This is a genomic window from Rufibacter latericius (genome assembly GCF_003721515.1).
In the GTDB taxonomy this organism is placed as follows: Bacteria; Bacteroidota; Bacteroidia; order Cytophagales; family Hymenobacteraceae; genus Nibribacter; species Nibribacter latericius.
In genome coordinates this window covers 346030-399867 of sequence record NZ_RJJD01000005.1, presented here as the reverse complement: position 1 = coordinate 399867, position 53838 = coordinate 346030, and the positions used below count along the sequence as shown (strand labels likewise).

Sequence of the window (53838 nt, the reverse complement as noted above, 5' to 3'; positions counted from 1 at the left end):
CTTATTGTATAATGAATCTTGTTCCTTCCTTTCTTCTCTTTTATACAAGTTAATTAGTTTTTGCAAACATAGGACTGTATAAAAGTCATCCTTCGGCCGACGGCCTCGCACGTCTTTTATACTAACCGTTATGGGTAATTAGAATTAAAGATAAAAACTATGGGATTTGAGAGTAAAATTTATTTCAGTGGTAATGCTCAAATCCAAAAAGAGATTCAGCAAATTTTAATAAATCAAAAGAGCTTCTATAAAAGAGAAATCCTCGATGGCCACTTAAATTTAGAATTTCGAGAAAATAAAGTTCCTGAAGGAATGCCATATATAATTGCCATCATTGAAGAAGATGGACTTTACATTTGTCAATATGTGAGTTCGAAAACGTGGAATGGAACCAATGAAATTATCTCTTTCTTAAAAAAGAATAAAATTGATTTCAGAACTGAAGAAATATAAAAACCATAACACACCTATACGGCAGCTTCGCCATCGCATAGCCTAATCGTTAGCAGTAAGGAATAAATAATGGACTTCACTACAATAGAATATTTAAAGACTGGGACTCCAAAGCAACAGGAAGCATATAAAGTGCTCACTAGTTATTCAATAATGGAGTATTTGCAACCGTATTCCCCCATATTGGCAGGGACAATTCCGATAGATATTGACGTTGAGAACAGTGATTTAGACATTATTTGTTACTGGCAACATGCCGACGATTTCAAGGGTAACTTAGTAGAATGTTTCAGCGGTTATAAAGACTTTCAGATAGTTGATAAAATGGTTCGTGAGCAACGTACCGTAATTGCTAATTTTATGGTTGAAAACTTTGAGATTGAAGTATTCGGACAGAATAAGCCGTCGCAAGAGCAGTATGCTTACAGACACATGGTAATAGAAAACTATCTTCTACTTTCCAAGGGAAACCAGTTCAAGCAAACCATTAGGGAACTTAAAGTTCAGGGGTTTAAAACGGAGCCAGCTTTTGCCCATGCTCTAGGATTGCAGGGAGACCCATACCTTGAACTTCTAAAAGAAGAAGAAAAATTAAATCCCTATCTGCCAACAAAAGCTACAAAGCATTAAAACGCCTCTTATCCGCAGCCTGTTACTTACAAACATAACCATAAACAAAAAAGCAACATGAAATTAGGTGCATTTTCGGTTAGCCTCAATGTTAGAAATCTTGAAGTATCAAAGCAGTTTTATGAGCACTTAGGATTCAACGTCTTTGCCGGCAGTATGGATCAAAACTATCTCATAATGAAAAATGAAAATGCCCTTGTCGGGCTATTTCAGAGCATGTTTGAAGGCAATATCTTGACTTTTAATCCAGGCTGGGATGAAAATGCCAATACTATTGATAGGTTCGATGATGTTAGAGAAATTCAGCGGAATCTGAAAAACAAAGGGATTGAATTGATTAGTGCGGCCGATGAGGAAACCTCTGGGCCTGCAAGCCTTATGCTGAGGGACCCAGACGGAAATACTATTTTAATTGACCAACATCGTTAAACAAACCCGTATCAGCCATTATTCCGCTAAACCAGAAATTTTTATGCAACCGCCTGCCTCTGCCAACGCTTTTTGCCGCGGCTTACATGAGGCTGTAAGTACTTTTAACACAAGACAGAACTTTACTTAATTCACACGAAGCTTTCTGTAACACCATTACAAATAACAAATAACTCTTTACTTATATATTTGGAAAAGCCTTTGAACCGTTAGGTTAGGAAAAACCTAATCTTATATGAAAAAGGCAACCTTCCTTACAATCTTATTAATCTGTAGTATTCAGATTATTTACGCCCAAACCACGCTAGGCATCAAATCTGGAGTAAACATCACGAATGTTGATTATCAAAATTCGAGCGACATTTATAAAAATAAGATACGCTTTTATGCAGGAGGTCTGCTTCAAAAAGAAATAAACGGAAAGGTATTTGGCAGAGCAGAAGCCATCTACTCCTTGAAAGGCAACACCATATCAATTGACAACGGAAATTTTAAAGTAAAGGGAATAGATGAATTCCATTATTTAAACATTCCGCTCTTAGTAGGCTTCAGGCCAATTGAACAACTATCTATTCTTATTGGGCCTGAATTAGGTTACTTAGTATACGCCAGAGAGAACTTTGGCAACAATCCTAAGAGTATAACCGATGCCTGCAATAAACTAGACGTTGGGGCAAGTTTAGGGGTGAGTTATAAGATCAATTCCTTTTTAGAAGCAGAAGCCAGGTACAGCTACGGCTTTACCAATATCTTTTCTTACACCAATCATGATTCAGAGGGAAATGTTGTGGCAGAAGTAAACGATGGCAAGAATAGAGTGTTTCAAACAGGTTTGGTATATTACTTTAGAAAGTAACCAGAGACTTCGCGTTTCACACCTTCCACAACTTAGACTTTACAAAAATGCACGACACCGTTTTATTGTTCATGGGGAGCATTGGTATCCCTGAACTGATAATTCTGTTGCTTTTAACAGGTGTTCCGGTCGTTTTATGGCTCTGGTCTCTGGTAGATTACTCACCGGTAAATTCGCGAACTCCATAGAGAAATTAATCTGGTTAATGGCAATCGTCTTTGTTCCGGTTCTAGGGGCTATCCTTTATTTGATCATCGGGAGAAAACAGAAAATAAGGCAAATTAGGGCTTAGTTAAAGGCGCTTTTGCACCATCTTTCTTAAAACGAGAAAGGGTACTATTCCGCAGAATGGTACCCTTTCTCGTTTTAGGCTTTATTTCAGGAAAATGGCCAGAAAACCTATTCCTGGGCAGCCTGGTCTTTGTTTTTCTTCCCGATGGAAATCAACTGGGGTAGTATTTCTTTGAAGTTCTCTACCCCAACCACTTGCCAGTAACCCTCTTTCTGGAGCATGCGCAGTTCCACAACCAAAGATTCCTCGCTGTTCACTGGTCTAACCTTCAGGCCCACCAAGGAAATAGAATCTTGGCGATTTACGTGTTCTACGCCCTCAAACTCCAGTTTTGGCAGTAGGTTGGTGTTGATCAGTTTGCCAACGGGAAGGAGTTTCACCACATCGGCTACTTCAGGCACCTTCTGCCCCGATACCGTTTCTATGCTTTGGATCAATTGGCTACGCACGGCAGAGGTCAACTGTTTCTTCGCTTTTAAGCCTCTTCTGAGCAAATTGGCGGCTCCCTGCAGTTCCTGGGGCAAGAGATCAACGGCCATATTCTGGCTCTGTTCTACCAGGCTGTTGGAGGTGCGCTTGAAGTCTACATACTTCTGCAGCTTTGCCATGTCTTTGGTGTCCAGCGCAGACCTGATTTCCAGCAGAGAGGCTTCGGGGCCCGTCTTTGTTCTGTTGTAAAACCAATAACCACCGCCCACAAGGGCCACTACCACTAAGAGGAGAAGTACTTTTTTCATATGAAGATGTATGGATTCAATCTTGATCTTTCTTTCCTAAACTGCCTTTATCCAGATATAGAAGGCTAGTAATATTACTAAAAAGATTTCACATGCTGCACATCCTCTAGAAACGGCCAGAGCCCGGGAAAGGAGTTTCCGTTTTCAGGCTTCTTTTCAGTAAAGGGCCCAAAAACAAATCGCCCACCGGTACCAGGTACGGGTGGGCGAGGAAAGTCTTGGGTGAAGGCGAGCGCTTAGGCCTTTATCTTAGAGTACGGGAATTTCTTGGACGCCTTGCGCATGATGGTGGTAATGATGGTACCGGTGTCGCTGCCCAATCCTCTGGAGAGGCTTTTCTCGTATTTCCAGAGCAGTTCGCCAGAGTTGCCGTCGTAGATGTTGATGGCGGTTTTACCGGAGTTGGTAGCGCCATAGAAACCTACGGCTAAGCCAAGCGCCAGGGAAGCCCCGTCAGACATCGGTTTGTCGGTGGTGAAGGTACCCGTGATGATGCCGTCTACGCCTAAAACCTTGGACAACTCAGCGGGAGTGAAGCTTTTGATGTTCTCTGCGGTGATATTATTTTTGAGCAGCATGGCGTTAGTGGTGGCGGCATCCTGGAAAGAAACGGTATAGTCATCTTTGCTGCTCACTTTCAGGAAGTAGGTTTGCAGGGCGCTTTGCACAGCCAGGCCTTCGTTTTGCTCCATCTCCTTGATGCGCTCCGGGGTCATGCTCTTCATTTGGTTGGGCCGCAAACCTACTCGGGCCTCAAAAGGCAGAATGGCAATGGTCTTGTGCTGCTTGGCCAGCGTCTCGAACGCAGGGTTGGTGTAGATTTCTTTTGTTTGGGCCGAAGCTCCCAAGCTCAAAAACAGAGCTACTAGAACAAGCAAAACTGATGTTGATTTCATACTGACGAATTTTAAAGGTTGAATGAAGGGTGGAAAATCGATGTATTTTGAAAAATTAATATAGGAACTTTAACATATATGATCCAAATAGTTAAAGGCAAATTCCAATAATCAAGCATCCAAGGAAAATAACCCTACCTTTTTGCATAAGGGATCTGTCTGGTCGCTTTCCGGGTGATGGCCCTGATGATGTTGTGGGTGTCGCTACCGATACCTCTGGAAAGCATTTTGTCATAGCTCCACAGCAGGTTACCAGACGCGCCATCATAGATTCTCATGGTGGTGTTCCCGGTGTTGGTGGGGCCGGGGCCGCTTACGTAGGGCGTATAGAGAAACGTGTACACGGCAATGGCAGCAGCCACCGCGGTAGAAACCGGTTTCTCAGTGGTGAGGGAACCCACCAGTACGGCATCCACGCCTAGCATCTGCGCCAGTTCTGCAGGCGGAATAGCCTGAAGTTCCTCTGGCTGAATGTCCTGCTCTTTGAGGATGGAATTGGTCACGTTCACGTCCTGCACGGCAATCTTTTCGGAGTCTCCATTGATCTTATTCAGGAAATGGATCTGAAAGGCACTCTGAACTGCCCGGCCGTGCTGCAGTTCTAGGGCGTAAAGTTGCTCAGGGGTAAAGCGGCGCATCTGGTTTGGTCTCAAACCTACTTGTACATCAAAAGGCAGAATGGCAATGGTTTTATGGTGCTTGGCCGCCGCCTCAAAAGCCGGACTCGTATAGATGTTCCGGGAATGGTTACAGCTACTAACTCCTAGGCCTACCAACATCACCATGACCAAAAGCGCACTTCTCATCTTCATTTACTGGATTGTTCTTACTTTGCTTTTTTCCTTCCCGGGCCAAGAGCAGACAACTTTTGCCGCCATATTGGGTTACCAAGGTGCACCTTAACTGCCGCTATGAAACTACATCTTCAAGTACCTGTGGCCCAATCTCACCGGGCTGTTTTGGAAGGTTTTACAGTAGACCTGTTTAGGGCCCTTTCACCCCCATTCCCCAGATTAAAAATTTTGCGTTTCGATGGAAGTTTCCCCGGTGACAGGGTAGAGGTGGAGCTACAGGCCGGCCCTCTGAAGCGCCGATGGACCAGCCTCATCACCGAACGGCAGGAAAACGAGCAAGAAGCCTGGTTTGTAGACGAAGGCCAGGAACTGCCAGCCCCCTTGAAATACTGGCGGCACAAACACCTGATTACCCGGCAGGGCAGCCATAGCATCATCCATGAACAGATTGAATTCCGAACCGGCTCCCGCATCCTGGACCTCCTGATTTATCCCGTCCTTTATGCCCAGTTCGCGGCCCGAGGACCGGTTTACCGCCGGATCTTCGGGAAAGTGGGCTAGCGTTTAGAGGCTTGTTTTACTAAAATGGCCCTGAAACGATATCGGTAGGGAGAAAGGAGTTTCCAAACTTTTACCCGTGGAACAGGTTATGTCCAGAAAAAAGCGGGAAACTGCGTAGATTGGCAACATGGCAAAAGCAGTAGTCATAGGTTCAGGTATAGGCGGCATTGCGGCGGCCATTCGGTTGGCGGTGAAAGGATACTCGGTGACGGTACTGGAGGCTAATGCTTCCTTCGGCGGCAAGATGACTCAGTTCACTTTGCCGGGCGGCTACCGTTTCGATGCAGGCCCGTCTCTGTTCACCTTGCCGCAGTTGGTAGATGATTTGTTTACCCTCGCCGGCCGAAACCCGAAAGACTACTTCCGGTATCAGCGTCTGCCCATCGTGACCCAGTATTTCTGGCCAGACGGCACCCGTCTCACGGCCCATTCCTCGGCACAAGCCTTCGCCCAAGAAGTAGAAACCAAACTTGGCATTCCGCAGGAGCAGTTGCACCGGCACCTGGAGAAAGTAGCCCGGCTGTATCACGCCACCGCCCATACGTTCCTGCACAAATCGCTGCACAAGCTGGACACCTACCTCAGCCCCGATGTGCTGAAGACACTTCCGGCTCTGCCAGAGTTGGGCTTGACCACCACCATGCACGCCGCCAACGCCCGTGCCTTCTCAGACCCGCGCCTGGTGCAATTACTGGATCGTTACGCTACCTACAACGGATCAGATCCTTATCAAGCCCCGGGCACCCTTAACCTGATTCCGCACCTGGAGTTCAACATCGGGGCCTTTTATCCCGAGGGAGGCATTTTCGCCATCGCCCAAAGCCTGGTGAGGCTAGGAGAGGAGCTAGGGGTGGAGTTCAGGTACAATGAGCTGGTGCAGGAAATCATAACGGAAGGAAGTCGGGCTACCGGCGTGCGCACCCCACAGGGCACGTTTGCAGCCGAGGTGGTGGTCAGCAACATGGATGTGGTGCCTACTTACCGGAAACTGTTGCCCCATCAGTCGGCCCCGGAGAGGACCTTGAAACAACCCCGCAGCAGTTCGGCGTTGATTTATTACTGGGGCATTTCGCGTACGTTTCCTGAATTGGACCTGCACAACATCTTCTTCAGCCAGAACTACCAGCAGGAATTTGAGCACATTTTCCAGAAAGAAACCGTAGCGCAGGATCCAACCGTCTACGTGAACATCACCTCTAAATACACGCCCTCTGATGCGCCTGCTGGCCACGAGAACTGGTTTGTGATGGTGAACGTGCCGCACAACGCCGGCCAGGACTGGGACGAACTCATCACACAAACCCGGCAAGCGGTGATCACAAAGGTAAGCAAGGCGCTGGGCGTAGACCTTGCCCAACTCATTACTACTGAGAAGGTCTGGGACCCGCGCGGCATTGAGGCTGACACTTCATCTTTTGCGGGCGCTTTGTACGGAAGTTCGTCTAATAACCGGATGGCGGCATTTCTGCGGCACCCTAACTTTACCAGCAAACTCAAAGGCCTGTATTTTGTGGGCGGCAGCGTGCACCCTGGAGGCGGAATCCCGCTTTGCCTGCTTTCCGCGAAGATCGCCTCTGACTTGGTGCCGCAGGTTTCCGCAGCCGTCAGGATTTAAGTTTAAGATCATCGGGTTAACTTCTGTTTAGGGCCTCTTTTCTGAAAACAGGCCCTAAACCAAGGCTATGACTTCCCCAATTTTCGGGATCAGGAGCTCTTCTTTCTGCCGTCCTGAAAGGTCTCGCTAGCAAGTAGGCAATGCGTTTCCTGGGAATCTGTTTTAGTTCGCCTGCCAGATTCTTCCATAATGCTAAAGAGAAAGAATCATACCTTTTTTCCTTTACTTAGCAGCGGATCTTTGCCCAACAGAAAACCCTGAGAATGCCCCTCGCTGCTTCCCTTCGTACTGCCTTACCTGTCGTTCTGCCGTTTATGGGGTTGATGGTGGGGCTTACGTGGTATGTGCAGGACACCGGTTTCTTCTGGGACAGCATTCTACTCGCCTCCAAATACGGGCAATGGTATTACCAGACCCGGTTCTCCACTTTGTTTGTGCCTGATCAGATAGGGGGATATCCGCCGCTCTTCGGGATGTACGTGGCCGCCGGGTGGCACTTGTTTGGGAAGACGGTGCCGGTGAGCCATTTCCTGATGCTGCCTTTTCTGCTGGGGATTGTCTGGCAGGTGTATTTGCTGGCGCGGCAGTTCCTACCCAAAAGCTGGTATTTCCTGGGCATGCTCCTCATCTTCCTGGACCCTACGTTGCTGGCCCAGAGCGCCCAGGTGGCCCCAGACATAGCGCTGCTTTTCCTCTACCTGACTTGCTTGAATGCCCTGTTACAGCACCGTCCGGTTTTGCTGGCAGTAGCGCTGGCTTTTTTGGCGGTGCACACGCCCCGAAGCCAGATTATGTTGGCAGCGGTTTTTCTCACGCATCTTCTCCTGGTCAGGCAGCAGGGCTCACTCAACTTACCGAAATTTCTGAGACTCCTTCTGCCATATGTGCCTGCGGGGCTGCTGCTGGTGTCTTGGCTGGTACTGCATTATCAACACTTCGGATGGATTGGGTACGCCCCGTCTTCAGATTGGAGCGCTTACTCATCCGTGGTTTCTGTTAAAGGTTTCGCCCAGAACTTAGCGTTCATTGCCTGGCGACTGCTTGATTTTGGCCGAGTGGCCCTGTGGCTGACGGTAGCTATTCTGTTATGGTGTTTCAGGCACGGTTTCAGAAAAGAGACCTTAAAACTGATGGTTCTGCTGGTGGTACCATTAGTAATATTAAGCCTGGTGCTGGTCTGGTATACCAATCCCATCGGGCACCGGTATTGGCTGGTGGTCTATGTTCTCCTGGGGCTTCTCACCGCCCATTTGCTGGCGCTGGTACAGGTAAAACGGGTACAGCAAACCGTCTATGTAGTTCTGGTTCTAAGCCTGCTGAGCGGCCACTTCTGGGTATATCCTCAACGGATTGCCAAAGGCTGGGATGCGTCTCTGGCTTATCTGCCGTACTTCAACCTCCGGAAGCAGATGATGACGTACCTGGATGAGCACCAGATTCCGTGGCAGCAAGTAGGCAGTGATTTCCCTAACCTGGCTTCTCCCGCAGTCACCGATCTAAGCCTAGACCAACGACAGTTTGCGCCAAAAGACCTGAACAACCAAAGCTATATTCTCTACTCCAACGTGTTCAACGGTTTCACCGATCAGGAACTAGCCCAACTCCAAAACCACTGGGTTCCTGTGCATGTCCTCAGAAAAGGGCAGGTTTACTTCTGCCTGTACCGCAAACCAAGTACGGCCTTGCCTTCCGTCAGGTAAATTCCTTTATTTCTGAAACTAACTTTCCCGTTTTAGGCCTTGTTTCACGAAATCAGCCCGGAATTAATCTTTCTCCGAAATCTTTTACCTTACAGAAAAGGCCTTCTGGCTAAAGATGATGTAGGGAAGCAGCCTGAAACGTCAAGATCATATCCTCCCAAGCGCATAAATAAAAGCCATGAAAGCAGTTTTGGTTTCCGGATCAAAAATTAGGTTTCGGGCTTGAAACTGCTATATTTGTTTAGAGGCAGCACCTGCCCAAAAGAACAGAAAAATGACGAAGGATGAGCTCTTACGCACTGCCATGCGCTCCTTCTCTGCCAATGGGGTAAAAGAGGTAACAGAGCGGCGCCTCATGCAGGAATTTGGGTTATCTGTGGAAGAGTTTAACCAGTCTTTTACAGATAAAGAAGACTTCCTGCGCCAGGCCGTGGAGCTTTACCTGGCTGAGCAGAAAGAGCTTCAGAACGCTTTCCTCAACGAGGCTGATAACCCTCTGCAGAAGCTGATGCAAGTCATCAGGCAGCACGTAAACCAGCTTCAGCAGTTCAACCCATCCTTCTTTATCCAGATCCAATACCTCTACCCCCGCATCTGGACCCTTTACCTGCGCCATGCCCAGATGCATTCTTATTACCTGTTCCATGACCTGCTGAACCAGGGAATAAGACAGCAGCTTTTTCGGCCTGATCTGAACATTGAAGTGGTGACCAAGGTGCTTTTGGAGCTGATCAACATCCTGATGAACCATGCCCTTTTCCCGCCGCACCGCTACAATCTGTCCGAGGTTTTCCGGGGTATTTTCCTTTATTACCTGCAGGGCATTTCCACCGAAAAAGGCAACAAGGTGCTGGAAAACTTTTTCTCTACTTTTTCACTATCGGCGTAGCCCTGTTTTCATCTTCTGCGGAAAGTACTTACTTTATACTCTTCAAAAAACCATATCTTTGTAGGCTTACATCGATAGAGATGCGTACCGCCATCTCTTTTCATCCTGAATTCTCTCGTATAAATGACATTTAAGCAGACCGTTCTCCAAGAATTACTCCAATTAATCAGGCAAGAAGGCTTGTCGCATTTGAATGAGCAGGAAATCATTAACCGGGTGGATATTTCTTCGGCCACGTTCAGGGAGTTTTTCAAGGGCATGGATGACCTCATAACCCAAGTGGTACAGTTTGACCTTGAAGCCCGTCAGCAAGAGCATGAGCGACTATTTGAGAAGGAGAGCAGTCCTTTGATCCGGTTGCTGCTGGTGGTGCAGGTAGGCCTCCAGGCTTTGCGGGAATCTCAACCCACAGTACTCCAGGAACTCCAGGAAAAGTATCCAGCGGCGTGGGCCCTGTACTGGAGCCATTCCACAGATTATACCGCGCATCTACTCTACGAACTCCTGAATGAGGGCGTCCTGAAGAAAGAACTCCGCCAAGACCTCAACATCCAGTTGGTGACCAAGATCATGCTGGAGCAGTTATCCATGATTGTGAACCCGGTGACTTTCCCGCCAGACCGTTTTAACATAGCAGAGGTGTTCCGAAGCGTTTTCCTGTACTACATCACCGGCATCTGCACCGAGGAAGGCGCTAAGAAAGCAGAGCAGTTTTTCGCCTCGTTAAAGTAAAACAGGTCTAAAACACCAAAAAATAGAAAGCCTGCTAATTCTGAGTTAGCAGGCTTTCTATTTTGTAACCAAACGTTTCCTTCTTAGCTGATGGAAATGCGCACCTTCTGGGTGAACTCGCGCAGGGCGGTTTTGAAATCTGTGTTGTGGTCGCCCATGTGGTTCAGGATCCAGATGGCCCCGAACACGTGGGTCAGTTTCTCGCCTTCATCGGCGCCTTCAATCTCAAAGGCGGGCGTTTCTTCGTTGATCAGTTGCTCCTCGGCTTCGCGCAGGCTGTCAATGGTCTGCGTTTCTACCAGTTTCTTGATGGCAGGTATTTTCATGGGGCTTAGGCTAGTTTACGAACCATTTCTAGGACATAGTCTTCTTTGCTGGTGGCAGCGCCCTCTACCAACTCGCCGTTCTTGAACACCGCGAAATAAGGCAAATTGGTTACTCCGGCCAGTTTGCGCGCTTCGGGGCTGGTTTCGGCGTTTACGTCCAGAAACGTCACGTTCCCGAACTCCTCGTTACCGGCCATGCGCTTGAACTTAGGGGAGAACAAACGGCAGTTGCCGCACCAATCAGCGAAGTACTTCACCACCACGCGTTCGTTGCTTTTCAGCACCTCCTGGAAATCTGTATCTGTTGCTTGAATGATAGCCATGGTATTTGTATGTAGGTACACTAAATAAATAATTACGCAAATTTAACGCTTTTGGCTCAGTTTAAAGAACCAGAGCCAAAAACAGACGAACTACGGCTTTTGTTCCGATTTAGTTGAATCTGGCTTGCTGCCGAAGAGCCCGCCCCGTCCGCGCCGGGAGGGCTTCGTCTTGAGGGTAATCTGCTCAATGACTTTCTGCCTCGGGAAAGAGATCACCCAGACTCCCCGCACCTGGCCTTCCTCGGCTCCGTCGGGCCGGCCTTGTGCCGAGAACACGCGCAGTTGCTCCAGTGAGGTAGAGGTGTAGTCCAGAAGGCTGGGTTCATCGCAGCTGGCGCAGTTACGCCGCCTGATCTCGATAGGACGTTGGTACTGGAAAAGGCCCTCACGCACCTGAAGTTCCACGTGGGGCATCGGTTTCCCATCGGTAGAAAGGAGCTGGTTCTGCGTTAAGAACTGCTTGGCTTCCGTCTCAGAGGCGAACGTTTTCCGCTGCAAGGTAGCCTTGTAGCGCTGCAGAATGCTGTTCACGGTAGGTAGTTTATCAGGTTGGGCTACAAAAAGGGCTTGTTCTTTGGGTTGGCTCTCGGCTAACTGCAGGAAAGCGCCTTCCACCAACCGAATGATGGTATCACCGGCCAACAGGGCTTGCTTCTCCATGTCTTCCTGGGTGATTCGCTTTACCTTATGCCGCTCGGCCTCTACCGCCATCTCTTTGCCCCGCTCCAGTTTCTCTGGTTCACAGGAGGCGAAGAAAAACAAGCTGAGCCCCAGCCAAAGAAAGGATAAGTTATGTTTGGTCATTCGTTCTGGTTTAAACATCGGCCAAGTTTTCGCTTGGGTTCTGCAAAGATGGGGCTTGCGGGATTGATTCACAATGTATTAGAATAAGTCAAATGAAGTACGTTGGTTTAGTAGAGGAAAGTTGGGATCAATTAGCTTTTGTCTTAGATATTAGTTTGTTTGCTTTTGAAGGAAGTAGGGGGATGACTTTTTCTGCTGATTTTTCTTCTCTTGGTTTAATATTTACCATGGTTCAAGTCTGTGACTTGGACCTACCTTGATCTGAAGTTTGCAAATCAGTGAGGCGACAGTCTCAAACCTCTTTATGGGTTTTGACTTCCTACTTCCTTCCAACCGAGCCTCAGGGCTGCAGTCGCGGTCTGCCCGCGTTTGTCACTTTTCTCCTTGATGAGAAAAGTAACCAAAAGAATCAAGAAGAAAAGAAACTCGCTGACGCTCAGACAGTCTTTTCTTCACCTCTTCGTACCACCCCGCTGCCGTCCTCTGTTGCATCGCCCACGTAGGCCGTTGCTGCTTAAACCGCTCCTGCGTGCGGCAGGGTGTACCTCGGCCTCACGTAGGCCGTCGTCCCGACCTGCCGCAGGTGGCTGCTTCTGGTTTGAACCGTGGCAATGCCTTTATTCGCTTCGCGGAGGTGTGATTGCCCACTTGTAGGATAGGAGCAGTTTCATGTTTTCAGGGTGCTTTTTCTAAAACAGCTCTGAAACTCCCTATTAAAAAACAAAAGCCCGCTGCAAGGCAACGGGCTTTTGAATAGAAAATGTTTTTACTAATCCTTATTGGTTTTTCAGCACTACTGGCTCTCCTAAGCCTAAGTCTTTTAGACCGGCTAATTGGGTTTTGGCATCACCTACTACCACATACACCATTTTGTTGGGATCAATGTAGTTGTTGATAAGGCTTTTTGCCTGATTGTAGCTCAGGTTCTGGATAGCCGCTTCGTTCTGCTTCAGGTAATCTAAAGGCAGGTTGTAGGTGTTGATGTTCTCCAGTAATCCTACCAAGCTTCCCAAGGTTTCATAGCCCAGAGCCGTCTCGCGGATCAACGCACCTTTGGTGGTGGCCAGGTCCTGCTCGGTAAAGGTGTTGCCGTAGGTTTTCAGGATCTCGTCAATCGTTTGCAGCGACTCCTTTGTTACGTTAGTCCGAACGCTAGAGGAAGCTGCAAACATGCCCGGTGCCGTTGGCCTGCGGGAGAACCCGGAGCCTGCTCCGTAGGTATAGCCTTTTTGCAGACGCAGCACATTGAATAGGGTAGAGGCTGAGCCAGATCCCAGTTTATGGTTAATGGCTTGCAACGCAGCATAGTCTGGTGACCCTACCGGCACGGCTAGGTACCCTGTATAGATCACCGATTGTTTGGCGTCTGGCTGGTCAATGAAGTACAGACGGGCGGCAGGCTTGTTCGTGGCGGTTACCGGGGCAGGCAAGGTCACGTTTTTAGGCGTCCACTTCTGCTCCAGGCTAGCCAGCGCTTTTGCCACATCGGCTTGTTTCACGTTACCCGCTACCTGGAAACTTGCCACGCTAGGCGAGAAGTTCTTCTGGTAGTAGTCTTTCAGGTCCTGGATGGTGATGCCTTGTACCGTTTCCATGGTGCCGGCCGTAGGATAGGCAAAACGGCTGTTTTCGCCGTACAGCACTTTGTTGAACGCAAGCGAGGCTACTGCCGATGGATTGGCTTGGGTTTGTTTGATCTGGTTCAGGGCGGCTTGTTTCACCTTGGCGAACTCGGCCTCGTCCCAACGTGGCTCCAGCAGAATCTCTTCTACCAGTTTCATCACCTGCGGGAAGTTACGGGCCAAGGTATTGCCGGAGATGGTGATGTTCTCAGAAGAAGAACTTACGCTTACAAACGCACCCAATTGCCCGATGGCTTCTTCCAGTTGCTGCGGGGTTTTGTTTTTGGTGCCTTCCATAAGCATGGCATCCACCAAAGAAGCCGTTCCAATCTTGGTAGGGGCATCTAACTGCATGCCGCCTTTCAATTGGATGCTGAACTGTACCAACGGTAATTCATTCTGCTCAATGCCGTACACTTTCATGCCGTTCTTGAGCTGCGAAGTCCAGATGGCAGGGGCTTTGAACGCGAAGTTGTTGCTCAGTTCAGGCATCTTGCTGCGGTCAACCTTAGACGGCGTCTTGGCGAAGGTGGTCGGTTCTTTTCCGGTGTTGGCTCCTTCGGCCCCGGCTACTACTTTCTCTTCTACCACTTCGGCTTTCACCGCACCTTTCACGGCTAGTTCTTCCTGGCCCTTCGGCACGAAGCTGGTCATCACATAGGGTTTACCTTTGATGTACTTGCGGTACACATTCATGATGTCCTGCGCCGTTACGGTCTGGGTCATGGCAATGTCTTTTTTCGCGAAGCCTGGGTCACCGGCAAACTCGTTGTACTGGGCTAATTGGAAAGCCTTGTTCAACAGGCTGGAGATGCCGTTGTACAAGGCCGTTTCCTGCCGGATTTTCAGACGCTCCAGTTCTTTTTCGTTTACGCCTTCTTTCTCAAACTTGTCAAAGGCAGCGAACACGGCCGCCTGCACATCATCCAAGTCCTTCTTGTCGAAAGCGCGTACCCGCACTCTGAAGGTGCCGGCAATCTCAGCGGAGGATTGACTCGCAGAGGCTCCCGGAGCTAGTTTCTTCTCCTCTACAATGATGCGCTCAAATGGAGAATTCTTACCGTCTGAGAGTAAACTACCCAGCATGCTTAGCGCATATGAGTCTTTGTGGTACTGCTCAACGGTTGGGTATACCATGGTCAACTCCGGCAGGTTAGCGAAGTTATCCACGTGGAAAAGAGACTTGGTTGCTGCCAACTTCACCGGCATAGCAGGCAAGGGCTTCACTGCCGGACGTGGCTTCAGCTCACCAAAATACTTCTCTACCAGCTTCTTGGCATCGGCAGATTCAAAATCACCAGTCAGCACTAATGTGGCGTTATTCACACCATACCATTGTTCATAAAATTCCTTTACATCGCCTAAGGTGGCGTTCTGAAGGTCTTCAAGGGAGCCGATTACCTCCCAATTGTAGGGATGGCTGGCAGGATACAGGTTCTTCAGGATCACGTAGTTGGTGTGTCCATAAGGCTGGTTATCCACACGCTGGCGCTTTTCGTTTTTCACCACTTGCTTCTCGTTCTCCAGGCCCCATTCGCTCACGGTGTTGATGAAGAATCCCATCCGGTCAGACTCCATCCAAAGGATTCTCTCCAGCGCATCTTTCGGAACTACCTCGTAATACACCGTACCGTCAGTGAAGGTACCCCCGTTGAACGTGCCGCCAATTTGGTTCACGTTCTTGATGAAGTTGCCTTTACCCACGTTCTCAGAGTTCTGGAACAGCATGTGCTCGAAGAAGTGCGCGAACCCAGTACGGCCTGGCTTCTCACGGTTAGAGCCTACGTGGTACATAATGGCCACCGCTACTTTTGGGTCTGATTTGTCCTGGTGCAACACCACTTCCAGGCCATTGGCTAGTTTGTACTTCTCGAAAGGAAGGTTGAACTGCGAAGAGGACGAAGCAGAGGTCTTAACGGCTGTTTTCTTCGGGGCTTGGGCCCATACGCTTTGCGCAGGGTTTACCGCCATACTGCCCATCAGTAGGGACAAGCAGGCTATTTTCAATCTTTTGTTCATGGTAAGGGAAAAGGGTTTGTTCGCTTAAAAGCACGTTCCGCCTGAAAGGTCGTACTTTATTAGTAGGGAAAATCAGGAATTTATTACAGGCTTGAACATGGGTTCTTCCTTGATTAAAGCCTTGTTTTCAGAAATCGGTGCTAAAACAAAGGGCCTCCTTTGCTTAAAGCATTCCGCAAAGATACTGCAAGGACTACTTCTCTGCAGAATCTATTATATTAGCTTCCGTCTATATTGTTTTTACCTAACGGTTGCTTTGGGCTTTCTTTGACAAAAAGAGGCTTAAAATGAGTTTTTTCAGGTAAATAGTTGTTGAGGCAATGAAAATGAAAAACTGTCCTGAGCAACGCACTGCTCTAGCTCTTACGAACCACCTTCATGAAAAATAGAAAGCTTATCTTATTCCTTTTCTGCCTGGGTACTTTGCTTGCCTGGACTGCCCTTTGCCTCACCTATTTCACCACCGGCCGCATTGAATGGCTTCGGCTCCTCACATTCCTAGCCTCCGGAATCCTGGCGTACATCGTGTATCAGCGCAAATGAAAAAACAACTGTTCCTACTTCTCTTTTGGGTACTTTCCATAGCTTCTGTCCAGGCGCAGGCTTCGGCTACCCTATCCATTCCTAAAAACCGATACGGCTTGCCAGTGGTGAACACCAAGGCCTTGTACCAGGACCTAGTGGCGCAGGACCCTAAGCAGGAACTGGTGGAACTGCAATCCTACATTCCCGGTCTGGTGCTCGACATCAAATATGCCACGGCAGACAACTTGGTGAAGGAGCCGGTTTATAACATTGCTACTGCCTACGCTCGCAAACCCGTGGCCGATGCCCTAAAGAAAATTCAGGAAGAACTGAAGCCGCTGGGCCTAGGCCTGAAGATCTATGATGGTTACCGCCCTTACCACGTCACAGAGCTATTTTTCAAAAAGGTAAAAAGGAAAGCTTACGTGGCCAATCCCAAAAACGGATCGCGCCATAACCGGGGCTGCGCCATTGACCTGACCCTGATCAACCTTAAAGACGGGAAGGAACTGGAGATGCCCACGCCCTATGATGCCACGGTAGTGCAGTCCCACCCAGATTATCCACACGTATCTGAGCAGGTGAAGAAAAACCGGGCCTTACTTATCAACACCATGCAACGCCACGGCTTTACTGTTTTCCACAATGAATGGTGGCATTTTGACTTCAATGATTGGCCTAAATATCCGCTTATGGATATAAGGTTTAAGGACCTGAAAACGATGAAGCAGTAGGTTATCTATAACGAAGGTATTTTAAGGCCATTTTCCAGGAAAAAGACCAAAAACGGGAGGCGTGATCGTCGCCCGTTTTTTATGAATAATTGCGTAGTTTTGAGCTATCTAAAGTATTAACCATTTTCTAACAGACATGAGCGTACGCATAGAGAAAGACACCATGGGCCCGGTTGAGGTGCCCGCCGATAAATACTGGGGTGCCCAGACCCAACGATCAAAAGAAAACTTCACTATTGGGGGGCAGTTGATGCCGCGCGAGGTCATTGAGGCCTTCGCCATCCTGAAAAAAGCCGCTGCTTACACCAACACCGAGCTGGGCGTTCTGCCTCAGGACAAAGCCGAGATCATCGGGCGCGTATGCGACGAGATCCTGGCCGGTGAGTTAGCCGATCAGTTTCCGCTGGTGGTATGGCAGACGGGTTCCGGTACCCAAAGCAACATGAACGTGAACGAAGTGGTAGCCAACCGCGCGCACGTTTTGCTAGGTGGAGATCTGATGGACGAAAAGAAGAAAATCCACCCGAACGATGACGTCAACAAATCGCAGTCATCGAACGACACCTTCCCGACGGCTATGCACATTGCCGGCTACAAAGTGGTGGCTGAGCATACCCTGCCGATGGTGCAGAAACTGCGCGATACGCTGCACGCCAAGTCTCAGGAGTACATGAACGTGGTGAAGATCGGCCGTACGCACTTAATGGATGCCACTCCTTTGACCTTAGGCCAGGAGCTGTCTGGCTACGTGTCTCAGCTGGACCACGGCATGCGCGCCCTACGGAATACCTTAGATCACCTGAGCGAGCTTGCCCTTGGAGGTTCTGCCGTAGGAACCGGTCTTAACACGCCACAAGGCTACGCCGAGCTAGTGGCCCAGAAAATCGCTGAATTCTCTGGCCTTCCTTTAAGAACCGCTGAGAACAAGTTTGAGTCCCTAGCAGCGCATGATGCCATCGTGGAGACTTCCGGTGCGTTAAAGCAACTGGCGGTTAGCCTGATGAAGATTGCCAACGATATCCGTTTGCTGGCTTCAGGTCCGCGTTCCGGAATCGGGGAGATTATCATCCCGGAGAACGAGCCGGGTTCTTCCATCATGCCAGGCAAAGTGAACCCAACCCAGGCCGAGGCCATGACCATGGTGTGCGCCCAGGTCATCGGGAACGATGTAGCGATATCGGTAGGAGGGATGAACGGCCACTTCGAGCTGAACGTGTTCAAGCCGGTGATGATCTTCAACCTGCTCATGAGCGCCCGCCTGCTCGCTGATGCCTGTGATTCTTTTGACAAGCACTGCGCCGTAGGCATCGAGCCGAACTACGAGGTGATCAAACGCCAACTGGAAAACTCCTTGATGCTGGTGACTGCCCTAAACCCGCACGTAGGTTATGACAACGCGGCCAAGATCGCGAAGAAGGCACACAAAGAAGGCACTACTTTGCGTCAGGCCGCCCTTGACTTAGGCCTCCTCACCGATGAGCAATTCACCGAGTGGGTACGCCCCGAGGATATGATCGGCAGCTTGAAAAAGTAATCCAAGGTTTTAAGCCCCTTTTGGCGAAAACAGCCCTAAAACAGAAAGGCCCTTCCGCAGTAGCAGAAGGGCCTTTCTGTTTTAGATCAGATCAAAAAAGAAGGGCTACTCATGCGAGCAGCCCTTCTTTAGTATTCTTATTGTTGCAGGTACTTATACTCTAATGTAGCTGTGGTCTGGTTATCAGCGCCGCCTCTGTTGATGGCCGTCACTTTGAAGATAACGTAGTTGTTAGTGTCCACCAGTTTGGCGATGTACACGTCTCCGACCACCAGATCAGCAATGGTGGTTACCACTTGGCTCGGCGTGGCCGAGGACCCTGTGTAATACGCCTGACGCACGCTGTTAACGGTAGCGTTGTTATATACAGCAGTTGTGGATTTCACAAAAGCAGTTTTGTTCTCGGCCTTGACCGCAAACTTGTTGCTTCCTACACTGGTCACGGTGATATCCTTGTTCGTAGTAGCATTCTCGGTTCCTACATTGGCTCTTCCTACAAAGTTGAAAGAAGTAGCCGCCGCATCACCGTTGATCCCTATGGTGGCGGTGGCAGTTTCCGTGAAAGGAGTAGCGGCTACAATGCTCACCGGAGCGGAAGTAACAGAAGCGGAGGTTTTAGGAGAAACCGCTTTCGCCTCGAAACGGAAGGTCACATCCTGACCAACAGCATTGGCTGGAACTTTCACATCTACGTTTCTAGTAAGCGCTGCCCCAGATTTGGATAAACTAATTTTATCAATTCTGGTTTCAGGGTTTGCGCCCACCGTTGCGTACACGTTTAGACTGTCCAGGTCTTTGAACAGAATGGCCGATGCAGCGGTAGTAGCGGTAGCGGTGGTAACCCCGTTTTCATTCAGCACCAACTCATACCGAATCACATCATCGGCAGTATTAGCCCCGGCGGTCACCGCAGAACGATGCGCAACGCTCTTGATCTTGATGGTAGGGGTGGCTTCGGCTACTCTGAACGAAGCACTTCTGGTTTTGGAAGAATTGTTCATCCCAATGGCTTTGGCATCTAACCGCACGGTGGCCTTATTGGCAAGTCCGGCGGGCACCACGTATTCCACTACTAGGGTATCAGCTCTCTTGATTTTAGAGAAAGCGCCTTGAGCCGGAACGGTTTTTACCACAGAGGAGTCTTGGTTGTCAATCTTTTGTAAAAGCACAATCTCTTTCACATCAGATTTGTTGTACACTAGCTCCATTTTCACCGTTTCACCTACCGCGTATTTAGCAGCTACCGGCAGTGTACCGGTAGCCTGGAAAATCTGGAAAGAGTCTTCGGTGATGCTGTAAGGTGGCTCGTAATCTTCTTCGCATGATGTCAAAGACAAACATGCCAAAGCAACTACTGGCAGGGCCAGGTATTTATTAAAAATGCTTTTCATATCTTCTTTTAGCTTAATTCCTGTACACTACCTTATTGTTGATCCCACCATACGGGCAGGGTCACATAATCCTGAGCACCCCAGCCCATTCTAGCCACTTCGGCCGGGTTGAACTGAGTCTCTGTTTGAGCAGGAGGCATACGGCGCACAAATTTCCCGTTCAGAAGCGCGTTTACGCCGGTAGGCTCTTGGTAACCTGGGTAGATCGTCTCATCGAAATCAAATCTGCGCATGTCTGACCATGATTCTGGGTTCAGGAACATGGCAATGTATTTCTGTTCCATAATGTTCTTCAGGGTCAAGGTAGTCTCGCTCTGGGCAACGGCAGCGCTGGTCATGTAAGTAGTTTGGGCAGCAGCGGCCACTCCTAGCTTAGTCATGTGCGCCGTGATACCGGCTTTGTAGGCATTGAAGGCCCGAACTTTGTCACCCTTCCGGAAAGCGGCTTCTGCTTCAATGAAACGCATCTCAGCATTGGTCACGATTGGGAAAGGGCTGTTATCGGTGGTATAGAAGCCTCCGTGGAAATCTGTAGCGGCAAGGGCTGGAGAAGAACCTGCACCCGGCACGGCTCCATTACTCAAAGTAGGGGAGATGATAGGGAAACGAGGATCATCAGCGGCAGTAGCATCACCCAGCAAAGTAGTTCCGTTCAGAAGGTTCACGAACATCTTCCCGAAGGTGTAGCTGGCAAAGTTAGCTCTGGTTGGTCCAAAGATGCTGGTTGTAGCAGATTCTACACTGGTAGGTTGTCTGTACCCCAAAACCGCATCGTCAGCATTCGATTTAATGCCTTTGTCAATGGCGGCCAAAACCGCGTCTGGGTTGTAGGAAGCCTTTTTGGTCAGGTGGTTCAATTGACGAGCCTTCAGAGAGTTCACCAACTTAATCCATTTGCTTACATCTCCTTGATAAAGGATGTCGCCGCTTACTGGGTTATTGGTATAGAAGGGACGCTTATTTTCTGTGGCTGGCTTGGAGAATTCTACTTCGGCCTCGTCCAATAAGGTAAAGATGGTCGCGTAAATCTGCTCCTGCGGATCATACTTAGGCGCAATGTTGGTGTATCCTTGCCAAGCCTCGGTATAAGGCACGTCACCCAGCATATCAGTCAGGTGGGCCATAATGATGGCCTTCATGGCTTTACCGGCACCTACGTAGTAAGGAGAACCTTCTGCCTCAGCAGACGCGATCATAGGACCGATGTTGCTGCCCACCAGATAATAGGTGTTGTTGAAGGTAGAGGTAGAGTTACCTGGCGTGAAGAAGTACTGGTCAGTGGCAATGTTGGCCGTTCTGCCGGCTACATTCTGCGTGATCTGGCCCACTCTCAGCTCGGTTAACAGCTGCACCTGCAAGCCGTTGCCAATGATGCTGGGTAACAAGTAATTTGGAGTAGTAGAAACGGGGTTATTTGGATCTTCATTGACATCCAAAAAGTTGTCGCAGGAGGTAAGCCCTAAGCCTACCACTGCGCAAAAACCTATGATAAATTTTTTCATGATGTGAGTCTCAATAATCTAGAAGGATAATTTCACGCCGAAGTCAACACCTTTGGTACCTGGTACACTTCCGTAATCGAAGCCACCTGAACCACCACCACGTACACCTGCTCCGGCCGAAGCTGTTTCTGGGTCAGATCCTGAATATTTGGTCAAAAGAAGGAGGTTACGGCCAGTTAAGTTGAATTCCACGTTTTTGAATGGAATGCGTCCGAAAGCTGCTTTCGGTAAACGGTAGGCCAAGGTCACGTAACGCAGACGAACCCACGAAGCGTCTTCAATGAAGTCATCACCTACCACAGACATGATGTTACGGTAGTAGCTTTCAGTTAACTCTACTTCTCTGGTGTTAGGCACGTAGCTCACTTTCCCATCGGCGCCGGTTACGGCTACTACTCCTGGGAAGATCGCTTTCTTGTAACGGTCTAAGGTACGGGTGCTCAAACCGGTGCTCACCAACGTAGCCTCATTTCCGTTCACTACCACTCCGCCTTTGCGGATATCGGTTAAGAAAGAAAGTGACAGGTTGTTGTAGTTGAAGGTGTTGGTGATTTGCAGGGTATAGTTTGGCGCACGGTCACCGGCATACGTGAATTTCTGATCCACGAAGGTTGGGTAACCAGTGGCGCTGATGATCATCTGGCCGTCTGGAGCACGCTCATACTGCATGGCACTCAAGCCGCTCAAAGAACCACCCTGGAACACACCACCTCTGGCAAAACCTACAATCCAGGCATCGGACTGGTAAATCTCGGTCAATGGGTAAGGGATGCTTACTACCTTGCTTCTGTTACGGGAGAAGTTAGCTACTACATCCCAGTTGAAGCCGCCATTCTGGATAGCGGTACCAGACAAGATAGCTTCAACTCCTTTGTTTTCTACGGTTCCGCCGTTCACATACTGCAGGATGAAACCAGAAGCCTGGCTTAGACGGGGAGCGATGATCTGGTCAACGGTTCTGTCATTATAATAAGTAACGTTGAAACGCAGGTTGTTTTTAGAGAAGTTGAAGTCTAAACCGGTCTCGAAGGAGTTCTTGGTTTCTGGCTTCAACTCTGGGTTACCCCCAAAGAAGTTATTCCGGAAACCACCACCCAGGAAGGTGTTGTTGGTCAAGGGAGATGACACGCGGTATGGAGGTGAATCTTTACCTACCTGGGCATACGAAACATTGAGCTTACCAAACTTCAGGAAAGAGCCTGAACTAAGCGGCAAGTGCTCAGTGAATACATAGCCTAAGCTGGCAGATCCGTAGGCAAACGAGCGGTTTTTCACCGGCAGGGTAGAAGACCAGTCGTTACGGCCCTGCAACTCTAAGAACAGGAAGTTGTCGTAGTCAAAGCTTACCCGTCCAAACGCGCCAATCAAACGACGCAGAGAGTTCCGCTGGATCACGCTGCGGTTGGTAGTGTTGTTCAGACCCACAAACTCCGGGTTCTGGAAAATCAAACCTAAATAGTCAACACCTTTGGTTTCGGTTTGCTCTACGGTGTTACCTACTACCACACCTACCCCGAATTTCTCGGTGATATTCTTGTTAGCGGTTACCACAAAGTTAGAGGTGTACTGCTGAAACTGGTTTACCGAGATGGCTAGACCACCAGACTGGTTGTTAGGCAAAGAAGTACCGGGAGCACGAACACTTTGGGTACGCTCTGTGTACACGTCGGTACCAATACGGTAGTTGATCTTCAACCAATTGGTTGGGTCAAGGGTGATGCCTACGTTCCCGATGATACGGTCGGTACGGTCTGTCTGTGGGTTTTTATTAACCGTGAAGTAAGGGTTGTCAATGTCACCGGTTACGCTTTCCAATAGTCTACGACGTGACCCGTCTGGGTTCTGCCAGTCAGACATGTTATCGTTTAATGGCCAGTTGAAGATACTCACCAGGAAACCACCGGTTCCACCAAACAGTCCCGGACCTTGCAATGCTCTTTGCCCGCTTGTCTGCAAGTAGTTCGCAGATCCGTCAAAAGAAAGCTTGTCGTTGAATTTGGCAGTACCTGATACACGCACCGAGTTCTTCTGGTATTCTGTCTCAGGCACCACCCCACCTTGGTCTAAGTGGTTGGCAGAAATGTAGAAGCTGGTTTTCTCTGATCCACCTGAGATGCTCAGGTTGTGGTTCATCTTGAAGCCGGTCTGGAAGAAATCCTCGATGTTGTTGTAAACAGGTTGTCCTTCCTGGAATCTTGGTCCCCATGATCTGCGGGTAGTGGCATCGTACACGCCGTTGGTTCCCTGCTGATACACCTGCTGCACTTCTGGCAGTCTGTTTACCTCGTCAAAAGAGAAAAGGCCGTTGTAAGTAATAGAGGTCTGCCCGGCAACACCTTTTTTGGTGGTGATGATCACAGCACCGTTACCGGCACGCAGACCATACAAAGCAGCAGCCGCTGGTCCTTTCAGAACGGTGATAGAAGCGATATCATCTGGGTTGATGTCACCCGCCCGGTTAGAGGCACCCACTGAGCGACCCAGCATCCCGTTGAAACCGCTACCGGCACCTGGCGCGGTAGACTCCTGGAACGAAGAGTTGTCTACCGGAATACCGTCAATTACAAACAAAGGCTGGTTGTCACCGTCAATGGAAGAACCCCCTCTGATCACGATGCTGGAGCCTTCGCCCGCACCCCCACCAGAACTGGTGATGTTTACCCCGGCTACTTTCCCCTGCAGGGCGTTCACCACGTTCTGCTGACGTGACTCTTCCAGCGCCTGACCGCTTACCTCTTGCACGGCGTAGTTGATACTCTTCCGTTCCTGGGCAATGTTGAAACCTGTTACTACTACTTCCTCCAATGCCTTGGAGTCAGATACCAGCGCGATATTGATGGAATTGTCTACGCCTATGGTACGCTCCTGTGGAAGCATGCCAATGAAGCTGAATACCAGCACGCTACCCGGGGCTGCCTGGATAGAATAACGACCTTCGGCATCAGTGGAGACGCCGTTGGAACTGCCTTTCACAACTACACTCACGCCGGGCATGGCAGAGTTGTCTTCGGAGGAGGTGACCCTTCCGGTGATGGTCTTGCTTTGGGCAAAACCTGCCTGAGCAATACACAAGCTCAAGGCTACTAACAATAGCCGTAACATTATTCTCATAAAAAAGGATTAAGGGGTATGGATTGTTTTTGGGTTGATCTGCAGAAATAATGGAAGTAAAAAGTAGATCAATTCATAGAGTAAGCGAAAGCGTAAGGAAACCAAAACATTCAGAAAAAAATCAGTAAAGGCAGTGCGAAATTATTGATTTGCTAAAAGCATCTTCTTTATCAAGCCTTAATTATTTTTTTAGCCAAAAACTCCTTTGATTTAGATGATTTTCTAATTCAGCCTGCAAAATAGGCCAGCCTCAAAAAAGCTGCTTTTAAATATAATTTTGACTATATAAAAAATGACTGGAAAATTATAGAAAAGTGGGCAAAGCAGCACTAGAAATAATAAGTATTTTTAGCTTACTTCTAGTTGTCCCTAATTTTTATTTAAAAATTTATATACTTTTTTAAAAAAATTTAATAACGAAAGTCCTTAATCTACTTCAGAGAAAGAGAGGATGCTTTTACCCGTAGAAAGGCAGGGCAGGCCGGCTACATTGATTGCGGTTGAACATCCTAGATTCTGTTAACTTAGCCCCTGAAAGCTAAGCCATTTGTACTGCCTCGTCCGCTATCCACCTAAATCAAAACTATTGTGAACCCTATCTCTACCACTGTTCCTGCTTCAGAAGAAATCATTCCTCCCATAGAGGCTGTTGCTACCTCCAGGCCACGGCTTAAGTCCTTGGATGTGTTCCGGGGAATCACAGTGCTGGCCATGATCTTGGTGAACAATCCAGGAAACTGGGGGAAGATCTACGCCCCACTCAAGCATGCTACCTGGCACGGCTGCACGCCCACCGATCTGGTATTTCCCTTCTTCCTCTTTATAGTAGGTGTTTCCATTGCCTATGCGCTGTCGGGGGCCAAACAGCTTCCTGAGAAGCACAGAGGTACTATCTTCCGGATCATACGGCGTGGGCTGACGCTTTTTGCCCTAGGTCTGTTTTTGGCCTTGTTTCCCAAATTCAACTTCGAAACGGTCCGGATTCCGGGGGTGCTGCAACGCATTGGCGTGGTCTTCATCTTTGCCGCCATTATCTTCCTGAAAACCGAGCGCCGCACCCAGATTCTGATCGCGGCCTTTCTGTTAGTAGGCTATTGGGCTTTGATGATGTTTGCTCCGGTTCCGGGCGTGGGAGTTTCTAATTTGCAACCCACCACCAACCTGGCCGCCTGGCTGGATAACTCGCTTCTACCTGGTCACCTTTGGAGCTCCACCAAGATCTGGGATCCGGAGGGAATCTTGAGCACGTTCCCCGCGGTGGCTACAGCCCTTTGCGGAGTATTAGCAGGGCAGTGGTTGAAGAAGAAAGACGATGCCGGAAACAAGATTGCCTGGTTGATGGTGTGGGGCGTGATTTGCACGTGCCTCGGCTTGATCTGGGACTTGCATTTCCCCATAAACAAAAGCCTCTGGACGAGCTCCTTCGTATTATACACCGCTGGACTTGCCATGTTGGGCCTGGGTCTCTGCTACTGGCTCATTGACGTGAAAGGCTATCAGAGATTCACTACGCCGTTTTTGGTCTATGGCGTAAATGCCATCACCGTGTTCTTCCTCTCGGGGCTTATCCCCAGGATCATGTCTATGATTAAAGTAGACACGGCAGCCGGCGAGGTTGACAGCAAGACCTTTCTTTACGAATCGTTCTACACGCCGCACCTAAGTCCGCACAATGCCTCATTGGCTTGGGCTCTCACCTGGATTCTCTGCTGGATGGCCATTCTGTGGGTGATGTACAAAAAGAACATCATCATCAAAGTGTGATGTAGTGCCTGCTTCTCTCAGATTGGAAATCTATTTTTAGGCCGTTTTCAGGAAATCACCTAAAAAGCGTGTTGAGAAAAACAGGCAAGATGCCTCATGTAACAGAACCACCTACTGCGCTTGCCTTGCGTAAGAACCCCAAATGGAAAGACAACAACCCACTTTTATCCGGAGGCGCTTAAACAGTTTCGGGTATGCCCTGAAGGGAATCACAGCCGCTTTCCGCTCCGAGATCAACCTGCGGTGGCATGTGTTGTCGGCGGGGATAGTGGTGGCAGCGGGGTTTTACCTGGGCCTGAGTTCCATGGAGTGGGTGGTCATTTGTTTTGCCATCGGCCTAGTCTGGATGGCCGAGCTCTTCAATACAGCCCTGGAGGTGGTGGTGAACCTGGTTTCGCCGGAACGCCATCCGCTGGCGGGCAAAGCCAAGGACATAGCCGCCGGAGCGGTGCTGGTGGCTTCCCTTACCTCGGCTATTGCCGGGTTGCTGGTGTTTCTGCCGTACTTATGGGCCTGAATGGAATAAGTATACCTAAACATTCTTTCTGAACGCCACGTTTACTACTTTTGCCCGATTCTGAAAGGCAAAAGCCTGTTCTGTGACCCAATTTACCTGAACTATGACTACAAACGACGTTCTTAGAAACCTCACTGAATATAATGTATGGGCCAACTGGCGCGTGCTAAAAAGCCTTGACCGCATTGAAGGAGACCTGCCCGACTATGCCCAGCTGATGTTCAGCCACGTGCTTAATGCCCAAGCCATCTGGATTGCGCGTATCACGGGCACCAAGAGCCCGGTAACGGTTCTGCAGAGACACAGCCTGCAGGAATTGCACCAACTGCACGAGCAAACGTCCCAGACACTGGCCGACCTGTATGCCAACGCTGATGATGCCGAACTGAACCGCACCATTGAGTACACCAACACCCAAGGAAAGGCTTACTCTACCAAAGTGCAGGACATCCTTACCCACGCCATTAACCACGCCACCTACCACCGCGGGCAGGTAGCGCGTGAACTGCGTTTGGCGGGCCATGAGCCCATCAACTCAGACTACGTTACCTATGTGCGCATCCGGTACGGCCAGGACCTGGAAATCTGATCTTACGAATTCGTTTTAGGGCCTTTTCCCAATAAAAAGCCTTAAAACAACACTTGTCTATAAAAGAAAAGGGGAGGCCTCTGCAGGCTTCCCCCTTTTCTTTTATAGACAAGTACGTTAGTTCAGGTCTACTGCCGGAACTTCGGTGATTCTATCGTTGGTGACCACAATGTTGGTGAGTTCCTTATCCTTATAAGGCTCAGCGGTGCTGAACTGCACTTTGTAAGTTCCGGCCGGAACTCCTTTGATCAGGTAATGACCGGCATCATCGGCAAATCCTCCAATAGTATCGTTGGCCGCGGAAATTACCAGGATGCCAGGTTTAGCAGCGGCAGGGGTCACGGTTCCTTTGATTCCCCCGGCTACCGCCTTGGTCAAGGTCCTGATTACGGGCTTAAGGTTGAACTGTCCGCTATTACCACGTGGAACAATTGACTTAGCGGCGTCAAAGTCTAGCAGCAGTACATAGGTGACATCCGCTTCCAGGTCTGCGTTGATCTGCAGTTTCAGTCCGGAGGTCTGGCCGCTAGGCGTAGTCAACGGACGGGGAGTGGTTTCTCCTTTTAACCGAAGGGAATTGTTATTGCCCAAGACTAATCTTATCTGCGAAATGCGTCCGGGAGGCAGGGTAGCGCTGGCGAGCAACGTATCACGGCCGTTGGAGAAATCAAGCAGGTTGTACACCCCAGGTTTGATGGTTTCCAGGGTTTCCCAGCCTGCTTCCTCGTCGCTGCCATCGCGGTGGATCTGCACCGAGCGGATGTCTACGTTTACTTCTTCATAATCGCCGGGAGCATCGGTGAGCCGAACTTCCATGTGCGCTGACCCAGCCGGGTCTTTCTCATCAGAATCTGAACAGGCAAACCCGAGGGCGGCCGTCCACAGCATGGCAAAAAAGAATCTTTTTTTCATAGTAAAAAGGTGAGTTGACTATGACCACCCTTTTCGGCGGCCGCCACCTTATACGCAAGGTTGGCGGAAATCTGCTATACAAAAACAGAGCCGTTTTTAGCCTATTTGAAGAAAAAGGGCTAAAAACGGCTCTGTTTATATGGTTATTCTTACTACTTCTTAGTGGTATCAGCTGGTTGTGAGGTGGTTGGCTTTCTTGGGGCAAGAAGTTTATTCAGCCTTGATTTTGCTTCGGACTTAAGTTTTTGCTCGGCCTCTTGTCTTTTCGCTTCCAGTTCCTGGCGCGCTTTGAGTTCTATTTCCTGCTGCTTTTTAGCCAATTCTAGTTTCAAGCTGTCTTTGTTGGTGGGTACGTTCACGTTCAGCTTTTCTTTTACGCCTTCCAGTTTATTGGTTACTACCTGTTTCACCAACGAGGAAGCCTCGGCTTTGAGGCTGCTGCCTTTCAGGGCAACGGCAGGGTCATTGTAGTTTCCGGTGACGCCTAACTGGAGCGTTACCCGTTCCAATCCATTGAGGTTTTGCACACCCGTTAAGCTGGTGATCTTGCCGGCAAGGGCGTTTCCAACTTTTCCGGAGGGCACATCCATGGCTACCACGTAGTCTACTTTTCCACTAACGTTGTTGGTGCCTCCCACCGTCATCTTGATATCGCCCACGGCAAAATCAAATGGTTTTACTACCAGGTTCCCGCCCACGATCTCAGCCGCGAAGCCTCGGTTCTTTAGGGTGAAATTCTGCACTTCCTTCAGGTTGGTCAACTGGCTGATTTTGCTCAGGGCTTTGATGTTCGTTACCACGGCTTCCACAACCTCTATCATGCCTTTTCCGGAAAGTGAGCTTAAAACAGGCATCATGTCACTGCCCAGTTCCCCGCTGAAGTTAAACTTAGAAGAGAACTCACCTTTCAATAGTTTGGCAATTGGTGCGATTTGCTGAATGGTGTTGAAGGAGTTAAAGGACTGTTGAAAATCAAGATTCTTGATGTCCAACCCGAAAGAGAAAGTGGGGTGGATAAGGTCTCTTGAATCATATGTTCCCGTGGTGGAGAACTGCCCGCCTAGGGTGTTGAAAGTAACATCTTCCAGTCTGGCTATCTGATCTTTAAGGCTCACTTTCCCTTTCAGATTCTGCAGTTTGAGGTTGTCATAGATTACCATTCCTGCCTGGGTTGTCAACACCATATCTAGGTTCGTGGGGATCTGTACCACGCCTTGGGCCTCATGGGTGGATGAAGGGACCGTTTGGCCGGTGTGTTCATCTACCATCCACTCGTTCACGTTGAAGTTGTTGGAACGCAAACTGAAGTTTCCGCGCAGCGGCTGGTTCTCAGAGAACAGGTAGCCCATGTAATTGGAGACTGTGCCATCCATCTGCACATCGCTCTTGCCCAGGAACCCGTTCAATTGCTGAAGCGCCACCTGCTCGTTGTTGAAAGTAGCTTTGGCTGAGTTAATGCGCATGCCCTGGGGAAGATCGGTGCTCTTGTAGTTCAGGTTGGCAATCTGCACGGTTCCGCTCGCCTGCACGTTGCCGTAACGGCCCGCGTCTACATCGGTCATTTTTCCTTTGGCCAGAATGTTTCCGTTCAAACGTCCGCTGAGGGTGGTGCCTTCAATGGGGAAGATCTTGGTCAGTTTAGTCAAGTCTAACACGCCTTTCACATCAGCATCGAACTGGGGCTGAGCCAGGTTCTTGATCGCGACACGGCCTTCCAGGGGTTCTTTGTCCAAAAGCATCCTAAAGCGGGAAACCTGGATATCGGTATCAGCAGCGTTGCCGGTGCGGTTCACTACGGTAGAAGCCACAGTTACTTGTTCCAACGGAGCGGGGAAGGAGGAAGATTTCACGTAGCCATTGGTCAAATTCAGTTTGGCGGTCACCACGGGCATATGGTTCTCAAAGTACACGCCTTTGGCATTAGCGTCTATGTCCAGCAAGCCACGAAGGGTGGTGCCTTCCAGCGGGAACACTTTCGTAACTTCGGCTAAGTCTAGTTTGGCTTTCAGGTTTCCGTCTACTTTCATCGGTTCTAAGCCATCAATGACTACGCGACCATCCACGGGGTTCTTGCCAAGGTCAAGGTGCAGTTTGCGGACATCGATCAGCGTGTGGTCAATGTTACCGTCAGCGTTCTTCACGCTCATGTCAATGTTAATGTTTTTGGCGGCCTGCGGAAGGTCTGGGTACTGGAAGGTTCCGTTGTTCACTTTCAGGTCTACCCCGAAGCCGGGCAGGGTGGTCTCGTTGAAGACGCCTTTCACATATCCATTGAACGCTACCTTGCCATCGGTCTTCACGTCTTTAAAGTTCTCAGTGAACACGCCGGGCACCAGCGAGAAAATGTTTTTGAAATCGGTCTCCAGCGCCTTAAAAGTTAAATCCAGATTGATGTCATCGGTGGGCATGGCAATGGAACCTGCCATCCCCAGGGCAAAATCATTGATCCGGAAGTTGTTGTCTTTAAAGGTGTATTTTGAATTGGCCAGGTCCATGGCCATGGTCACATCGGCGTCCAGTTTCTTGTTCTCAATGTAGTTCACGCCACCGTACGTCATGGTGAAGCGCTCGGCCTGGGTTTTGGTTTCCATGTCAAAAACGTCTTTGGCCAGGTCACCGCTGCCGGTGTGCTGCACGTTGTAGGCGTTCACGGCAAAGGGAATGCTCAGGTCTTGGTACACGATCTGGCCGTTGTTGACCTTCCATTCCTCAATGCCCATCTTGAAATCGGTGGTGTCCTGGGCTTCTGGGGTAGCGGCGGTGTCCGGGATAAAGATGTCCCAGTTAGCTTTGCCGCTTTTAAGCACCAGCAGTTTAATGCGCGGCTCATCCATCTGCACAGAGTTGATCTCAATCTGATCGCCGGAGATCACACTCATCAGGTCAAGACCCAGGTTGAAATTCGGTAAATAGGCAAGGGTATCGCGCTGGAACGAGTCTTTTCCTATAATGGTGAGCTCTTTCACCCCCAGGCCCAGGTCTGGGAATGTGCGAAATAGCGACAGACTTACGTTATTTGTTTCGTATAAGACGCGGGCATTGATACTTTTGGCAATCTCTTTATCCAAGCGCTCTTTTATTTTATCTTTGAAGAAGACAGGAATAAGGGCGGCTGCAGCTAGCAATACTACAATAAAAACTGCCAGACCTATAAATACTTTCCTCATGTTAGTAATGATGTGTTTTCAGCTTGTAAGTTTAGGTATTTTCAGATGAATATACGCTTACAGGAGTTCCTGCAATTTGTGTGCCGTGGAATCATCGGGAAGAAGACCGGTTGGAGAAGCTTGTGGGTAGCAGGTTGTTTTTCTCTCTTGTCGCCCTTTGGTGCGATGGCGCAGGAAACCGTCAGTACATTACCCTATGCCCACCGTCTCTTTTTAAACCCCGCATTCACCGGATTATTGTCTGACTACAGCATAACTGCCGGATACCGTTCCCAATGGACGGGCGTGAACAACGGGTTTAGCACCCAATGGGCCAGCGGAGAGTACCGGTTTCAGGAAAACAAGAATGCCCTAGGTGCCACGTTTCTAGCCGATAAAGCCCCAACCGGCGGGTACCAGAAAATACAGGCAGGCCTGTTATATGCCTATCATACCAAACTACGCGAGAAACTGGACTTAAGCGCCGGAATGCAGGTGGGCTACGGTTCGCAGAAACCCTCCACGAACGGGCTTGTTTTTGAAGATCAGTTAAATTCAAATGGGACCATTAGCGGCCCTACGGCAGAGACCTTTGGATTGGATAAAACCTCTTACCTGACTTTGTCTGGAGGGCTGCTGCTTTTCACGCCACAGTTCTGGCTTGGGGTTTCGGGGCATCATGTCAACAACCCTCAGGTGGGCGAAATGGCGGCTAGTACGGTAGGGCCAACTTTCCAAATGCAGACGGGTTACAGGTTCTATGTGCGCAGCCATTTTGACCGAGATCATTTTGAGGAAATCAGCTTTATTCCTACGCTTTCGTATACCCACCAGCGCAGCTTTAACCGCTTAGATGCCAGCGTTTATGCGAACATAACTCCGGTAACGGTAGGATTAGGGTTAGCTTTTTTACCCGGCGCAAAAAATACTTCATTTACAAGCACTTTTCAGGGGTTAGTTGGCGTTACACATACAGAATTTAAAATAGGATACGGGTACCGGCATCCGCTGGCGGCAAGCCCTATTTCACTGGGCCCAACGCATGAGCTGGTTCTCTCTTTTGAGAAAGTGGATTACTTGAAGATTTTCAAAAGATCCGGTTCCGACAAGAAATACAATCGGATTGCTTGCCCGGCATTCTAATTTTCTATATTATTGCGTGTTAAAAGCCACATTTGATCTAAAGAATACAATTTTACCTGGTATTTACCATTTTTATGAAACTTTCTAAACATTTAATGTACGTTCTGGCGGCGGGGGCTGTAGTTTTCTCCTCGTGCTCCAAAAACAACCGTCCTACTAGCCAGGATCCCGGGAAGAACAGTACTGCCACCGGTATCTCTTACGATGATGAAGAAGGTGGTTTTGCTGTAGCGGACTATAGCGACGTACCTGAAGGACCCGGTTTGGTATTTATTGAAGGTGGTAGAACTACCCTTGGTTCTTCAGAGGAAGATGTGGCCATGACCCGTGACAACATTGAGCGTACCGTTACCGTGGCTTCTTTCTACATGGACGAGGCGGAGGTAGCCAACATTCACTGGTTGGAGTACCTGCATTACATCAGAAAAGACTCTTCTGAAGAAATCTACGCCAAGGCTTTGCCCGATACCACTGTTTGGGAGCGTGAGCTTTCTTTCAATGACCCTTACGTAAACTATTACCTGCGTTACCCAGGTTTCCGCTACTACCCGGTAGTAGGGGTGAGCTGGTTACAAGCCCAGGATTACTGTACCTGGCGTACTGCTATGGTAAACAAAAACCTGGCGAAAGACTATGATGGTGAATTAGCCGAAGGCGCAACCCCTCCTGTTGAGTCAGGCGCCGTTCTTCCGAACTACCGTCTCCCAACAGAAGCTGAGTGGGAATATGCTGCTCAGGCTTTGATTGGAACCCAGTTGAGCGAAGAAGAAAACCAAACCAACAAGCGTATCTATCCTTGGGATGGACACCAAGTGCGTAACCCATACGGAAAAGGCCAAGGTCAGTTCCTGGCTAACTTCAAACGCGGCCGTGGTGACTACGCCGGTATTGCTGGTTCTTTGAATGATGGTGCCATGATCACCGAGTACGTGTACGCTTACCCACCAAACGACTTCGGTCTGTACAACATGGCTGGTAACGTGAACGAGTGGGTACAAGACGTGTACCGTCCGCTTTCTTTCCAGGATGTAGAAGATTTGAACCCAGTTCGCCGTAACGGGGTACAGGATGACTCTTCTCTGTATGACGTAGCCGGCTTCCAGTCTCTGATCACCAACACCGTGCGCGTGTTCAAAGGTGGCTCATGGAAAGACGTGGCGTACTGGTTATCTCCAGGAACCCGTCGTTACATGGAGCAGGATTCTGCTACTTCAACTATCGGTTTCCGTTGCGCCATGATCAACACTGGCTCAAACAAATAAGAAATCACATTATCTCAATAAAACAAGAAAGGCCGGTATATCCGGCCTTTCTTGTTTTATAAGGGTTTGGTTTGGGTTTACCCAAATATTTTAGGGCAGCATTATAGAGTGTAAGCAATAGAAGCTACACTGACGGCACTTGCTCCGTTCTTCAGCAGGATATCGGCACAGGCTTCAATGGTGGCACCTGTGGTAATGACATCATCTATCAACAGCACATGCTTTCCTTGTACTGCCTCGGGCTTGTGGATAGTATATAATTGACGCATTGCTTCCCACCTAGCTTGTCGGTTCTTTGTGGTTTGAGTCCCGCTCACCAAATTCTTCTTTAAAGCGTCTGCCACTAACGGAACTTCCAGGTTCTCGGCAATAGCTTGGGCAAATCCCTCTACCTGGTTGTAGCCACGCTGCTTAAGTTTACTCTTATGTAAGGGCACCGGCACTACCACATCCACAGGCTGGAATTCCTCCTGCTCTCGTAACTGGGCTCCAAACCATCTTCCTAAGAGCTCACCTACTTCTTCCTGTCCTTTATATTTCAACTGGTGGAGTAACCGCTGTACGCGTCCTTTCTCCTGGAACTTAAGGTAAGCCACGGCCAACTGAATAGGCACTCTTCCCCAGAAAACTTGATGCAAGGGGTTCTGGGTAGGGGAGAGGTGAAAATCAGAATAAGGAAGTTTGATGCGACAGTGACTACAGATGACTTCTTCGCCCATAGCCAGTTCTCCACCGCAAGCCCGGCAATCCTCTGGGAAAAGTAAGGCCAGAAAATCATGGTAAAGCGACCTGAGGACCATCTGCGGCTGTGGCATAAACTATACTTAAAAATTTTTTGATGTAACTTTACAGTAGCGGCGCAGAATGCCGCCTTTAATGACGCATAAAATGAGCTTAGTAACAGAATTTAACGACTACCGCACCCGCATGAACGAGAAGATCATGGAGGCGGACAATAAAGTGATCAAACGCTTTTTCAACTTGGATACGAATGCTTACGCCGAAGGGGCCGTAGATGTTAAAACCAAGGAGATGCTGGGTCTTGCCTGCTCCATGGTTCTTCGCTGCGACGACTGTATCAAGTACCACTTGGGTAAATGCTTTGAGTGCGGCCTCTCAGATGAGGAAGTATACGAGGTCTTCGCCATCGCGAATTTGATTGGTGGTTCCATCGTGATCCCGCACTTCAGAAGAGCCGTGGAGTACTGGGAAGAGCTGAAAACCGAAGCGCAAGCCTAAGTCTAAATCGATTTTCGTTTCGGGCCTGTTTTCAGGAAATCAGCCCTGAAACAGCTCTGTTTCATCTGTGGATTACTTCCTTTTGCGCCGTCCACCTACGGAAAACGCCAACAGGGATAATCTACTTAAAACAGCGTTTCAGGGCTGATTTCATAGAATCGGGCCGAAAACGAACCTCAAAACCTAGTGGATAGCATAGAGAAATCCACTCTCGCTAAATGCCACTTATGCACACAGAATTTCTATGGAGAACGAAGAAGATTTTGATGTCAGGTGGGCAGCGTTGCGCCAGGACATCAAGAAGAAGTTTGGAAAGAAGCCTGACCTGAATGCTATCCTTTTTTTGGTGGGCGTGCAGGAACTTGGGCAAGGCGTACGGGAGTTCACCAAAGAAGAAAAGCAGGACCTGATGCACATTGCTACCTGCAAACTCCTCAGTTTGTCTGGTTACTATGAACTGGATGGCTTGGATCAGGAAGGCTGGCCACACTGGAAATCGGTGAAACCACTGCCCGCCTGTAACCTGAAAGAGCAGGAGCGCATGCTCAAATGGCACGCCCTTGAGTACTTTGACGAAATGAATTCATGAAGATTATCAGCTACAACGTAAACGGCATTAGGTCTGCCATTTCCAAAGGCTTCCTGGATTGGGTGAAAGCCGCGAACCCGGATGTGCTCTGCTTGCAAGAGATAAAGGCAGACGAGACAAAGTTTGACAAAGCCTGCTTTGAGGAAATCGGGTACCACGTGTACATCCATCCGGCAGTAAAGAAAGGCTATAGCGGTGTGGCCATCCTGTCTAAGGTGGAGCCTAAAAACGTGTGCATCGGGTGCGGCATTGAACAGTATGACCAGGAGGGAAGAGTAATCAGGGCTGATTACAATGGCTACTCCGTGTTGAATGTCTACATGCCATCAGGGTCCAGCGGAGAACATCGGCAGGGATTCAAGATGGAATGGCTCCGCGATTTTCAACAGTACATTCAGGGTTTAAAGGACACTGTGCCGGGTTTGGTTATTTGCGGCGACTACAATATCTGCCACCAGCCCATTGATATCCACAACCCGAAATCCAATGCGAACTCATCCGGCTTTCTGCCCGAAGAACGGAACTGGTTCTCCAATTTCCTGCAGGATGGGTACATTGATTCGTTCCGCCACTTCAATACGGAGCCGCATCAATACACGTGGTGGAGCTATCGGGCCAATGTTCGAGCCAAGAACCTGGGCTGGCGGATCGATTACCTGTTGGTGTCAGAGCACTTGAAACCGTTGATGAAACGGGCGGCCATTTTACCGGAAGCCAAGCACTCTGATCATTGCCCTATCTTATTGGAGATGCACCCCGTGGAAAACTAAGTTTTCTGCTTTCAACTTACCAGATGCGTTTTTAGTCTGTTTCTCTTGAAACAGGCTAAAAACGCATCTTTGTTTTTACTCCGGTGTGGACATCGGCACTCCTTTTTATAAAGTGTCCACATCAAACGTTTGCAGCTTGAAGCAAGAACCATTTTTCCGGTTCGGCTCATTTCTAGCCCTAATTATGTGAAACAGGCTAAAAAGCTTGCAAAATGCTCCCAAATCAAAGAATTAACAATAAATTAGTAAGCAAAAGAGTTAATACTCTGCTGATTAAACACGTATGATAATAAACAGAAACGACTGGTATTCTTTCTCCGACTACTCCCGTTTCTAGGCCACTCTAATCTCCCTTTACTTATGCGGGCTGCCGGTTCTTTAGATACAGTTTTACAGCAGCTTCAGGCGTTCAAGCGCAAATTCTACCTGAACCTGCTTTTTAAAGGCGCTTTACTCACGCTAGGGTTAGTGCTTTCTTCTTATCTGCTCATCACAGTGCTGGAATACTTCTTCTATTTCCAGCCGGAGGTGCGGGCTTTTCTCTTCTTCTCGTTTCTTGCCATCAGTTCCTTTGCCATTGTCAGGTGGATCTGGGCACCTATTATGGCGTTGACGAACCTGAAGAAGCTGCTCACCGATGAACAAGCTGCCCAGCAAGTTTCCCATTATTTCCCCGAGATACAGGACCACCTGCTCAACCTGCTGCAGTTAAAGAATGTGGCGATGAACAATGACCTGGTAGCGGCCAGCGTGGAACAGCGCTCTGAAGAACTGGTAGGCTACCGTTTCCCGGAGCGGATTAAATACACCCAGAACCGCTCTTATTTTAAATACCTGCTGCTTCCGCTTACTCTGGTATTGGTATTGGCCTTTATTTATCCCACCCTGTTTGTGCAAGGAACGGAGCGCATCATCCATTTCAAGCGGCATTACGCCCCTAAGGCTCCTTTCCAGTTTGAAATCCAGAATTCCTCCTTGCAGGCATTCAAAGGAGAAGATTTTCAGCTGAAAGTAAACATTGAGGGAAATTCAGTACCGGAGCAAGTGTTTCTGGTCATTGACGGCCGGCAGATGCCGCTCAAGAAGTTGAAGAACCAGACCTACGTCTATGATTTTGAGCAAGTGCAGGAGTCGGTGGATTTCCAGTTGACCGGTGCCGGCTTCTATTCAGATGAAAACCGCTTAACCGTAGTAGCCAGACCCATGCTTCGGCAGTTGAAGGCCCAGTTAAGATACCCTGCCTATACCAAACGGCCTGCCGAAATCCTGGACAACACAGGAGACCTGACCATCCCCGAGGGAACGCAAGTGACTTGGCGCCTTGCCGCAGACAACGCAGATTCGCTGTGGCTGCAGTTTGATGCTCCGGCCCAGAAGGTTAAAGCACAATCTGAAGACAAGGAATACGTGGTGCGTAAGACGTTCATGCAAAGCCAGCGCTACAGCATGCACCTGAAGAACCGCTACTCAGAGAACAAAGAGCAGATCTCGCACCAGATCACCGTCATCCCAGACCGTACTCCTGAGATTACTTTGGAGCAGTTCCGTGACTCGGTGCTGTACTCTTATTTAGTAGTAGGAGGGACCATCTCAGATGATTACGGCTTCAGCAATCTTTCCCTACATTACCGCGTGCTCAGAGGAAACAAAGCTGCCACGGGCTACAGAGCGGTTTCCATTCCGTTCAGCGGTTCTTTGGCCACACAGTCGTACTTCCGGCAGATGAACCTGAAGCCGCTGAACCTTCAGCCCGGCGACAGACTGGAGTACTTCGTGCAGGTAACGGATAACGACCAGGTGCCGCAACCGAAGAGCGCCCGCACTTCTACCTTCATCTTCAAGTACCCAGACCCATCTGAGGTGCAGAAATCCATCGAGGAAAACTCACAGCAGGTACAGTCCCAGATGAAGTCTTCGCTCACCAAGGCTGAGGAACTGAAGAAATCCCTGGAGCAGAACGAAGAGAAGACCAAGCTGAAGAAAGAACTCTCTTACCAGGATAAAAAAGCCCTGCAGGAACTCGCCGATAAGAAGAAAGCCTTGCAGGAAGAACTGGCCCAACTCCAAAAGATGAACGACCAGTTAAACCAGCAGCAGGAACGTTTTACGCCCCAAAACGAGAAACTAGCCGAAAAACGCGATCAGCTCAAGAAGATGATGGACCAGCTCTTGGACGAGGAAACCAAGAAGCTCTATGAGCAACTGGAGAAACTGCTAGAGCAAAAGCAGCCTCGGCCAGAGCAGATACAGCCGCTCCTGGACAAACTCAACAACAAAGAGGATAACCTGCAGAAAGAGCTGGATCGTCTGCTGGAGATGTTCAAGCAACTACAGGTAGAGCAGAAGCTGGACAACGCCCAACAGAAGCTGGATGACCTGGCCAAGAAACAGGACGACTTGGCGAACAAGACCGGCGAGCAGAAAAACAAACCAGACCAAGGCCTGCAGCAGGAACAGAAGCAACTGCAAGAGGAATTCAAGCAGATGCAGGAAGAACTCAACGAGGCCGAGAAGATGAATGAGCAGCTGGAGAACCCTGAGGACATTCCTGACACCGACAAGATGGAGGAGCAGATTGAACAGGAGCAGGAGAATGCCCAGGAGTCTATGCAAAAAGGCCAGAACAAGAAAGCGAGCCAGCAGCAGAAATCGGCGGCCCAGAAGATGAAGCAGATGTCGCAGCAGATGCAGAGCCAGGAAATGGAGGGTGACATGGAACAAGCCCAGCAGAACCTGGACCATTTGCGGGATATCCTGGAGAACCTGGTAACGCTGTCCTTTGACCAAGAGAAACTGATGAAGGATTTCCGCAACGTGCAGCAGAGCGACCCCCGGTTCATTGGCCTGGCCCAGCAGCAGATCAAACTCTCAGACGACGCCAAAATCATTGAAGACAGCCTGCTCTCCCTGGCCAAACGCGTGCCGCAGATCCAGTCCTTCGTGACCCGTGAGGTAGGTGCTATGGAAGGGGAGATGGAGAACAGCTCAGAGGCCATCAAAGACCGAAACCTGCCTAAGACCGGTCAACACCAGCAACTGGCCATGACCTCCATGAACAACCTGGCCCTGATGCTGAGCGATGTACAGCAGCAGATGCAGCAGGCCATGATGGCCATGCAACAAGCAGGACCAGGCAAGAAGAAGGGCAAAGGCAAGAACGGCAAGAATCAACCTGGCGCCCTGGGGCAGATGCAGCAGCAGTTGAATGAGCAGATCCAGCAGTTGCAGAAAAGCGGCCAAAGTGGTCAGCAGTTGTCAGAGCAACTGGCCCGTTTGGCGGCCCAGCAGGAAATGTTACGCAACGCCATGAAGGACCTGGCGCCATCGCCCACCCAGCCCGGGGGCAAGGAAGGAGGGGAGAAACTCAGTAATTTGAGCAAGCTCATGGAACAAACCGAAACTGATCTCGTTAATAAACGTCTTACGGAGCAGACCATGATGCGGCAGAAAGAGATTCTGACGCGTCTGCTGCAAGCTGAGAAGGCCGCCAATGAGCGCGATCTGGACGAGAAACGGGAAGCCAACACCGCCAAGGAGTTGCCCGCCCGCATTCCGCCATCGCTGCAGAAATACCAGGCAAGGCAGAAACAGCAGACAGAATCGCTCCGTCAGAACCTACCGGCTTTGACACCTTATTATAAAAAGCAAGTAGATGCTTATTTTAAGCGATTAGGTTATTAGATTTGCAGACATTTCAGATATAGTGTACATATTATGAATCAAGTAAAAATTCAGATTCCTTCTATCATTGAGAATATCCGTATCGTGGAGAGCTTTATTGACAACTCGCGGGAGAAATTTCAAATTGAGGATGACATCTATGGTAATATCATGGTTGCCGTGACGGAATCTGTGAACAACGCCATCAGACACGGAAACAAGTTTGATAAGGATAAGAACGTCTATCTTTCTCTTTTTGTAGAGCCCAACCAACTGCGGTTTGAAGTACAGGACGAAGGCAACGGATTTGATCCAGAGACCTTATCTGACCCCACCGCCCCTGAGAACCTGGAGAACCCCGGCGGCAGAGGAATCTTCTTAATGCGTAACCTCTGCGACGATGTTTCTTTCAGCAACGACGGCCGCACCGTTTCTTTAACCTTCAATATTGAGAATGCAGGAACTACCCATTGAGTTCTTTACCGAGGAGGTAGAATTTGAGGTTAAAAACGAAGAGAAGGTCAAAACGTGGCTTTCAGAAATTATTTCGAAATATTCCTTCGAATTAGAATCTTTGAACTACATTTTTTGTTCCGATGAATATCTTCATCAGATGAATGTAGAATACTTAGATCATGATACGCTCACTGATGTCATCACCTTTGATAATTCCGACTTTGAAGGAGTTATTGAAGGTGATGTTTTCATTAGTATTGATCGCATTGTGGACAATGCTACGTCTTTCAACATTACTCCAGAAGAAGAGCTCCACCGGGTAATGGCGCATGGCCTGCTCCACTTGCTTGGTTTCGATGACAAAACGCCTGAGAAGAAGGCTTTAATGCGAACAAAGGAAAACGAGTGTTTAGATCTCCTAAAGTTGTAAACACCTCTTTCTAGAGTTTTCCTCACTTATCAACAATGTTTCACGTGAAACATCACACTAATCCACACTATGTTCACAAGTTATGATGTAATAGTAGTTGGGGCGGGACATGCCGGATGCGAAGCAGCACATGCGGCCGCCACCATGGGGTCGAAGGTATTGCTCGTAACCATGAACATGAACACCATTGCCCAAATGTCTTGCAACCCAGCCATGGGCGGTGTGGCCAAAGGGCAAATCGTAAGAGAAGTGGATGCTTTAGGCGGCATGAGCGGAATCATCACGGATAAAACCATGATCCAGTTCCGGATGCTCAATCTGTCTAAAGGCCCAGCCATGTGGAGCCCCCGAGCCCAAAGCGACCGCATGCGTTTCGCCGAGGAATGGAGAATGGCCCTGGAGCAAACACCCAATATAGATTTCTGGCAGGAGATGGTCTCCGAAATTCTGGTAGAAGACGGCCAAGCAGTAGGAGTGAAGACCAGCCTGGGTATTGACATCAGAGCCAAAGCCGTGGTGTTAACCAACGGTACTTTCCTGAACGGCATCATCCATATTGGCGAGAAGAAATTGGGTGGCGGCAGAGCCGCCGAGAAATCTGCGAAAGGAATCACTGAGCAATTGGTGTCTTTAGGATTTGAAGCCGGCCGCATGAAAACCGGAACGCCTCCACGCGTAGACGGCCGGAGCCTGAACTATGACGTTATGGAAGAGCAGAAGGGGGATGAGAATCCATCCAAGTTCTCCTACACCGATACGCCGGCGCTCACCAATCAGCGGAGTTGCTACATCACCTATACCAATACCAAAGTTCACGATATCCTGAAAACCGGTTTCGAGAAATCGCCCATGTTCCAGGGAAGAATCCAGGGAATAGGTCCGCGGTACTGCCCATCCATAGAAGACAAGATCAACCGTTTCGCCGAACGCGACCGTCACCAAATCTTCGTGGAACCGGAAGGATGGAGCACGGTGGAAGTTTACGTGAACGGATTCTCCAGCTCACTGCCTGAAGATGTGCAGTTGAAAGCGCTGCGCGAGATCCCCGGATTTGAGAACGCTAAGATGTTCCGCCCTGGGTATGCCATTGAATACGACTTCTTCCCGCCTACCCAATTGAACCTATCACTGGAGACGAAGTTGGTGGATAACCTCTACTTCGCAGGGCAAATTAACGGCACCACCGGATACGAGGAAGCGGCCTGCCAGGGCCTTATGGCGGGAATTAACGCCCATAATAAGGTGCATAACTTAGAACCGTTCGTCTTGAAAAGATCAGAGGCCTACATAGGTGTTTTGATCGATGATTTGGTAAACAAGGGTACAAACGAACCGTACCGGATGTTCACCTCTCGTGCGGAGCACAGAATTTTATTGCGCCAAGACAACGCCGATCTTCGCTTAACTGAAAAAGGCTACCAATTGGGCCTTGCCTCAGAAGAGCGTTTGCAAAAAGTGAATCGGAAGAGACAAGAGACCCAAGAAGTGCTCACGTATCTACAGCAGAAAGGAATTGAGCCGGAGGAAGTAAATGCCATGCTGCTGTCTTTAGAATCGGCACCGATAAGTGAGCGGGCGAAAGCCGGCAACTTGTTGAAGCGCCCGAACGTGGAACTGGAACATTTGATACAGTCCTCGGAAAGCCTGAACTTGTTCCTGAGCAAATATTTACCCGATAGCTTGGAGCAGGCGGTTATTCTTCTGAAATATGCGAGCTATATTGACAAAGAAAACCAGATGGCCTCTAAAATGGAGGAACTGGAGAACTACCGCATAAAAGACCGGCTAGACTACAAAGCCATCACGGCACTCTCGAACGAGGCCCGCGAGAAGCTTTTCAAAATCCAGCCAGAAACCTTAGGACAAGCATCGCGCATCAGTGGCGTATCTCCTGCAGATATCTCCATCCTGATGGTATATTTAGGAAAATAGAATGAGCTACGAACGGCTAGACCATTGCCCCATTTGTTCCAAAACAGAGTTTAAGAATTTTCTAGTAGTACAAGACAAAAGCGTCAGCCAGGAGAGTTTCGTGATTGTGCAGTGCCTCAATTGCCAGCTCAAATTCACGAACCCGCGTCCGCCCGAGGAAAGCATAGCCCCGTATTATGCCTCCGAGGAATACATCTCGCATTCAGATACCAGCAAAGGTCTGCTGAATAAAACCTACCGGCTGGTGCGTTCCATGGCCATCAAGAACAAGGTGGAACTAGTGAACCGACTAGGAAACAAAGGCAAGATTCTGGACTATGGTTGTGGCGTAGGGTACTTCCTGCAGGCCTGCCAAAAACAGGGCTGGCAAGTAGAAGGGGTAGAGCCCAATGAAGCCGCCCGGCACCAGACCGAGGAGAAAATAGGGAAGCCGCTGTTTCAAGGCAGTTTAGAAGAAATTGGACAAGAAACGTTTGAGGTGGTGACCTTGTGGCACGTGCTGGAGCACATCCACCAACTGAATGAAACGCTCAAGGCTCTGGTGAACGCCACCAAAAAAGGCGGGCACATTGTGATAGCCGTTCCCAATGCAGATTCCTATGACGCCAAGAAGTACGGTGCCGACTGGGCGGCGTATGACGTGCCTCGGCACTTGTACCATTTCAACAAAGCCAGCATGCAGAAACTTCTCCGGAAGCATAAACTGGATTTGAAGGAAGTGCTGCCCATGAAGTGGGATTCCTACTACGTGAGCATCCTGAGCGAGAAGTACAAGCACGGGCAAACCAAGATGCTGGACTCGTTCTTCACCGGTTTCAGGTCTAACCTGCACGGGGCCAAGAATGATAATTCCTATTCAAGCCAGATCTTCATCGCCCAGAAAAAATAACCCCATACACTAAGAATAATGACCTTGCAGTTCACACTGTAAGGTCATTTCCATTTTAAAGCCGAAAATGAAAAAACAGCTCATATACGCCGTAACTGTCATTGCTTTTTTCTTGAAAGGATGCGCCAGCATCAGTAGCCCCGAGGGGGGAGCCAAAGATGTAACCGCTCCTAAATTAGTTTCCAGTAATCCGAAGAATGGCCAGACCAATGTAAAGCCCGAGGAGATTGCCCTGACCTTTGATGAAAACATCCAGGCAGTAGATCTCACCCGCCAATTGATCATCGCGCCGTTTACAGACAATACCTATAAGAGCAGGGTCAAAGACGGAACCATAGAATTGACCTTCTCTAAACCTTGGGAAGAGAATACCACCTATAGCCTGAACTTCAGGAATAGCCTGGCAGATGTGACGGAGAAAAATCCGGCCAAAAACGTAATCATTACTTTCAGTACAGGTTCCTTCCTGGATTCTGGAAGAGTATCAGGAAATGCCCGTCTGCTGTTCAGCAACACGCCGCCCAAGGAAGTCAATGTCTTATTGTACCCGGTGAACGATACCTCGCAGGTAACCAAAGGCCGGCCGCTGTATGTAACCAGTACAGATTCCAGCGGAAATTTCTCGTTCAGAAACATCAAGGAAGGCAATTACTTCATCTATGGCTTAACCGAAACCAACAATAACCTGCGGTACGACAGTGATAAAGAATACATCGCCTATACCACAGACACTATCAAGGTAAGTCCCGCCCGAGAAGGAGTGCAGCTAAGCCTGCATACCCAAGATGTGACCCGACCAAACTTGGTGGCGAAAAGGAGTTTCCTGAACATGTATGAGGTAGAATATAACGAGGGTATCACGCAAGCCATCGTCACCGCACCGGATAATAGCACCAACATTAAGTACCTCATTGCGAACAACGGTAAAACGTTGCGCCTTTTCCCGGGAGCTCCGGAGGAAAAGCAATGGCTGGTTCAGGTGCAGGACAGTGCCAGCAACCAAAGAGTAGATACCGTGGCGGTACGCCTTAGCGGCAAAGCAGCTCCCCGCAAAAATAACAGCTTTACCGTGGTCAACGGCAGCACCATCAAACCCGGGGAGCAGATCAGGGTACAGTTTGAGGTACCCACCAAGATCCTGAACCCGGCAGGGGCCTTTACCTTGGTGGTAGATTCGGCTACCACCCTCGCCACGAAAGATACTACCCAGCTCCGCTTCAACCAAGATGCCACTCAATTGCTGCTCAGGATGCCAACGGCAGGTAAACAAGAAGTCACCGTTTTCATGGATACCACCAAGGTGGTGCCGTTCATCGGGGCTCCGTACGGGAACGATACGGTGACGGTACAGATTAGCGACAAAATAGAATCGGGGAGCCTGAAAGTGCTTCTGAAAACCGACCAGAAAAACTTTATTGTGCAGCTGCTGCGCCAGAACGCGGTGGTGAAGGAAGTAGTGAACCAGAAAACCATTCTGTGGGATGACCTCACGCCGGCCTCTTACCAGATCAGGATCCTGGTGGACGAAAACGGCAACGGAAAATGGGACAACGGAAGCCTAAAAGATCGAAGATTACCCGAGCCGGTGATCCTTCCAAAGGATGTTTGGGAGATCAGGGCCAACTGGGAAATCGAAAGCCAGGCCATCGAATTTTAGCGTGGAAACGGGGTGGATAACTGTGGACAAGAATCTGGATAAAGTAAGGCCAAGTCTGATAAACAGAAAACCCAAAACCCGGAATTCTACGTTCACAGACCTAAATGTGAGTGGGCGTTCATAAAAACAGAAATTCTGAGAAGTTATTCACGTGAGTATAAACGTTGGGGAGTTTCCCCCGTTTTTTATGTGAAGAAGTGGAAAGCCCACGTAAGTACTTGACAGAGACGAAAGAAGAATCCACAGACACGGGGGAATAAGTGGGACTACTGAGAGGATATTTCAGAACGCCGGGGAAAACGTGGGGACAAGAAATCTTATCCACTTCTGCACAGCCCTAATGACGAACAAGATTCTTTTTAAGAAAAAATCATTTTATAATAGATATCAAGTTGGCTCCGTGGAAAAGTGGGAAAAGCCGAAAAATCAGGAATGAGAAGGGGGAGCTGGGGCGCGGCGCGGTTTTCAGGAAAGGCCTGGGAGAGGGCCGAATGTGGAACACCCGCTATTTTTGAGTAGTTTTAGGAAAACAAACCCGGAAACGGACCCATATAACCAATAGAAACTATGGAACAGGATCAAGAACAATTCGACAACGAGATAAAACTAGGATACGGAATAGGCGATTTGCGCTTCGGGTTGAGCATGGATGACGTGGAAGACATCATGGGCGAGCCTGAGGAAGTAGAGGAGTCAGACGAGGAAGACGAATTTGAGCACAAGGCCTGGAACTACTGGGACAGCGGCTTCTCGTTCTACTTTGACAAAGAAGACGATTACCGCCTGAGCTGCATAGAAACTGCCAATCCTAACGTGACGCTGTTCGGGAAGAAAATCTTTGAAATGAGCCAGCAGGAAGTGGAAGATCTGTTCAAAGAGCACGGCATACAGAACGTAGAGAAAGAGAAGGTCGAAAACAACGTGACCTGCCTTTCTTACGAGCGCGAGATGATTGACCTTTACTTTGAGGAAGGCAAGCTGCTAGCCGTTAACTTCGGCGTGCACATGGACGATAACCTGGAAGTTCTTTGGCCAAAAGAAGGCTAAGCCAAAATTTTATACCAGATATCACATCCGTTTAAACAGAAAGAACCGCCTCAAGCGGTTCTTTCTGTTTTCAGGCATAGCCAAGTATCTTGTTTTAGGGCCGTTTTCAAAAACTGGCCCCTAAACACCGGCCGTATTTTTTGGCTGTAGTCCAGTTCTCTTCAAATATTGAACTCTCGTGAAGTTCATTTTACAAGTTCCACGGAATTGTGCGTGGAACAGCCTATCAAAGGCGTCTGAGAGAAGCCATTTTCAGGACCTACAAGACATCGGGCCAGAAATAACGAACTCTGAGCGCTTACGTTTGCCAGAGCTTTCTAAAGAGCCTTTAAAAACCAAAAGCCATTTTGAAGCTAACACATATTCTGAAGGTGGAACGGGGATCTGCAGGCTTGTCACAGGCTCTGTTTCACCAATGACGACTAGTATACTTTAACGTGCACTCAAGAATTAAAAGATGCTGTTCAATGTCGCTATGCGTCTGTTAACTGTTGATTCTCCCCTTGAGGATTGCCCAAACGAGAGTTTGAGGCGGCGAGCGTAGCTCTGAAGAGGGGTGTTTACACCTGCCGATTGATGCATTCCTGCTAATGCTTTGCCAATCTTAATCAAACGACACAACTGTAGTAGCTCTGGAATGAGTGTTCTCTTTATCTCTCATCAAGGGAAGAATCTGTGTTAAAAGCCGAGATACGGGAATCCAAGGGTATTAAATAATTCGTGAGTTCACGCTACCTTACTGTTTTAAGCATGATTTAAAAATACGGCCTTAAAACAGGTGTATAGAAATGGCACTACACAATCCATCAGAAAAGAACTCAAAACCCTCGAAAACAAAAGAGCCGCTCCATAACTGAAGCGGCTCTTTTCATATCGTTCAAACTAAGTTCTAAGCAAACATCCAACGGAAGAGTAGGAACAAGGTACCGGAAAGGAACATGGAAACCGGTAAGGTCAATACCCAGGCTAAGGCAATGTTCCGGATGGTGCCGGCATTCAGGTTCTTGATACCACGGTTGGCCACCATACTACCAGCAATACCAGAAGAAAGGATGTGCGTTGTACTCACCGGCAATTTGAAAATGAAGGTAGAGAAACCAATCACGCTGGCCGCCATGAACTCAGCCGAGGCGCCTTGGGCGTAAGTCAAATGTTCTTTCCCTATTTTTTCACCAATGGTCTTCACAATCCGCTTCCAACCGATCATGGTTCCGATACCCAGAGAGAGGGCAATCATCATAATCACCCAATCTGGAGCGTAGTCGGTGTAGGAACGCATGCCGGTTACGCCGGCTTTCAGTTGGTCACGGTCACGCTGGCTCATGGTGATGTCACGGCTTTCCATCAATCTATCGGTACCTTTGGTGATCAACAGAATATCGCGACGAAGCACGAAACGAGCATCTTTGGGTAGGCTAGCCATGTTCGGGTTAGAGACAAACACATTCCGCATCTCTTTCACTTCGGCGTTCAGCAAAGCTAATTCTTTAGCATCTGAGGCGGAAAGAACCGTAGTGTCTACTTTGGCTAGAACCTGCTCCACCTGGGTGATAGAGTTTCTTAAGCCAATGGGGTCTTTATCATTGTCCAGGGCATAGTAAGAAGGAACAATGGCAATCAAAATCAACATTACCAGACCTACACCCTTCTGACCATCATTGGATCCGTGGAAGAAGGAAACCAGCGTACAGGTGATAATCAGGATGATTCTGATCCAAAGTGGGGGAGCTTTGCGCTTGTGTGGCTCCTTGAAGATCGTCTTGTTTTTCACAAATCGTTTCAAAAGGAACATCAGGAACACGGTCAAAGTAAAGCCTAGGAAAGGAGAAACCAGCAGCGACATGCCGGTTTTGGTAGCCTCAGACCAGGCAAAAGTGGCCTCAGTGGTAGAAGGCAAAAGCGAATAGGCGATCCCTAGTCCCAGGATAGAGCCAATCAGTGTGTGAGAGCTGGAAGAAGGAAGACCGTAGTACCAAGTACCCACGTTCCAGATAATGGCGCTCAATAGAAGCGCTCCAATCATAGCCACGCCGTGCCAAATGTCCTGGTCAATGAGCGTCTCAATGGGAAGCAGGTACACAATCCCCATGGCCACGCCAATACCACCGGCAAAAACCCCGATGAAGTTCCAGAAACCGGACCAGACTACCGCGGCCCAGGGCCGAAGGGTGTTGGTGTAAATCACGGTGGCCACGGCATTGGCCGTATCATGGAAACCGTTCACAAATTCAAATGCACACGCGGCCAGCAAACAAATTACCAGCAAGATCAAATGATCTGTTTCTAATCCGAACATAATGTAATATAGGTGAGAAAAAAGCTGCCAAAAGTAAGGGATTAAACACCTCCCAATGTTACCGAATTGTTAAGGAATGTTACCTCTTCATATTTTTGGCCTGGCAAAAGTACGAAGGATAGGCTAACTCTACTTATAATCAAGCCTCTTGCCAGAACATTTAAGGCCCAGATGCGGTACTTCTCTAACCAAACCACTACGGCGTTTTATCAAAAAAGCCAATGAAACCTCTATATTTGCGCCCATGAGCACAACTGAGAAACCCACAGAAAACGCACAATTAAAAGATATCATCTCGCACGCCAAGGAATACGGCTTCGTATTCCCGTCCAGCGAAATCTATGACGGTCTCCAGGCCGTGTATGATTACGGGCAAAATGGGGTGGAGTTGAAAAACAACCTCAAAACGCTTTGGTGGAAATGCATGACCCAGCTGCACCAGAACGTGGTGGGCATTGACGCCGCCATCTTCATGCACCCCAACACCTGGAAAGCATCTGGTCACGTGGACTCCTTCAACGACCCCATGATTGATAACCTCGATTCAAAGAAGCGCTACCGCGCCGATGTTCTGATTGAGGAGAAAGCCGCCGAGTACGAGAAAGCCGGCGATGTGGAGAAAGCCCAATCGTTGCTGCAGGAAATGGGCCGTTTGCTGGGTGCCGAAGATCTCAAAGGCGTACAGCAATTGATTATCTCAGAAAACATAAAGTGCCCTATTTCAGGTACTTCTAACTGGACCGAGGTGCGCCAATTCAACCTGATGTTCTCCACACAGGTAGGATCTGTGGCTGAAGACTCCAGCACCATTTATCTACGCCCCGAAACCGCCCAGGGAATCTTCGTGAACTTCCTGAACGTGCAGAAATCGGGTCGTATGAAAGTACCTTTTGGAATTGCCCAGATCGGGAAAGCGTTCCGGAACGAGATCGTGGCCCGTCAGTTCATCTTCAGAATGCGTGAGTTTGAACAAATGGAGATGCAGTTCTTCGTGCGCCCTGGCACTGAGATGGAATGGTATCAACACTGGAGAACCATGCGCCGCAACTGGCACGAGGCTCTAGGTGTACCTACCGAAAAGCTCCGTTTCCACGACCACGAGAAACTGGCCCATTACGCCAACGCCGCTGTAGACATTGAGTTCGAATTCCCATTCGGTTTCAAAGAAGTAGAAGGAATCCACTCCCGCACCGACTTTGACTTGACGCAGCATCAGAACCTGAGCCGCAAAAAGCAGCAGTACTTTGATAATGACCTAAGCGAGGACGGCAAACCATTCGGAAACTACGTGCCTTACGTGGTAGAGACCTCCGTAGGCGCCGACCGTCTGTTCCTGATGACCCTTTGCAACGCCTACCAGGAAGAGGAAGTAACTGAAGGAGACGCCACCAAGACCCGTACCTTCCTGAAGTTCCACCCGGCCATTGCCCCGGTGAAAGCCGCCGTGTTCCCGCTGGTGAAAAAAGACGGACTACCCAAGAAAGCCATGCAAATCTTCGATGACCTGAAATTCGATTTCAACATGATTTACGAAGAGCGCGACGCCATCGGTAAACGTTACACCCGCCAGGATCTGATCGGGACGCCGTTCTGTATCGCCATAGACTACGAGACCTTGGAGAACGACACCGTGACCGTGCGGGATCGCGACAGCCGTGAGCAGAAGCGCATGCACATCTCAGAACTCCGCCAGTACATAGGTGACGCCGTGAGCTTCAAACGCATCTTCGAGAAAATCTAACCTGTGGATATCTGCTGTTTTTCTAAAAACAGCTTCTAAACGCATTAACATAGAAAAGGCCTCTGCAGAAATGCAGAGGCCTTTTTCGTGTGGGATAAACCAAGATGAAGAAAACACCTGAAAGCAGGTTTTCCACGTGGGTACAAAGTAACACATCCAGAAATCTTCATGGTTCAAGTCTGTGACTTGGACCTACCATGGCCTGCAGTTTGTAACTGCAGTGAAGCGTCAGCTTCAACTTCAACAGAGTATATTATATATAATATAATGAAGTAAATCGCTGGCGCGAGCCTCCGGCTCGTGCCTTCACATTGCCGATTACAACTCAGCAGAGTACCTAAGAATGCGTGCGGACACGAGCCGGAGGCTCGCGCCAGCAAACGGATATTTGCTGCAGTTACAAACTGCAGGTCATTTTGGGTCCAAGTCACAGACTTGAACCATGAAAGTTTTAGGTAGTAGCCACTATAAACGCAAAATTGCTTCGGGCCTGTTTTCACCAAAACAGGCCCGAAGCGATTTCAAGAAATCATTGGTGAAGTTTCTCAGGAAAAGGTAGGAGCGAAGCTAACCCCATGCCCTGCAACTTCAAAATTCAAAGTCAGTTTCTCTCCCTCTTGCTGGAACCCTCCAGTAAACGGATGTTCTGCTATAAATAAAGGAGTGTCCAAATCTATGTACCCGAATCCCCCGATGCCGGCAGCGAAATGAGCAGAGAAGGTCATGGCTAATATGCTCTCTACCATGCCTCCAATCATGAGCCCCAATCCGTGTACCTGCGCCAGGGCCGCCATCTGCAAAGCCTCCAACACGCCGCACTTCATTAATTTGATGTTGACAACCGAGGCACTTCGGTCTTGAGCTAACCGGGCAACGTCTTTGGCGCTGCGGGCAGACTCATCGGCGGCAATGGGGAAAGGACAGGTAGTTGCCAACACGGCTAAGTCTTCCCAGGATTCACGTGGTAGTGGCTGTTCTAGTAAAATGATAGGGATTTTGGCTTCTGCGGCTCTGTTGACAAAGGCTTGGGCCCGTGCCAAGTCATAGCCGCAGTTTCCGTCTACAATGAGTTTAGCTCCCGGTGCTGCGTTGTGGATTGCCTGAATCCGGCGGAAGTCATAATCCACATCAGTTCCTTCGGTCTTTACCTTGATAATAGAGAACCCGCGTTCCACGATTGACTTGGCCGAGGCCGCGGCGTGCGCCTCATCGCCGGCGGTAATAGTAAGGTCTGTCACTAACTGCGTCTGCACGCCCCCAAAGAAAACATACAGCGGCATCTGGTAGTATTTGCAGAGCGCGTCCAGAATGGCCATCTCCAATCCGCACCGGGCAGCGGGTGCCTCATGGGAGAGTTTATCTAATTCTTTGGCCAAGGTGCGCCAGTTTTTGACGTCCTTCCCGATGAGGTGTTTCTCCAAATCCTGCAGTACCGCCAAGGTGCTGTCTTGTGTCTCACCACTCACGGCCGGGAACGGAGCCGCCTCGCCCAAACCAGTGGTTCCATCCGTCAGCTGTACCTGAACTACCACATTCTCCACCTGGTACTGCGTGCCCGTGGCAATGGCGAAAGGTTCTATCAGAGGCAAATTCAATGGTTGATAACTCACCGAGGCGATTTGGGTAGAATTCATAGTTTTTTGTTTATAGGTGTGCCGTATAAGAAACAAAGAAAGGAAATGTAAGCGATATGAAAACTGCGAATAAAATCAACTAAGGCCAAAAGCTGTGAAGTTATCCTGTGAAAAAATGGTTTCTCCGTTTAGGAGCCTTTTTTAGAAAAGTAGGTCTAAAATGAGGAGTTGTCCACAGGTATTTATTTCGTCTAGGACCAGCAATGGCACAGACGCTCGCAGGACCTCCGGACGCTGGGAGGTCTTGGGGGTAAGCGGTACAGAGTGGGCAGCCAGAAACTCCCCTCCTGACTCAAGAGGGGTGCCCGGTGGGCGGGGTGGTGAATAGGCGTTTAAGACACCTTCCCGTTTCCACCCGGTTTTCAGAAAATCAGCCCTAAAGCGGAAAAAAGCATTGGAATCCTAACAGAAGTTATTTATTGTTTAACTTTGCTTAATTATGGCTTGCGAGAGAGATGCTATTTATTTCATCACGTAAAGCTTTAGCTAATATCGGCTTTGACGGAATACCTTCTTCAAGACCGATATTTTAGAAATGAAGAACACCTACCATATCCTACAGACAAAAAGGTGAAGTACAACGAGTATAAGCAACTAGACTATGCGGGTCTAGCCGAAGAGGTGAGAGCCTACTGGAAAGAGAACCGCATCTTTCAGAAATCGGTGGAGACCCGTGCGGGTCAGCCCACCTTCGTTTTTTATGAGGGACCTCCCTCGGCCAACGGCGCGCCAGGTATTCACCACGTGATGGCCCGTGCCGTGAAAGACATTTTCTGCCGCTACAAAACTTTGCAGGGTTTTCAGGTAGTCCGCAAAGGCGGCTGGGATACCCACGGCTTGCCTATTGAATTGCAGGTAGAGAAAGAACTGGGCATTATCAAAGACGATATTGGGAAGACTATCTCGGTGGAGGACTACAATGCCCGGTGCCGCGAAACCGTAATGCGCTTCAAACATCAGTGGGATGACCTCACCGAGCGCATGGGTTACTGGGTTGACCTGGACAAACCGTACATCACCTTTGACAACCAATACATAGAATCTAACTGGGCCTTGCTCAGAAAGCTCTATGACAAAGGCTACCTCTACAAAGGTTACACCATTCAGCCGTACTCGCCTTCAGATGGTACTGGACTCAGCTCCCACGAACTGAACCAGCCGGGCTGCTACAAAGAAGTGAAGGATACGTCCATTGTGGCGCAGTTTAAGGTCATCAAAAATTCTAAATCTGATTTCCTTTTCTCAGGGTCTAACGATGGTGTCTACATCCTGGCTTGGACTACCACGCCCTGGACCTTGCCTTCCAACACCTCTTTGGCCGTTGGCGACAAGATTACCTATGTGCAGATAAATACCTTCAACCCGTACACCCACCAACCTGTGAGTGTGGTGCTGGCGAAAGCGCTGGTTGGAAAGTATTTTTCAGACAAGAACAAAGACCTGCAGCTCGCTGACTACAAACCCGGAGACAAGGCTATTCCGTTTGAGATTGTGCAGGAGTTTACCGGCAAGCAACTGGTGGGACTTCGGTACGAGCAACTGATGCCGTATCTGCAGCCATTCTACGATGCAGACAAAGCGTTCCAGGTGGTGGCCGGAGATTTCGTGACCACCGAAGATGGTACCGGCGTGGTGCATACGTCCCCAACCTTCGGGGCCGACGACTTTAGGGTAGCCAAACAACATGGCA

At 49.1% G+C, this 53838-nt stretch carries 45 protein-coding genes (1 of these 45 only partly in view); 30 read left to right on the top strand and 15 right to left on the bottom strand.

Annotated features, from left to right (window positions below):
* The first annotated feature begins 159 nt into the window (after positions 1 to 159).
* From EFB08_RS11245 to EFB08_RS24020, 5 genes are all read left to right on the top strand, one after another.
* On the top strand, positions 160 to 453 hold the full coding sequence (locus EFB08_RS11245) for a hypothetical protein (protein ID WP_123127035.1): 294 nt from the start codon (positions 160 to 162) through the stop codon (positions 451 to 453).
* A 69-nt stretch (positions 454 to 522) separates the two neighbouring features.
* Complete coding sequence (locus EFB08_RS11240; RefSeq protein ID WP_123127034.1) at positions 523 to 1083, top strand: DUF4269 domain-containing protein; 561 nt, start codon at positions 523 to 525, stop codon at positions 1081 to 1083.
* A gap of 57 nt (positions 1084 to 1140) precedes the next feature.
* The gene (locus tag EFB08_RS11235) at positions 1141 to 1512 is read left to right on the top strand and encodes a VOC family protein (RefSeq protein WP_123127033.1); all 372 of its coding nucleotides are present in this window, start codon (positions 1141 to 1143) and stop codon (positions 1510 to 1512) included.
* A gap of 235 nt (positions 1513 to 1747) precedes the next feature.
* Entirely contained in the window at positions 1748 to 2368 is a 621-nt protein-coding gene (locus tag EFB08_RS11230; protein WP_123127032.1) for a porin family protein, read from the top strand.
* Positions 2369 to 2504: 136 nt separating this feature from the next.
* Positions 2505 to 2660 carry a PLDc N-terminal domain-containing protein gene (locus EFB08_RS24020; protein WP_123127031.1) on the top strand — a complete coding sequence of 52 codons (156 nt, stop codon included), beginning with the start codon at positions 2505 to 2507 and terminating at the stop codon, positions 2658 to 2660.
* A 107-nt stretch (positions 2661 to 2767) separates the two neighbouring features.
* Here the strand turns inward: EFB08_RS24020 and EFB08_RS11220 are convergent, their stop codons facing one another.
* The 3 genes from EFB08_RS11220 to EFB08_RS11210 form a co-directional block, all read right to left on the bottom strand.
* Complete coding sequence (locus tag EFB08_RS11220) at positions 2768 to 3397, bottom strand: DUF2939 domain-containing protein (RefSeq protein ID WP_123127030.1); 630 nt, start codon at positions 3395 to 3397, stop codon at positions 2768 to 2770.
* Between the two features lie 236 nt (positions 3398 to 3633).
* Positions 3634 to 4293: a hypothetical protein gene (locus tag EFB08_RS11215; RefSeq protein WP_123127029.1), complete on the bottom strand. Its 660-nt coding sequence runs from the start codon at positions 4291 to 4293 to the stop codon at positions 3634 to 3636.
* Between the two features lie 134 nt (positions 4294 to 4427).
* Entirely contained in the window at positions 4428 to 5105 is a 678-nt protein-coding gene (locus EFB08_RS11210) for a hypothetical protein (RefSeq protein WP_123127028.1), read from the bottom strand.
* 210 nt (positions 5106 to 5315) lie between these two features.
* Here EFB08_RS11210 and EFB08_RS11205 point away from each other — a divergent pair, with 210 nt between their 5' ends.
* From EFB08_RS11205 to EFB08_RS11185, 5 genes are all read left to right on the top strand, one after another.
* Positions 5316 to 5648 carry an SRPBCC family protein gene (locus EFB08_RS11205; protein ID WP_227006304.1) on the top strand — a complete coding sequence of 111 codons (333 nt, stop codon included), beginning with the start codon at positions 5316 to 5318 and terminating at the stop codon, positions 5646 to 5648.
* A gap of 127 nt (positions 5649 to 5775) precedes the next feature.
* Positions 5776 to 7263, top strand: a complete 1488-nt coding sequence (crtD, locus tag EFB08_RS11200; RefSeq protein WP_123127026.1) for a 1-hydroxycarotenoid 3,4-desaturase CrtD — start codon at positions 5776 to 5778, stop codon at positions 7261 to 7263.
* Between the two features lie 263 nt (positions 7264 to 7526).
* Positions 7527 to 8963, top strand: a complete 1437-nt coding sequence (locus tag EFB08_RS11195) for a hypothetical protein (protein ID WP_123127025.1) — start codon at positions 7527 to 7529, stop codon at positions 8961 to 8963.
* A gap of 274 nt (positions 8964 to 9237) precedes the next feature.
* Positions 9238 to 9852 (top strand): TetR/AcrR family transcriptional regulator, encoded by a 615-nt coding sequence (locus EFB08_RS11190; RefSeq protein WP_123127024.1) that lies wholly within the window; start codon positions 9238 to 9240, stop codon positions 9850 to 9852.
* Positions 9853 to 9975: 123 nt separating this feature from the next.
* Entirely contained in the window at positions 9976 to 10584 is a 609-nt protein-coding gene (locus EFB08_RS11185; RefSeq protein ID WP_125077712.1) for a TetR/AcrR family transcriptional regulator, read from the top strand.
* 83 nt (positions 10585 to 10667) lie between these two features.
* On the opposite strand, the gene EFB08_RS11180 is transcribed toward EFB08_RS11185, so the two are convergent.
* The 4 genes from EFB08_RS11180 to EFB08_RS11165 all read right to left on the bottom strand — a co-directional run bounded on the left by EFB08_RS11180 (position 10668) and on the right by EFB08_RS11165 (position 15678).
* Positions 10668 to 10910, bottom strand: a complete 243-nt coding sequence (locus tag EFB08_RS11180; protein WP_123127022.1) for a DUF6952 family protein — start codon at positions 10908 to 10910, stop codon at positions 10668 to 10670.
* A gap of 5 nt (positions 10911 to 10915) precedes the next feature.
* Complete coding sequence (locus tag EFB08_RS11175; RefSeq protein ID WP_123127021.1) at positions 10916 to 11233, bottom strand: thioredoxin family protein; 318 nt, start codon at positions 11231 to 11233, stop codon at positions 10916 to 10918.
* A 90-nt stretch (positions 11234 to 11323) separates the two neighbouring features.
* A complete protein-coding gene (locus tag EFB08_RS11170; protein WP_123127020.1) occupies positions 11324 to 12037 on the bottom strand; it encodes a hypothetical protein in 714 nt (237 codons plus the stop codon).
* A 776-nt stretch (positions 12038 to 12813) separates the two neighbouring features.
* On the bottom strand, positions 12814 to 15678 hold the full coding sequence (locus tag EFB08_RS11165; protein WP_123127019.1) for a M16 family metallopeptidase: 2865 nt from the start codon (positions 15676 to 15678) through the stop codon (positions 12814 to 12816).
* 378 nt (positions 15679 to 16056) lie between these two features.
* Between EFB08_RS11165 and EFB08_RS23490 the strand changes: the two genes are divergently transcribed.
* The 3 genes from EFB08_RS23490 to fumC all read left to right on the top strand — a co-directional run bounded on the left by EFB08_RS23490 (position 16057) and on the right by fumC (position 18471).
* Positions 16057 to 16221, top strand: coding sequence for a hypothetical protein (locus EFB08_RS23490; RefSeq protein ID WP_165864864.1), 165 nt, complete (start codon positions 16057 to 16059; stop codon positions 16219 to 16221).
* A complete protein-coding gene (locus tag EFB08_RS11160; RefSeq protein ID WP_123127018.1) occupies positions 16218 to 16937 on the top strand; it encodes a M15 family metallopeptidase in 720 nt (239 codons plus the stop codon). The genes EFB08_RS23490 and EFB08_RS11160 overlap by 4 nt, the downstream gene beginning before the upstream one ends.
* Before the next feature lie 136 nt (positions 16938 to 17073).
* The gene (gene fumC / locus EFB08_RS11155) at positions 17074 to 18471 is read left to right on the top strand and encodes a class II fumarate hydratase (protein ID WP_123127017.1); all 1398 of its coding nucleotides are present in this window, start codon (positions 17074 to 17076) and stop codon (positions 18469 to 18471) included.
* Positions 18472 to 18608: 137 nt separating this feature from the next.
* Here the strand turns inward: fumC and EFB08_RS11150 are convergent, their stop codons facing one another.
* From EFB08_RS11150 to EFB08_RS11140, 3 genes are read right to left on the bottom strand one after another with little or no spacing between them, the layout of a single operon-like run.
* Positions 18609 to 19862, bottom strand: a complete 1254-nt coding sequence (locus tag EFB08_RS11150) for a hypothetical protein (RefSeq protein ID WP_123127016.1) — start codon at positions 19860 to 19862, stop codon at positions 18609 to 18611.
* 32 nt (positions 19863 to 19894) lie between these two features.
* Positions 19895 to 21364: a SusD/RagB family nutrient-binding outer membrane lipoprotein gene (locus tag EFB08_RS11145; protein ID WP_123127015.1), complete on the bottom strand. Its 1470-nt coding sequence runs from the start codon at positions 21362 to 21364 to the stop codon at positions 19895 to 19897.
* A gap of 18 nt (positions 21365 to 21382) precedes the next feature.
* A complete protein-coding gene (locus EFB08_RS11140; RefSeq protein WP_123127014.1) occupies positions 21383 to 24475 on the bottom strand; it encodes a SusC/RagA family TonB-linked outer membrane protein in 3093 nt (1030 codons plus the stop codon).
* Positions 24476 to 25063: 588 nt separating this feature from the next.
* On the opposite strand from EFB08_RS11140, the gene EFB08_RS11135 reads away from it, so the two are divergent.
* The 3 genes from EFB08_RS11135 to EFB08_RS11125 all read left to right on the top strand — a co-directional run bounded on the left by EFB08_RS11135 (position 25064) and on the right by EFB08_RS11125 (position 27345).
* A complete protein-coding gene (locus EFB08_RS11135) occupies positions 25064 to 26239 on the top strand; it encodes an acyltransferase family protein (protein ID WP_227006303.1) in 1176 nt (391 codons plus the stop codon).
* A 142-nt stretch (positions 26240 to 26381) separates the two neighbouring features.
* Positions 26382 to 26756, top strand: coding sequence for a diacylglycerol kinase (locus tag EFB08_RS11130; RefSeq protein WP_123127013.1), 375 nt, complete (start codon positions 26382 to 26384; stop codon positions 26754 to 26756).
* Between the two features lie 103 nt (positions 26757 to 26859).
* Positions 26860 to 27345 carry a DinB family protein gene (locus EFB08_RS11125; RefSeq protein WP_123127012.1) on the top strand — a complete coding sequence of 162 codons (486 nt, stop codon included), beginning with the start codon at positions 26860 to 26862 and terminating at the stop codon, positions 27343 to 27345.
* A gap of 117 nt (positions 27346 to 27462) precedes the next feature.
* On the opposite strand, the gene EFB08_RS11120 is transcribed toward EFB08_RS11125, so the two are convergent.
* Positions 27463 to 28257: a DUF4382 domain-containing protein gene (locus EFB08_RS11120; protein ID WP_123127011.1), complete on the bottom strand. Its 795-nt coding sequence runs from the start codon at positions 28255 to 28257 to the stop codon at positions 27463 to 27465.
* A gap of 152 nt (positions 28258 to 28409) precedes the next feature.
* Positions 28410 to 31424, bottom strand: a complete 3015-nt coding sequence (locus EFB08_RS11115; protein ID WP_123127010.1) for an AsmA family protein — start codon at positions 31422 to 31424, stop codon at positions 28410 to 28412.
* 45 nt (positions 31425 to 31469) lie between these two features.
* Here EFB08_RS11115 and EFB08_RS11110 point away from each other — a divergent pair, with 45 nt between their 5' ends.
* Together EFB08_RS11110 and gldJ are read left to right on the top strand one after the other, a co-directional pair.
* Complete coding sequence (locus EFB08_RS11110; RefSeq protein WP_123127009.1) at positions 31470 to 32546, top strand: PorP/SprF family type IX secretion system membrane protein; 1077 nt, start codon at positions 31470 to 31472, stop codon at positions 32544 to 32546.
* Between the two features lie 74 nt (positions 32547 to 32620).
* Positions 32621 to 33808, top strand: a complete 1188-nt coding sequence (gene gldJ, locus EFB08_RS11105) for a gliding motility lipoprotein GldJ (RefSeq protein WP_123127008.1) — start codon at positions 32621 to 32623, stop codon at positions 33806 to 33808.
* Between the two features lie 101 nt (positions 33809 to 33909).
* Here gldJ and EFB08_RS11100 read toward each other — a convergent pair whose 3' ends face one another.
* Positions 33910 to 34623, bottom strand: a complete 714-nt coding sequence (locus EFB08_RS11100; protein WP_123127007.1) for a ComF family protein — start codon at positions 34621 to 34623, stop codon at positions 33910 to 33912.
* A 73-nt stretch (positions 34624 to 34696) separates the two neighbouring features.
* On the opposite strand from EFB08_RS11100, the gene EFB08_RS11095 reads away from it, so the two are divergent.
* From EFB08_RS11095 to EFB08_RS11050, 10 genes are all read left to right on the top strand, one after another.
* Complete coding sequence (locus tag EFB08_RS11095) at positions 34697 to 35047, top strand: carboxymuconolactone decarboxylase family protein (protein WP_123127067.1); 351 nt, start codon at positions 34697 to 34699, stop codon at positions 35045 to 35047.
* A 244-nt stretch (positions 35048 to 35291) separates the two neighbouring features.
* Positions 35292 to 35636: a hypothetical protein gene (locus tag EFB08_RS11090; RefSeq protein WP_123127006.1), complete on the top strand. Its 345-nt coding sequence runs from the start codon at positions 35292 to 35294 to the stop codon at positions 35634 to 35636.
* On the top strand, positions 35633 to 36406 hold the full coding sequence (locus EFB08_RS11085; protein ID WP_123127005.1) for an exodeoxyribonuclease III: 774 nt from the start codon (positions 35633 to 35635) through the stop codon (positions 36404 to 36406). The genes EFB08_RS11090 and EFB08_RS11085 overlap by 4 nt, the downstream gene beginning before the upstream one ends.
* Before the next feature lie 360 nt (positions 36407 to 36766).
* Entirely contained in the window at positions 36767 to 40087 is a 3321-nt protein-coding gene (locus EFB08_RS11080) for a DUF4175 family protein (protein ID WP_123127004.1), read from the top strand.
* Positions 40088 to 40120: 33 nt separating this feature from the next.
* Positions 40121 to 40540: an ATP-binding protein gene (locus tag EFB08_RS11075; RefSeq protein ID WP_123127003.1), complete on the top strand. Its 420-nt coding sequence runs from the start codon at positions 40121 to 40123 to the stop codon at positions 40538 to 40540.
* The gene (ybeY, locus tag EFB08_RS11070; RefSeq protein WP_123127002.1) at positions 40521 to 40952 is read left to right on the top strand and encodes an rRNA maturation RNase YbeY; all 432 of its coding nucleotides are present in this window, start codon (positions 40521 to 40523) and stop codon (positions 40950 to 40952) included. Before EFB08_RS11075 ends, ybeY begins: the two co-directional genes overlap by 20 nt.
* A 69-nt stretch (positions 40953 to 41021) precedes the next feature.
* Positions 41022 to 42884, top strand: a complete 1863-nt coding sequence (mnmG, locus tag EFB08_RS11065; protein ID WP_123127001.1) for a tRNA uridine-5-carboxymethylaminomethyl(34) synthesis enzyme MnmG — start codon at positions 41022 to 41024, stop codon at positions 42882 to 42884.
* Between the two features lies 1 nt (position 42885).
* Positions 42886 to 43773 (top strand): class I SAM-dependent methyltransferase, encoded by an 888-nt coding sequence (locus EFB08_RS11060; RefSeq protein WP_123127000.1) that lies wholly within the window; start codon positions 42886 to 42888, stop codon positions 43771 to 43773.
* Positions 43774 to 43840: 67 nt separating this feature from the next.
* Positions 43841 to 45430 carry an Ig-like domain-containing protein gene (locus EFB08_RS11055; RefSeq protein WP_123126999.1) on the top strand — a complete coding sequence of 530 codons (1590 nt, stop codon included), beginning with the start codon at positions 43841 to 43843 and terminating at the stop codon, positions 45428 to 45430.
* A gap of 567 nt (positions 45431 to 45997) precedes the next feature.
* Positions 45998 to 46477, top strand: a complete 480-nt coding sequence (locus tag EFB08_RS11050; RefSeq protein WP_123126998.1) for a hypothetical protein — start codon at positions 45998 to 46000, stop codon at positions 46475 to 46477.
* An 889-nt stretch (positions 46478 to 47366) separates the two neighbouring features.
* Here the strand turns inward: EFB08_RS11050 and EFB08_RS11045 are convergent.
* Positions 47367 to 48773 (bottom strand): inorganic phosphate transporter, encoded by a 1407-nt coding sequence (locus EFB08_RS11045; protein ID WP_123126997.1) that lies wholly within the window; start codon positions 48771 to 48773, stop codon positions 47367 to 47369.
* A 244-nt stretch (positions 48774 to 49017) separates the two neighbouring features.
* On the opposite strand from EFB08_RS11045, the gene EFB08_RS11040 reads away from it, so the two are divergent.
* The gene (locus EFB08_RS11040) at positions 49018 to 50514 is read left to right on the top strand and encodes a glycine--tRNA ligase (RefSeq protein WP_123126996.1); all 1497 of its coding nucleotides are present in this window, start codon (positions 49018 to 49020) and stop codon (positions 50512 to 50514) included.
* A gap of 545 nt (positions 50515 to 51059) precedes the next feature.
* On the opposite strand, the gene EFB08_RS11035 is transcribed toward EFB08_RS11040, so the two are convergent.
* Positions 51060 to 52148, bottom strand: a complete 1089-nt coding sequence (locus EFB08_RS11035; RefSeq protein WP_123126995.1) for a dipeptide epimerase — start codon at positions 52146 to 52148, stop codon at positions 51060 to 51062.
* 570 nt (positions 52149 to 52718) lie between these two features.
* On the opposite strand from EFB08_RS11035, the gene ileS reads away from it, so the two are divergent.
* A protein-coding gene (gene ileS / locus EFB08_RS11030) for an isoleucine--tRNA ligase (protein ID WP_123126994.1) crosses the window boundary here: on the top strand, positions 52719 to 53838 show its 5' portion. The gene runs 2441 nt beyond the window's last position; only the first 1120 of its 3561 coding nucleotides appear in the window; the start codon lies at positions 52719 to 52721; its stop codon lies off the right edge, out of view.

Excerpts from the sequence above, each read along its gene's own strand:
- EFB08_RS11080 (WP_123127004.1), top strand. The coding sequence starts at position 36,767 with ATGCGGGCTGCCGGTTCTTTAGATACAGTTTTACAGCAGCTTCAGGCG.
- mnmG (WP_123127001.1), top strand. The coding sequence starts at position 41,022 with ATGTTCACAAGTTATGATGTAATAGTAGTTGGGGCGGGACATGCCGGA.
- EFB08_RS11055 (WP_123126999.1), top strand. The coding sequence starts at position 43,841 with ATGAAAAAACAGCTCATATACGCCGTAACTGTCATTGCTTTTTTCTTG.
- EFB08_RS11240 (WP_123127034.1), top strand. The coding sequence starts at position 523 with ATGGACTTCACTACAATAGAATATTTAAAGACTGGGACTCCAAAGCAA.
- EFB08_RS11120 (WP_123127011.1), bottom strand. The coding sequence starts at position 28,257 with ATGAAAAAAAGATTCTTTTTTGCCATGCTGTGGACGGCCGCCCTCGGG.
- EFB08_RS11145 (WP_123127015.1), bottom strand. The coding sequence starts at position 21,364 with ATGAAAAAATTTATCATAGGTTTTTGCGCAGTGGTAGGCTTAGGGCTT.
- EFB08_RS11215 (WP_123127029.1), bottom strand. The coding sequence starts at position 4,293 with ATGAAATCAACATCAGTTTTGCTTGTTCTAGTAGCTCTGTTTTTGAGC.
- EFB08_RS11075 (WP_123127003.1), top strand. The coding sequence starts at position 40,121 with ATGAATCAAGTAAAAATTCAGATTCCTTCTATCATTGAGAATATCCGT.
- EFB08_RS11150 (WP_123127016.1), bottom strand. The coding sequence starts at position 19,862 with ATGAAAAGCATTTTTAATAAATACCTGGCCCTGCCAGTAGTTGCTTTG.
- EFB08_RS11090 (WP_123127006.1), top strand. The coding sequence starts at position 35,292 with ATGGAGAACGAAGAAGATTTTGATGTCAGGTGGGCAGCGTTGCGCCAG.
- EFB08_RS11160 (WP_123127018.1), top strand. The coding sequence starts at position 16,218 with ATGAAAAAACAACTGTTCCTACTTCTCTTTTGGGTACTTTCCATAGCT.
- EFB08_RS11130 (WP_123127013.1), top strand. The coding sequence starts at position 26,382 with ATGGAAAGACAACAACCCACTTTTATCCGGAGGCGCTTAAACAGTTTC.
- EFB08_RS11230 (WP_123127032.1), top strand. The coding sequence starts at position 1,748 with ATGAAAAAGGCAACCTTCCTTACAATCTTATTAATCTGTAGTATTCAG.
- EFB08_RS11060 (WP_123127000.1), top strand. The coding sequence starts at position 42,886 with ATGAGCTACGAACGGCTAGACCATTGCCCCATTTGTTCCAAAACAGAG.
- fumC (WP_123127017.1), top strand. The coding sequence starts at position 17,074 with ATGAGCGTACGCATAGAGAAAGACACCATGGGCCCGGTTGAGGTGCCC.
- EFB08_RS11235 (WP_123127033.1), top strand. The coding sequence starts at position 1,141 with ATGAAATTAGGTGCATTTTCGGTTAGCCTCAATGTTAGAAATCTTGAA.
- EFB08_RS11175 (WP_123127021.1), bottom strand. The coding sequence starts at position 11,233 with ATGGCTATCATTCAAGCAACAGATACAGATTTCCAGGAGGTGCTGAAA.
- EFB08_RS11190 (WP_123127024.1), top strand. The coding sequence starts at position 9,238 with ATGACGAAGGATGAGCTCTTACGCACTGCCATGCGCTCCTTCTCTGCC.
- crtD (WP_123127026.1), top strand. The coding sequence starts at position 5,776 with ATGGCAAAAGCAGTAGTCATAGGTTCAGGTATAGGCGGCATTGCGGCG.
- EFB08_RS11125 (WP_123127012.1), top strand. The coding sequence starts at position 26,860 with ATGACTACAAACGACGTTCTTAGAAACCTCACTGAATATAATGTATGG.
- EFB08_RS11180 (WP_123127022.1), bottom strand. The coding sequence starts at position 10,910 with ATGAAAATACCTGCCATCAAGAAACTGGTAGAAACGCAGACCATTGAC.
- EFB08_RS11095 (WP_123127067.1), top strand. The coding sequence starts at position 34,697 with ATGAGCTTAGTAACAGAATTTAACGACTACCGCACCCGCATGAACGAG.
- EFB08_RS11195 (WP_123127025.1), top strand. The coding sequence starts at position 7,527 with ATGCCCCTCGCTGCTTCCCTTCGTACTGCCTTACCTGTCGTTCTGCCG.
- EFB08_RS11210 (WP_123127028.1), bottom strand. The coding sequence starts at position 5,105 with ATGAAGATGAGAAGTGCGCTTTTGGTCATGGTGATGTTGGTAGGCCTA.
- EFB08_RS11110 (WP_123127009.1), top strand. The coding sequence starts at position 31,470 with ATGAATATACGCTTACAGGAGTTCCTGCAATTTGTGTGCCGTGGAATC.
- EFB08_RS11100 (WP_123127007.1), bottom strand. The coding sequence starts at position 34,623 with ATGCCACAGCCGCAGATGGTCCTCAGGTCGCTTTACCATGATTTTCTG.
- EFB08_RS11085 (WP_123127005.1), top strand. The coding sequence starts at position 35,633 with ATGAAGATTATCAGCTACAACGTAAACGGCATTAGGTCTGCCATTTCC.
- EFB08_RS11050 (WP_123126998.1), top strand. The coding sequence starts at position 45,998 with ATGGAACAGGATCAAGAACAATTCGACAACGAGATAAAACTAGGATAC.
- EFB08_RS11035 (WP_123126995.1), bottom strand. The coding sequence starts at position 52,148 with ATGAATTCTACCCAAATCGCCTCGGTGAGTTATCAACCATTGAATTTG.
- EFB08_RS11220 (WP_123127030.1), bottom strand. The coding sequence starts at position 3,397 with ATGAAAAAAGTACTTCTCCTCTTAGTGGTAGTGGCCCTTGTGGGCGGT.
- EFB08_RS11170 (WP_123127020.1), bottom strand. The coding sequence starts at position 12,037 with ATGACCAAACATAACTTATCCTTTCTTTGGCTGGGGCTCAGCTTGTTT.
- EFB08_RS11140 (WP_123127014.1), bottom strand. The coding sequence starts at position 24,475 with ATGAGAATAATGTTACGGCTATTGTTAGTAGCCTTGAGCTTGTGTATT.
- EFB08_RS11185 (WP_125077712.1), top strand. The coding sequence starts at position 9,976 with ATGACATTTAAGCAGACCGTTCTCCAAGAATTACTCCAATTAATCAGG.
- EFB08_RS24020 (WP_123127031.1), top strand. The coding sequence starts at position 2,505 with ATGGCTCTGGTCTCTGGTAGATTACTCACCGGTAAATTCGCGAACTCC.
- EFB08_RS11165 (WP_123127019.1), bottom strand. The coding sequence starts at position 15,678 with ATGAACAAAAGATTGAAAATAGCCTGCTTGTCCCTACTGATGGGCAGT.
- EFB08_RS11245 (WP_123127035.1), top strand. The coding sequence starts at position 160 with ATGGGATTTGAGAGTAAAATTTATTTCAGTGGTAATGCTCAAATCCAA.
- EFB08_RS11045 (WP_123126997.1), bottom strand. The coding sequence starts at position 48,773 with ATGTTCGGATTAGAAACAGATCATTTGATCTTGCTGGTAATTTGTTTG.
- EFB08_RS11040 (WP_123126996.1), top strand. The coding sequence starts at position 49,018 with ATGAGCACAACTGAGAAACCCACAGAAAACGCACAATTAAAAGATATC.
- ybeY (WP_123127002.1), top strand. The coding sequence starts at position 40,521 with ATGCAGGAACTACCCATTGAGTTCTTTACCGAGGAGGTAGAATTTGAG.
- EFB08_RS11115 (WP_123127010.1), bottom strand. The coding sequence starts at position 31,424 with ATGAGGAAAGTATTTATAGGTCTGGCAGTTTTTATTGTAGTATTGCTA.
- EFB08_RS23490 (WP_165864864.1), top strand. The coding sequence starts at position 16,057 with ATGAAAAATAGAAAGCTTATCTTATTCCTTTTCTGCCTGGGTACTTTG.
- gldJ (WP_123127008.1), top strand. The coding sequence starts at position 32,621 with ATGAAACTTTCTAAACATTTAATGTACGTTCTGGCGGCGGGGGCTGTA.